Source organism: Streptomyces sp. NPDC050211 (genome assembly GCF_040656035.1).
Taxonomy (GTDB): domain Bacteria; phylum Actinomycetota; class Actinomycetes; order Streptomycetales; family Streptomycetaceae; genus Streptomyces.
The window spans coordinates 1-55208 of the sequence record NZ_JBFALC010000051.1 but is presented as its reverse complement, the minus strand read 5'-3'; the positions used below and the strand labels follow the sequence as shown (position 1 = coordinate 55208).

Sequence of the window (55208 nt, the reverse complement as noted above, 5' to 3'; positions counted from 1 at the left end):
CCGGTCATCTCCAAGAACACGTCCTCGAGCGTGTGCCGCTCCACCGATATCCGGTCCGGCATCACGCCGTGCTGGGCGCACCAGGACGTGACCGTCGCGAGCAGTTGGGGGTTCACCTTGCCGGCGACCCGGTAGGAGCCCGGGGTCAGCTCGGCGGCGGTGCAGTCGACGGGCAGGGCCTTGAGCAGGGAGCCCACGTCCAGACCGGGGCGGCCGGTGAACCGCAGGGTGTTCTCGGCGCCGCCGCGGCACAGCTCCTCGGGTGTGCCCTGGGCGATGACCCGGCCCGCGTCCAGGATCGCGACGTCGTCGGCGAGCTGCTCGGCCTCGTCCATGTAGTGAGTGGTGAGGATGACCGAGACCCCGTCCGTGCGCAGGTCGCGCACCAGGTCCCAGGTCGCGCGGCGGGCCTGCGGGTCGAGCCCCGCCGTCGGCTCGTCCAGGAACACCAGTTCAGGTCGCCCCACGACGGCCATCGCCAGTGCCAGGCGCTGCTGCTGGCCGCCGGACAGCCGGCGGTACGTCGTCCGTCCGCAGCTGCCCAGCCCGAGCCGCTCGATCAGCCCGTCCACGTCCAGGGGGTGCGCGTGCAGCTTCGCCACGTGCCGCAGCATCTCGTCGGCCCGCGCACCGGAGTAGACACCGCCGGACTGCAGCATCACGCCGACACGGGGGCGCAGCGCGGCCGACTGCCGCACCGGGTCGAGGCCCAGGACGCGCACCGTGCCGGAGTCCGGTTTCCGGTACCCCTCGCAGGTCTCGACGGTCGTCGTCTTGCCCGCGCCATTGGGTCCGAGCACTGCGGTCACACCCGCATTGGCCACCAGGTCGAGGCCGTCCACCGCGGTCTTCGTGCCGTACCGCTTCACCAGGGCCTGGACCTGGACCACGGGCTCACTTCGCATGGGTCCAGAGTCTAGGTACGCGCTCGCCGTCTCAGGCGGGCGGGTTCAGGATCCCCTCCTCACGGGGCCGGTGTATCGCCAGCCACCGCTCCGCGTAGGCCACGGCGTCCGCCACCGGGAACAGCCGTACGTCGGCGGCGCCCACCGTCCCGCGTACGACCGGACGGTCCCGCTCGAAGTCGTGCCCCAGCTCGTCGAAGCGCTCCGAGCTGATCGACACCTCGGTCACCACCTCCCATCCGGCCGGTCCGGGGCGGCCCACCTGCACCAGCGGTGCGGGTATGCGGTACTCGGCGAGATGGAAGCTCGTGCACGCGTCGTAGCCGGCGCCGAGCAGCAGCACGCGCGCGTGGAGTGCCTCCAGCCTCGCCAGCGGGCTGCGCTCACCGAGCCGGCAGTCGGTGGCGTGCCCGCCGACCACCTCACCCGCGCGCGGGCCGACCGCGGCGAACGACGTCTGCGGATGGGCGCTGCGCCGGGCGCCGGGCTGTTTCGCCCCCGCCGCCCCTACCCGTCCCATCCCGGGGCGCTGCCCCGGCCCCCGCTGGGGGCTGCGCCCCAGCCCCCCATTCGGCCCTGAACGGGCCTTGTCCTCAGACGCCGGACGGGCTGAAAGGGCAGTGCGGCGCCGAGCAGCGCAGCCCTCGTAGGTGGGTGGGGGTAGCCGCGTACGTGCCGCATCGTATGCGCCCCCCACCGGTCAACCGCCGGAGGCCCGGGCGTGACAAGTGGGCCGGTCGGAGGGGGTGTGGGCATGGTTGGGGAGTGTGCTGGAAGGGCCGCGGATGCGCCACCGAATTGATCGATCAAAGATCGTTCCCGCAGGTCAGATTAGGTATGCCTAAGTGACGCAGGGCACCGTCCACGGAGCAGGACGCCGCTTGCCCGGTCCTGAGGAATTACGCAACAATGGCGTTGTGAAAAACGTCGGCGAGGCTCGGGAGACCCCCACGGGTACCCCCCAGGAGGAGCTCGCGACCGGGGAGCGGTCCACCCGCAACCGGGTCGCGCGGTCCATCCTGGACCACGGGCCCTCGACCGTCACCGAGCTGGCCGGCCGGCTGGGCCTCACCCCGGCCGCCGTACGACGGCACTTGGACGCGCTGGTCGCGGACGACGTCGTGGAGGCACGCGAGCAGCGGGTGTACGGCGCGCGGACGCGAGGTCGGCCCGCCAAGGTGTTCGCCCTGACGGACTGCGGACGCGACGCCTTCGACCAGTCGTACGACAAGCTCGCCGCGGACGCCCTGCGCTACATCCAGGAGCGCTTCGGCGGCGACGAGGCGGTCGTGGCCTTCGCCCGCGCCAGGATCGCCGAGCAGGCCGCCGTGTACCGCAAGGCGATCGAGGCCGCGGCCCCCGAGGACCGGACCGAAGCCCTGGCCAAGGCCCTGAGCGCGGACGGGTACGCTGCTACGGCGCGCAGCGCACCGGTCGGCGAGCAGCTCTGCCAGCACCACTGCCCGGTGGTCCATGTCGCGGAGAAGTTCCCGCAGCTGTGCGAGGTCGAGACGGAGATCTTCTCGCAGCTCCTCGGGACGCATGTCCAGCGGCTCGCAACCATCGCCCACGGTGACGGCGTCTGTACGACATTCATCCCAAAGATTTCCAAGAACACCCATAACGCATCTGCAAGCACGGCCGGGAGGAACCCCGCATGACTCTGCCCACGGAGACTGCTCACCCCGAGCTCGAGGGCCTGGGCAAGTACGAATACGGCTGGGCCGACTCCGACACGGCCGGCGCCTCTGCCAAGCGCGGCATCAACGAGGACGTCGTCCGCGACATCTCGGCGAAGAAGAGCGAGCCGGAGTGGATGACCAAGCTCCGCCTCAAGGGTCTGCGCCTGTTCGACAAGAAGCCCATGCCGAACTGGGGCTCCGACCTCTCGGGCATCGACTTCGACAACATCAAGTACTTCGTGCGCTCCACGGAGAAGCAGGCGGAGTCCTGGGAGGACCTGCCCGAGGACATCAAGAACACGTACGACAAGCTCGGCATCCCGGAGGCGGAGAAGCAGCGCCTCGTGGCCGGTGTCGCGGCCCAGTACGAGTCCGAGGTCGTCTACCACCAGATCCGCGAGGACCTGGAGGAGCAGGGCGTCATCTTCCTGGACACCGACACCGCGCTGAAGGAGCACCCGGAGCTCTTCAAGGAGTACTTCGGCACCGTCATCCCGGTCGGTGACAACAAGTTCGCGTCGCTGAACACCGCCGTGTGGTCGGGCGGCTCCTTCATCTACGTGCCGAAGGGCGTGCACGTGGAGATCCCGCTCCAGGCCTACTTCCGCATCAACACGGAGAACATGGGCCAGTTCGAGCGGACCCTGATCATCGTCGACGAGGGTGCCTATGTGCACTACGTCGAGGGCTGCACGGCGCCGATCTACAAGTCGGACTCGCTGCACTCCGCGGTCGTCGAGATCATCGTCAAGAAGAACGCCCGCTGCCGCTACACGACCATCCAGAACTGGTCGAACAACGTCTACAACCTGGTCACCAAGCGCGCCGTCGCCTACGAGGGCGCGACCATGGAGTGGATCGACGGCAACATCGGCTCCAAGGTGACGATGAAGTACCCGGCCGTCTACCTGATGGGCGAGCACGCCAAGGGCGAGACCCTGTCCATCGCCTTCGCGGGCGAGGGCCAGCACCAGGACGCCGGCTCGAAGATGGTCCACATGGCGCCGAACACGTCGTCCAACATCGTGTCGAAGTCCGTGGCCCGCGGTGGCGGCCGTACCTCCTACCGTGGTCTGGTGGAGATCGGCGAGGGCGCCCATGGCTCGAAGTCGAACGTGCTGTGCGACGCGCTGCTCGTGGACACCATCTCCCGCTCCGACACGTACCCGTACGTCGACGTCCGTGAGGACGACGTCTCCATGGGCCACGAGGCGACCGTCTCCAAGGTCTCCGAGGACCAGCTCTTCTACCTGATGAGCCGCGGTCTGAGCGAGTTCGAGGCGATGGCGATGATCGTGCGCGGCTTCGTCGAGCCGATCGCGAAGGAGCTCCCCATGGAGTACGCCCTCGAGCTCAACCGGCTGATCGAGCTGCAGATGGAAGGCGCGGTCGGCTGACCGGCCGCCTGTTCCAGTAGCCGGCGGCCCGCCCTCCCGGCGGGCCGAGGATCACAACACGTAGGAAGAGAGCAGACCGACAGCCATGGCTGAGGCTCAGAACATCCCGGTGGGGTCCACCACCGCCGGCCAGATCGCGGTGGCCGCCGAGTCGACCGTCGCCACGCGCATGAGCGCCCCGCCCTCCTTCGACGTGGCGGACTTCCCGGTCCCGCACGGCCGCGAGGAGGAATGGCGGTTCACCCCGCTGGAGCGCCTGCGCGGGCTGCACGACGGCACCGCGGTCGCCACCGGTGACGGCGTGAAGGTCGACATCGACGCCCCCGAGGGCGTCATCGTCGAGACCGTCGGCCGTGACGACGCCCGGATCGGCAAGGCCGGCACCCCGGTGGACCGCGTCGCCGCCCAGGCGTACTCGGCGTTCGAGAAGGCCGGCGTGGTCACCGTCCCCAAGGAGACGGTGCTCACCGAGCCCATCCGGATCGCCGTGCACGGCGAGGGCGGGATCGCCTATGGCCACCAGGTCATCGAGCTGGGTGCCTTCGCCGAGGCTGTCGTCGTCATCGACCACACCGGTGACGCCGTGCTCGCCGCCAACGTCGACTACGTCCTGGGCGACGGCGCCAAGCTGACCGTCGTCTCGGTCCAGGACTGGGACGACAAGGCCGTCCACGTCGGCCAGCACAACGCGCTGATCGGCCGCGACGCCACCTTCAAGTCGTTCGTGGTCACCTTCGGCGGCGATCTCGTACGGCTGCACCCGCGCGTCGCCTACGCCGGCACCGGCGGTGAGGCCGAGCTCTTCGGCCTGTACTTCACCGACGCCGGCCAGCACCAGGAGCACCGTCTCCTGGTCGACCACAACACCCCGCACTGCAAGTCCAACGTCGCCTACAAGGGCGCGCTCCAGGGCGACGACGCGCACGCGGTGTGGATCGGTGACGTGCTCATCGAGGCCAAGGCCGAGGGCACGGACACGTACGAGATGAACCGCAACCTCGTCCTGACGGACGGCGCCCGGGTCGACTCCGTGCCGAACCTGGAGATCGAGACCGGCGAGATCGTCGGCGCGGGTCACGCCTCGGCGACCGGCCGCTTCGACGACGAGCAGCTCTTCTACCTGATGGCCCGCGGCATCCCGGCCGACGAGGCCCGCCGCCTGGTGGTCCGCGGCTTCTTCGCCGAGCTGGTCCAGCAGATCGGCGTCGACGACATCGAAGAGCGCCTTCTCGTGAAGATCGACGAGGAGCTGGAGGCGACCGTCTGATGACGTTCGTACGCGCCTGTGGGCTGAGCGAGCTGGAGGAGGACACCCCGAAGCGGGTGGAACTCGACGGCACGCCGGTCTCGGTCGTGCAGACCGAGGGTGAGGTGTTCGCGATTTACGACATCTGCTCCCACGCGAACGTCTCCCTCTCCGAGGGCGAGGTGGAGGACTGCCAGATCGAGTGCTGGCTGCACGGCTCCAGCTTCGACCTCCGCACCGGCAAGCCGTCCGGCCTCCCCGCGACGCGCCCCGTCCCCGTATACCCCGTAAAGATCGAAGGGGACGACGTACTCGTCTCCCTCACCCAGGAGTCCTGAGGCACCCATGGCAACGCTTGAAATCCGAGACCTGCACGTCACCGTCGAGGCCGACAACGCCACGAAGGAGATCCTCAAGGGCGTCGACCTCACCGTGAAGCAGGGCGAGACGCACGCCATCATGGGCCCCAACGGCTCCGGCAAGTCGACGCTCGCCTACTCGCTCGCGGGTCACCCGAAGTACACGATCACCGGCGGCACCGTCACCCTCGACGGCGAGGACGTCCTGGAGATGTCCGTCGACGAGCGCGCCCGCGCGGGCCTGTTCCTGGCGATGCAGTACCCGGTCGAGGTCCCCGGCGTCTCGGTCTCCAACTTCCTGCGCACCTCCGCCACCGCCATCCGCGGCGAGGCCCCCAAGCTGCGTACCTGGGTGAAGGAGGTCAAGGAGGCCATGGAGCGCCTCAACATGGACCCCGCCTTCGCCGAGCGCAACGTGAACGAGGGCTTCTCCGGCGGTGAGAAGAAGCGCCACGAGATCCTTCAGCTGGAGCTGCTCAGGCCGAAGGTCGCGATCCTCGACGAGACCGACTCCGGCCTGGACGTCGACGCCCTGCGCGTCGTCTCCGAGGGCGTCAACCGCGTCCGCGAGACCGGCGAGGTCGGCACCCTGCTGATCACGCACTACACGCGCATCCTGCGCTACATCAAGCCCGACTACGTCCACGTCTTCTCGGCCGGCCGCATCGTCGAGTCCGGCGGCGCCGAACTCGCCGACAAGCTGGAGAACGAGGGCTACGAGGCTTACGCGAAGGGTGGCGCATCCGAGTGACACAGCTGCCGGGCCTCCTCGACACCGAGGCGCTCCGCAAGGACTTCCCCATCCTGGACCGCACGGTCCACGACGGTCAGAAGCTCGTGTACCTGGACAACGCGGCGACCTCGCAGAAGCCGCGCCAGGTGCTGGACGCCCTCAGTGAGTACTACGAGCGCTACAACGCCAACGTCCACCGCGGTGTGCATGTGCTCGCCGAGGAGGCCACGGCGCTGTACGAGGGCGCGCGCGACAAGGTCGCGGAGTTCATCAACGCGCCCAGCCGCGACGAGGTGATCTTCACCAAGAACGCCTCCGAGTCGCTCAACCTCGTGGCCAACATGCTCGGCTGGGCCGACGACCCCTACCGGGTGGACCACGAGACCGAGATCGTCATCACGGAGATGGAGCACCACTCCAACATCGTCCCGTGGCAGCTGCTCTCGCAGCGCACGGGCGCGAAGCTGAAGTGGTTCGGCCTGACCGACGACGGCCGCCTCGACCTCTCCAACATCGACGAGATCATCACGGAGAAGACGAAGATCGTCTCCTTCGTGCTGGTGTCGAACATCCTCGGGACGGTCAACCCGGTCGAGACGATCATCCGCCGCGCACAGGAGGTCGGTGCCCTCGTCTGCATCGACGCCTCCCAGGCGGCGCCGCACATGCCGCTGGACGTACAGGCCCTCCAGGCCGACTTCGTCGCCTTCACCGGCCACAAGATGTGCGGCCCGACCGGCATAGGCGTGCTGTGGGGCCGCCAGGAGCTGCTCGAGGATCTCCCCCCGTTCCTCGGCGGCGGCGAGATGATCGAGACGGTGTCGATGCACTCGTCGACCTACGCTCCCGCCCCGCACAAGTTCGAGGCGGGCACGCCTCCGATCGCGCAGGCGGTCGGCCTGGGCGCGGCGATCGACTACCTGTCCGCGATCGGCATGGACAAGATCCTCGCCCATGAGCACGCGCTCACCGAGTACGCGGTCAAGCGCCTTGCGGAGGTCCCTGACCTGCGCATCATCGGCCCGACCACGGCCGAGGACCGGGGCGCCGCGATCTCCTTCACGCTCGGCGACATCCACCCGCACGACGTGGGCCAGGTCCTCGACGAGCAGGGCATCGCGGTCCGGGTCGGCCACCACTGCGCACGGCCGGTCTGCCTCCGGTACGGAATTCCTGCGACCACGCGAGCGTCGTTCTATCTGTACTCCACGCCGGCCGAGATCGACGCTCTGGTGGACGGCCTGGAGCACGTACGGAACTTCTTCGGCTGAGGGGCGTGCTGAGACGGTGAAACTGGATTCCATGTACCAGGAAGTCATCCTGGACCACTACAAGAACCCGCACGGGCGTGGTCTGAGGGATGGCGACGCCGAGGTGCACCATGTGAACCCGACGTGCGGCGACGAGATCACCCTGCGCGTGAAGTACGACGGCACGAAGATCGAGGACGTCTCGTACGAGGGCCAGGGCTGTTCCATCAGCCAGGCTTCGGCGTCCGTGCTGAACGAACTGCTGGTCGGCAAGGACCTCTCCGACGCGCAGAAGATCCAGGAGACCTTCCTGGAGCTGATGCAGTCCAAGGGGAAGATCGAGCCCGACGACGCCATGGAGGAGGTGCTGGAGGACGCGGTCGCGTTCGCCGGTGTCTCCAAGTACCCGGCCCGGGTGAAGTGCGCGCTGCTGAGCTGGATGGCGTGGAAGGACGCGACGGCCCAGGCGCTGGGCTCCGACGCCGCTGAAAGGAAGACGGCATGAGCGACACGGTTGAGATGAAGCCGGCCTCGGAGGAAGAAGTCCGCGAGGCGCTGTACGACGTCGTCGACCCCGAGTTGGGCATCGACGTCGTCAACCTCGGCCTGATCTACGGCATTCACATCGACGACGCGAACATCGCGACGATCGACATGACCCTGACCTCCGCGGCCTGCCCGTTGACGGACGTCATCGAGGACCAGGCCAAGTCCGCCACGGACGGCCTCGTCAACGAACTCCGCATCAACTGGGTCTGGATGCCGCCGTGGGGCCCGGACAAGATCACGGACGACGGACGCGAGCAGCTGCGGGCGTTGGGATTCAACGTCTGAGCAGCCGACCCTTTCGTCTTGAGGCCCCTGGAGCGAATCCGGGGGCCTCAGTCATTCGGCGTCCCTCTTTGACCCTCAGTCCTTGAGCCCCGCCACCACCTGGAACGCCGAGTCCCGGCGGTACAGGTCGCTGTGGTCGTACGACTCCAGGCGGACGACGAAGTTCCGGTGGCGGAGGAAACGGCCGGGGTAGTTCACGGACTCCAGCATGACCGCGCCGGAGAAGGACGCGGGGCGGGCGCAGAAGGTGGCGTCCTGCTCGAAGAGGGAGGAGCCGTCGTCGCGTTCGGAGCGCAGGACGAAGTTGCGGTGACGCAGGTAGCCGCCGTCGGCGGTGGCGAAGGAGTAACAGGACGACTTCGCAAGGCCGTTGACCACCTTGAAGGTGGCGTCCTCGGCGGCCGACGCGGAGGTGATCCGGTCGACGGTCACGTAGTCGTCGGAGGCGTGCCAGTAGCGGTCGGGGTAGTTGACCGCGCGGACCGACTTCCAGCGGGAGACGGGGGCCGGTGAACTCTCCTCCGGTGCCGTCGGCTTGGACGGCTTGGCGGAGGGCGTGGGTGTGGGGCTGTGCCGGGGCGGCGCCTTCGTCGTGGGATCAGGGGAGGACAGGCCGCCCTTGCCCTTGGGAGGAGCCGTCGTACTCGGTGAGGGCGAGCCGAAGGAGATCAGGCCGGGAAAGGTCGCGTTGACGGGGGTCTCCGGAGAGCCTGACGCCTCGTCAACTCCCCTGTCCGTCATGACGATCGCCGTGACACACGCGGCGACGGTGGCCACCGCGAGGGTGCCGGCCAGCCAGAGCCGTCGCGTTCCCGGTATCCGGGAGGTGTCAGGGGACCAGCCTTTCTCCCAGGGTTGATTCCGCGGCGGGCGGGGCGTGGTGTCTGGCATGCACTGTCCTTCAGCGGCGCCCCTGAATGACAGGGCGGGCCGCGGCTGCGAAGACCCGGTATGTGAACGGTGAAACAGTAGTGGACCAGTGGGGCCGGGAGCAGCCCTTTTGGAGAGAGCGGTTTCCGCATTCGCGGTCAGCGCCGCCCCGCCGGTTGTGTACGCTCGTACACATGGGATATCTGACCCTCGTCGGCGCCATAGCGGCCGAGGTGGCGGCGACGACCGCCATGAAGTACAGCGACGGCTTCAGCAAGCTCTGGCCGTCCCTTCTGACGTTCCTCGGCTATGTCGTCTCCTTCACCCTGCTCGCCCAGACCCTGAAGACCGTCGGCATCGGCACGGCCTACGCGATCTGGGCCGGAGTGGGCACCGCGACGATCGCCGTCCTCGGGCTCTGGCTCTTCGACGAGGCGCTGACCTTCACGAAGGTCGCCGGCATCCTGCTCATCGTGGGCGGCGTGGTGGTGCTGAACCTCGGGGGAGCGCACTGATGGCCAGGCGCTACGACCCCGAACGCCGCCAGCGGATCATCGACGCAGCCATCCGAGTCGTAGGACGCAGTGGTCTCGCCGGACTGACCCACCGCACGGTCGCGGCGGAGGCCGACGTACCGCTGGGGTCCACCACGTACCACTTCAAGAGCCTGGACGACCTGATGGTCGCGGCCCTTCGCCAGGCCAACGAGGGCTTCGCCAAGGTGATCGCCTCGCGCGGCACCCTGGAGAACCCGGACACCGACCTGGCCTCCGAACTCGCCGCCGGGATAGGCGAATGGCTCGCGGGCGACCGCACCGGCGTGGAGCTGGAGTGCGAGCTCTACCTCGCCGCCCTGCGCCGCCCCGCCCTCCGCCCCGTCGCCGCCGAATGGGCCCAGGACCTGGCCGACCGCCTCACCCCGCGCACGGACCCGGTGACCGCACGTGCCCTGGTCGCGCTGCTGGACGGCATCTGCCTCCAGGTCCTCCTCACCGATGAGACGTACGATGAGGAGTACGCCCGCGAGGCATTGGCGCGGATCATTCCCTCTGGCCCGCGCCAAGCCCCCTGACGACGGCCAGCGCCGCCGCCACGCTCCCCACCACATCCGTGACCGGGTACTGCACGTCCCGTACGACCCGCTCCCGGTCGACGACCAGTGTGAGCCGCTTCAGCCGGTCCGCCCCCGCCGCCCGGAACGTCGGCAGCCGCAACCCCGCGACCAGGGCCAGTCCGGAGTCCGACAGCAACGGAAACCCCAGCCGCTCCTTCTCCGCGAACGCGCGCTGCTCGTCCGGACGTTGAGTGGACACCCCGTGTACACTCGCCCCCGCCGCACGGAACTCACCGAGCCGGTCCCGGTACGCACAGGACTCCAGAGTGCAGCCCGGCGCACCGGGAATCTCCGACCACCCGGGCGGATAGGAGTCGGCGCGCGCATAGGCCCCCGGGAAGCAGTACAGAACGGTGAACGGACTCTCCGCCGCAACGGGATCGAGCAACTCCCCGCCGTCATCGACGAGGCGCAGTTCGGGAACCCGCGTGCCCGTCAACTCGTGCACCCGCCGCGCCTCGACGGACGCCTCCGCCGCGGTGGCCGTCGTGCTCCCGTCCCCCAGAACCCAGGCATCCCCCCAGTCCTGAAGGGCGACGAGCACGGGCAACAGGGCAAGACCTCGCGGGGTGAGCCGGTACTCGTACCGCACAGGGCGCTCCTGATAGGGCACCCGAACCAGCACATCGGCCTCCACCAGAAGCCGCAACCGCTCGGTCAACACCTTTCTGGACAGCCCGAGTTCACGCTGCAGTTCGTCGAACCGGTGCACTCCGCGCGCGGTGTCCCGCACGATCAGCAGGGTCCACCAGTCGCCGACGACGTCCAGGGCCTGTGCGATGGCGCAGGTGGAGTCCTCCAGCCGAGTCCTGCGCGCCATGGCCGTCCGTCCCTTCCGCCACCGGTCGTCGTCGGTCGTCGTTGACCCGAGGCTGTCATGCTGACACAGTGAGTTCCCAAAAGAAACTTACTGGGGGGATGCGTGCTCAAGGACATACCGAGAACTGTCTGGCTACTGGCCTGCGGCACCTTCGCCAACATGGCCGTGAGCGTGAGCTTCGCCTACCTCTTCCTCTACCTCACCGGCCCCCGGGGCCTCGACACGGCAGAGGCCGGCCTGCTCAGCGGGATCGGGGGCATCGGGCTGCTCGCGGGCAACTTCACCGGCGGCTGGCACGGCGACCGCTTCGGCCACCGCCGCGTACTGCTGACCGGAGCCGTCACATCCGGCCTGCTCCTGGCCGCCGTCCCCCTCCTCCCGACACCGGCCCTGTACGCCGCACTGCCCCTGTGCCAATACGCCGCCGGTGTCCAGCGGGCGGCCAACTCGGCGCTCGTGGCCGTCATCGTGCCGGAGGGGTCCCGTCGCCAGGCCTTCGCAGTCGTACGGGCGGCGGCGAACGGCGGCTTCACCGTCGGCCCCCTGCTCGGCGCGGTGGTCGCGACCAGGTTCTCGTACGACTGGCTCTATGTGGCCGAAGGCCTGGGAAGCCTGACGCTGGCCTGCTGGACGGCTCGAGTGGTCCCAGCGCGAGGCGCCGCACGGACCCGCGGTGGTACCGGCCGGGTCTGGCCGGAACTGCGGGCGCGCCCGGCCGTACTGATCCTCCTCGCGGCGATCCTGGTCACCGACGTGGTCTACCGGCAGCAGTACTCCACCTACCCGCTCTTCCTCGCCGACCACGGCATGGACACGCGCACCTACGGGGCGCTGCTCGCGATCAACGGCGGCGTGCTGCTGTGCCTGGAGCTGCCCGCGGCGCTGGCGCTGCGGCGACGGTCGCCGCTGCGGATCGTCGGCACCGGCCTGTTGCTCGTGGCCGCGGGATACGGCGTGCTGCTGCTGGGCGCGGGCCTGGTGACGGCGGTGACGATGATGACCCTCCTGACCCTCGGCGAACTGCTCTACAAGACAACGGCGACGGCCTATGTGGCCGACCAGGCTCCCGAGCACGTCCAGGGCCGCTTCCAGTCCCTCTACGCCGGAGTGTCCATGAGCGGCACGGTCCTGGCGGCACCCCTGGGCGGAGCGCTGTACGAGAGGGCACCCGGGATGCTGTGGCCGGTGTGCGCGGGACTCGGCGCGGTGGCCGGCATGGCCGTACTGGTGGCAGCCACAGGCCGCCGGGCACCCACGGCCACCCCGAGCGGCCCGCCACCTGAGACGCCGCCCCCACCGGTTGGCCCACCCCGCCCCTCGCCGGTTAGGTTGCCCTCATGACCGACACGACTGCACCCAGCACCACCACCGGCGGAGCCGTTGCCGCCGGCCTCGCCACGATCGCCGCCGACGGCACCGTCCTCGACACCTGGTTCCCCGCGCCGGAGCTCTCGGCCGAGCCCGGCCCGTCCGGCACCGAGCGGCTGTCCACCGAGCGGGCCGTGGAACTGCTCGGCGAAGGCGCCGCGAAGGCGATCGGCCCGGACGCCCGCCGTGGCGTAGAGGTGGTAGCAGTCCGTACGGTCATCGCCTCGCTCGGCGAGAAGCCGACCGACGCGCACGACGTCTACCTCCGCCTGCACCTCCTCTCCCACCGCCTGGTCAAGCCGCACGGCCAGAGCCTGGACGGCATGTTCGGCTTCCTCGCCAACGTCGCCTGGACCTCGCTCGGCCCGGTCGCCGTCGACGACATCGAGAAGGTGCGGCTGAACGCCCGCGCCGAGGGCCTCCACCTGGCCGTGACGTCGGTCGACAAGTTCCCGCGCATGACGGACTACGTGGCGCCCAAGGGCGTCCGCATCGCCGACGCCGACCGCGTCCGCCTGGGCGCGCACCTCGCCGAGGGCACGACGGTCATGCACGAGGGCTTCGTCAACTTCAACGCGGGCACGCTCGGCACGTCGATGGTCGAGGGCCGTATCTCCGCCGGCGTCGTCGTCGGCGACGGCTCGGACATCGGCGGCGGCGCGTCCACGATGGGCACCCTGTCCGGCGGCGGCAACGTGATCATCTCCATCGGCGAGCGCTGCCTCATCGGCGCCGAGGCGGGCGTCGGCATCCCGCTCGGCGACGAGTGCGTGGTCGAGGCAGGCCTCTACGTCACCGCCGGCACCCGCGTCACCATGCCCGACGGCCAGATCATCAAGGCCCGCGAACTCTCCGGCGCCTCCAACATCCTCTTCCGCCGCAACTCGGTCACCGGCACGGTGGAGGCCCGCCCGAACAACGCGGTCTGGGGCGGCTTGAACGAGATCCTGCACAGCCACAACTGATGCTGGGCGGCCGTGACTTGCGGCCGCCCTTATCGATCAGCGCCCTGACCTGCCGCTGAGCTGTCGGCAGTTATTGGCGCTGGTCATCGTTGAGCGCCCTTCCACGGCCCGAGGACGGCCTGGGAGGGCGCTCTTGCGTGAACACTCATCAGGGGTTCGACCTCACCCGGCATGGTTGCAGCTGGCCGCGCGCACGAGTGCTGTAAGTGTCTGCCGGTTGTCGCCCCTGTTCGTGTTCGTTGATGTCAGCGTTGGATGTCAGCGGAATAGTTCTGGCACAGGGCAGATCTCCAAGGGCTCGTCCGATCGATCCGCCCATCTCCACCAGACATGTCGACCGGCACACCTCCACAGCAATCGGCAGGCACGCCAGCCGTCGTCCTCGCGCTTGGAGAGCACGAGTCCACCAGACCTCATCGGCTGGCTGCACTCAGGACAGGCCTGGACATCGTTGATCACCTGGCGCACCCTAAGAGCTCGTAACGCGATCTTGCTGAGGTGTGCTGGTCAAGCGTGACCGGTAGGACGATTCCGCCGTTCCTGAGGTGTGGGGAATCGGCCGTGGATCGTGGATGACCGGTTGTGTCTGCAGGGCATCTTGTACGTGCTCTACAACGACGTGAGCTGGCAACTGCTGCCGCTGGAGCTGGGGTTCGGCTCGGGGCAGACCTGCTGGCGCCGACTCGGGCGGTGGCATGAGGCCGGCGTCTTCGACAAGCTGCACCGCATACTGCTCGCCGAGCTGCACGCGGCCGACGAACTGGACTGGACCCGGGCCTGCGCGGATGCCTCCCACATCCGCGCGAAAAAGGGGGCGAGGCCACCGGCCCGTCGCCGGTCGACCGCGGGAAGACGGTCAGTAAGCACCATCTGATCTGCGACGGCAGAGGCACCCCGTTCAAGGTCATCACCGCGGCCAACGTCAACGACGTCACGCAGACCCTGGCCCTGGTCGACGGCGTGCCGCCCGTGGCCGGCAAACCCGGCCGACCGCGCAGGCGTCCGGACGCCCTCCTCGGTGACAAGGGCCACGACGGCAACCCCAACCGGCGTGAGCTGCACAGGCGCCGGATCCTGCCGGTGATCTCCCGCAAGGGCGCCCCGAACATCAAGGGCCTGGGCAAGCTCCGCTACGTCGTCGAGCAGACCTTCTCGCTCCTGCACCACTTCAAACGACTAGCGGCCCGCTGGGAAAGACGCCTCGACCTGCACGACGCACTCGTCTCCCTGGCCTGTGGCCTCATCTGCTGAAGACGCCTCAAGAAGACACGCGCCTGCGTCACGATGAGCACATAGCGGACCGCAAGCAGGCTGTGGTCAGCGCGGCGCGCCACCGAACCCGATCTCGTTCCCGTCGGGATCACGGTACGTGGCCTTGCGCACGCCGTTCTCGTAGGTCTCCCGCTTCGCGGGCTCAAGTCCCCGACCGGAGATCTGACTGATGAGGGTGTCGAAGTCGTCGACGAAGATGGTGTGCATCGCATGACCCGCGTGCTCGGGTAGGTGCTCGATCGCCACCGACCGGTGTTCTGCCAGTTCCCACACGGCCTCGGTGTCGCTCGCAACGAACGTAGGTGGAGAGCCGAAGAGTCGTTCGTACCAGTCCAGCGCCGATGCGTAGTCGTTGACCGGGATGCCTGCGAATAGGTCGATGGACATGCCGCCATGGTAGGTCCGCTGACTCCATCAAGTCTCGACGCCGATCACCCCCACCTACAGCGAGCCACAAGATCGTGTTACGAGTTCTAACGGAACGCGACTGTTGATCTGCGCCGAATTGCAGCCCGACCTCTTCGTCCCGAAGCAACTTGGAAGTCGTCTCAGTTGGTCATCCGTCGGTGGAAGATGAGTAGAGAACCTGCCCCGCCGTCGACCCAGGGATCGCGATGGCTGCCCCGCTGAACTGGCCGGTCTCGGTCAAGGCCGTGACCCTGGACGCCCGTCGGCGCGTGCTGCTGCTGCAGAACGAGCGCGAGGAATGGGAGCTGCCCGGCGGTCGGCTGGAGCCGTCCGATGCAACGCCAGAAGCCGCCCTGGAACGCGAGTTGGAGGAAGAGACCGGCTGGACGGTCAAGGCCGGGCCGCTGCTGGATGTGTGGATCTACCAGCCGTTGCCGCAGGCGCTTCCTGAGCGCCGGGTGGTCATCGTCACCTATGGCTGCGACGTGCTTACCCCCGCGGTGGCACCCGTCGTCAGTCACGAGCACAAGCAGATCGGCCTCTTCGCGGCTGAGGAGGTGGCTGGCCTGCGCATGCCAGACGGCTACAAGCGTTCGATCGCCGACTGGTACGCCCGCACCCAGCTCGCCAGCAGAGCCGGGCTGGAGGTCGTCACACCATGGTGCAGCGAAAGCAGCTGAGGGTGCCGGCGATGCCGACGAAGGCGAGGAAGTGCTCCGCCTTACGCTCGTATCGGCGGTGCAGGCGTCGACATCCGTTGAGCCAGGACATGGTGCGCTCGATCACCCAACGGCGCCGCCCCAGGCGGCCGGCGGTCTCCTTCTGATTGTGTCGGTGGGAAGCAGCAACGTCTGACGGTGAGTTCTGGGAACGCTTGAGCGTGCTTGGCGGCAGAAATGTCGGCGAGTTCCAGCAACACCTTGGATCCGGCGGGGGCTGCGCGGGGCCGGATGTCAGACCCGCCGCATACCATGCCCGGTTATGGCCGATGACGCGCTCGACTACTCCCAGCCCGGACCCTTCACGAGCCTGGACGCGACGCAGCTCCAGCTCATCGAGAGCCTGCCGGACGACCCTGTCGGTATTTGCGCCGCCGCGCAGGGCCTGGTCATTCAGCCCGCGGACGCCGCCGCGTTAGGGATCGGTGAGGCGCGGCTCGCGGAGAAGAACATCCGGCCGGTCAGCGAGCTGATCGCCGCCCTGATCGCCCTCGATCCGTCCCCGCTGCAGGAGGCTCGCGCCCCTGAGACACGGGTGATCGGAACCTGCCGGCACTTCGCCACGATCGCCTGTGCATTCCTGCGAGCGAGGGGCATACCGTCGCGGGCCCGGTGCGGCTTCGGGACCTACTTCCTGGAGGGCTGCGGCGTCGACCACTGGATCACCGAGTACTGGGACGCCGACCAGCGGCGCTGGGTGCGCGTCGACACTGAACACCTTGACAAGACGTATGTCGAGCGTCCCGAGGATCTCGCTGTGGGCGAGTTCCTGACCGGCGGCGAGGCATGGATTCAGTATCGCCAAGGGGTGGTCGACGGCCAGAAGTTCGGGGTGGCCGGGGTCGATTTCGCCTGGGGACCGGCCGAGATCAGCGGCAACGCTGTCCGCGACCTCGCGGCACTCTGCAAGCAGGAAATGCTGAACTGGGATGAATGGGGCCGCATGACCGATGCCTATCAGGGTAAGACGGGGCCCGACTATGACCGGCTCATCGACGAGGTCGCCGATGCCTGCTCCAAAGACGATCCGCTGGCCCTGACCAGCTTGTTCGCCCGGGAAGACCTGGTCGTTCCCCACGACATGCTCGGATGACCAGATCGGGGACTGGCAGCGGGGGCGCCGGCCACCGCGCCAGTCCCCACCTGCTCAGGTCGTGGCGGCCTCTGCCTTGGCCCTGGTCTGGGCGAGGCGGTAGGAGTCGGTGCAGGTCTCGATGATCGTGCCGTTGAAGGTGAGCCGGTCGACGATGGCGGTGTGGTCCAGCACCAGCCGTTCCCCGCCTTTGGCGATCAGCCGTTCGTGCCGGGCGATCTTCGTGCTTCCATCGTAGACGACCAGATCGTTGGCGTGCAGCACGCACGGCCCGCACTCGGCGGCCGATGAAGCGCACTGGCACCGAGTAGCTGTTGGTGCGCACCGAGATCCGGCTGTGCCTGTCCACCCGCAGCGCGAAGGTGCGGCTGGTGTCGAACGGTTCCTGCGGTAACGGCTTCAACAGGGGCTGTTCGACGGCGAAGTACTCGCCGACGGTGCGCGGCCGCATCCGGATGCGGCGGTCGTCGTCCTCCTCGTCCCACTGGTCGACCAGCACGTTCAGCTCGGCCAGAGAGTTCACCTCGGGCACGGGGACAGACGGTTGCGGCGGAAGTAGCCCACATCACCTTCCACCCCGCCCTTCTCATGGGCGCCGGCAATCCCGGGGCGGCAGTAGAAGCTCTCAACACCGAAGTGCTCGCGGAAGAGGATCCACCGTTCGTTCTCCCGCCTTTCCCGGGCGAACCCAATCACTTTGGCGACCGCGGCCTTCAGGTTGTCGTAGCGGACCCTGCCGGTCGGCACGCCTCTAATATGCGGGTCTTGATGTCAAGCCACCGACCACGCTGAGGATGAGGCCCATCAGAACAAATGTGTCGAGGAGTCCGGCTGGGCCGATCTAGGGTCGGCGCCATGGTCTTCATGAAGCTCTTCGACTCCGAGCGCCGCGTCATCGAGGCTGCGGAACGGCTCGCTACTGCCCTTGGGAGCGATCCGAACCACACTGTGGCCGCAGCGGCGATGGACACGGCCGGCAGGATCCATGAGGCGGTCAACGTCTACCACTTCACCGGCGGACCGTGCGCCGAGCTCGTCGTACTCGGTGCCGCCGCAGCAGCGGGAGCCGGCCCGCTCGTCACTATCGCCGCTGCGGGAGATCAAGGTCGCGGTCTCATCCCGCCGTGCGGCCGTTGCCGCCAAGCGCTTCTCGACCTCCATCCCGACGTCTTTGTCGCCGTACCGACCGACGACGGGCCGACACTGCGCCCGATTCGAAAGCTTCTGCCGGACACCTACTTCTTCCCCGATGCGGATGCGCATCGAATTGTTCGGTTCAACAAGCGCTACTACGACGACATCGCCGCCGCGCGGAAGACCTCTACCGTCCGCTATGACGATCCGATCGCATTGGGTCCCGCGATCTTTCTCTTCGAGGACGACGAAGTCCACCGCACGTTGAAGGGCACCGTCACTGGCGTCGAACGCCACCGGCTCGATCGCCTCACCGCCGAACAAGCTCGGCTCGATGGATTCACGAGCATCGACGAGCTCAAGAAGGGCCTCCAGGGCCACTATCCCGGATTGCCCTCCGATGCCGAAGTCGAATTTGTGACGTTTACCGTCGAAGCGTCTGACGCCGTGCAGTGAGGCGGTCTTGTCGGCTGGGCTACTCAACGGGCTCGGGCTCGGCCGGAGTCCCCATGGCCTCGGCGATGCGCTCGGCCGCGTCCGCGCGGATCATGCCCAGGTGTACGTATGGCTTGCCGCTGTGGGTCACCATCGGCCGCACACTGCCCCACACGCTTTCGGGGAGGCCGAGACCGACCAGGGCTGCCCTGATCGCCTCCGCTGCGTCTGTGGCCTGCTTGCGGCGATTTCGATACGTCTGCATGTCCATCATCGGTGAACCCCGGAACTGTGGTCCCTGATCTCTGTGGCGTGCCTCGCGGCCCTTGTGATGTTCCCGTTGTCTTTGGCGGCGTTGAGCTGTTTCCAGTTGGCGGCGCAGACTTCGCAGCCCGGCGCGGGTGCACAGTCCAGCAGCCAGGCGTTGAAGCCGGTCGGCAGCTCTACGGGGCACGGGTCGGGGTACGTCTGTCGCCTCATAAGTCCCAGGCTGGGCGCGGCAGTGACCTTGGGTCCATGAACTTGTACGGACTTGCGGGGCGATCAACCAAAGGCGTCGATCGCGGTGGTGATGAGTGAACGGGCCTGGGTTCCGTACACGGCGATGGCGGACAGTTCGGCAAACGCCTTCGCGTACTCCGCGATCTCGCCGGGCTGCGTGACGGTCAGGTGTGCGGAGACGAGATCCACGTTGACCTGTGAGTCGTCGTACATGGTGAACGACTCGACAGGCCATCCGGCGCCACGCGGCGTGCCGAGGGGATGATGCCCACGCTCACCGAGGGCAGCGAGGCGACAGAGATGAGGTGGTCCAGCGCCCCGGCCATGGTGTTGTCGCCGATGACCGTGCGCAGCACCCGCTCCTCGACGAGCATCGCGAATCGATGGTCGCCGGAGTGGAGGATGCGCTGCCGGTCCATCCGCACGGCGACGGCGTCGTCGATGTCGTCCGGCACGTCTCGGAGGTGGGCCACGGTGCTCAGCACGGCACGCGTGTAGGCGGCCGACTGAAGCAGGCCGGGGATCACCCAGGACTGGTAGGCACGGAAGCGGCGCGTGCGCTCGAACAGCGGCGCCACAGACTGCTGGACGCGCGTCAGGCCCGCCCGCTCCATTCGGCGCCTCTGGACGTGTACTCGTCGCGCATTTCCAGATGGACGGCGGAACGGGTGCAGTGGCGCAGCCGGTCCTCAAGAGTCGGCACCGCCACCGCCGTTCACCTCCGGGAAGAACTGCACCATGCGCTTCGGGATCTCGATCACGTCCTCGTGGCCGGGCAGGTCCAGCTGCCTGCGCCGGGCTTCGTCGACCACCTTCCAGCCCTGTACGAGATAGGTGCCCTTCTCGTCGTCCAGGTAGACGGTGGGCGACTTGCCGTCGGGGCTCTCCGGGTCCTGGCCGAGCCTGATCAGAGCCATCGCTGTCTTCTCGCGTCGTCGGAGCATCCGTGCCCGATCTTGCGCCCAATGCCACGCGGAGGCCAGGAACTTGCAGGAACTTGCGCAAGGAGAGAGATCCACGACGGCATCGTCTGGCTGCGCTCCTGATCGGTCACTTGTCGGACCAGGCACGCCGACGGGCCAGCAACTCGGGGAAGGGCTGCCGTGGTGTGCAGCCGCCTACTCGATCAAGGTTCTGACGTGCTGAGCCGTCGGCAGTTGTCGGCGTCAGCAGTTCGACCGGGTGATCGTTCCGACCATGGTCAGCTCTGTCGGCGGGGCTCTTCCAGGGGGTCTTCGGAGGGATCTTTCAGGAAGTCTGGGGTGAACCAGTCGCGGGACGACCGAGGTACTGAGAGCAAAAGGATCATCGTGATCCCGCCGTAGACCACGAATCCCTGCATGATTGCCACGACCCTGGCTCCACGGTTGCCTTGCCACAGGCCTAGGGCTGTCATGCCAGGTAGGAACCCCAGAAGGACGAACAAGAGTATGGCTGGGTCGCCCTTGGTCAGGGCTCCGACCACACTCATGAGGAGAAGGAAGACGGCCGGCAGGGCCCAGAGCACAACCGCTGCGATGACCGGTGCGGGTGGTCTCTTTCTCTCATCTACGGACACCCGACGGAAGGTATCGGCACAGGCGCGGGACCGGTCCCGTATCGCAGCCGTCCTCAACCCCAACTGAACCCACCCGTACGGGTGCACACCCCGCCCTCGCAGCGCACGATCGGGTTACTCCGCGTGACCTGATCAAGGTTTAGGCAGATGAACGGGTGGACGCAGCGTCCGATCAACTGCCGAACCGTGTAACAAGGGACTGAGCGATGACGAACGAGCGGGCGAGGACCGTGGCACGGCTGCTGACCGGGGCGGTCACCGCGGTGATGGTGTGCTGGCTCCCGGCGGGTGCCGCGCACGCCGACGAGACCAATACGGCCTCGCACAACGGCCCCCGGGTCGGCCTGATCAACGTCGGCCAGGTGGACGACCCGATGGAGGACGTACTGGAGCACTTCCTGTTGTTCGGCGACGGCTACCGCTGGGGCTGACTCCGGTAGTACCAACCCGTAGCCGGTCCGTGCCCGTGCCGGTACAAGGCCCGGGGGCCGTACCGCAGCCATGCGGCACGGCCCCCGGGCCTTTCCGCTTCAGCCGGCAGCCACCAACTCCTCGTACGCCGCCAGCAGTCCGTCGACCGCCTCCCGGCCGGCGGGTCGCAGCGGGGCGCGGACCGGGCCCGCGGGCAGGCCCAGTTCGGTGAGCAGGGCCTTCGTCGTGACCGTGCCGGGTAGGCCGGCCGACATCATCAACTCGATGAGCGGAGTTGCCCGTTGCTGGCGGCGGGCCGCCTCCGTCGTGTCTCCGGTGTCGAACGCGTCGAGGACGGAGCGGAGTTGGCGGGGGACCGCGTTCGCGACCGTGCTGATGTAGCCCGTCGCGCCCACCGCGTACAGGGCGAGGTTGTGCTCGTCGCAGCCCGCGTAGTACGCCAAGTCCGTGCGGGAGAGGACCTTTTGGGTGCCGAGGAAGTCGTACGAGCAGTCCTTCACTGCCACGACTCGGGGGTGCTCGGCCAGCCGGATCACGGTGTCCGGCTCGATGCGGGTGCCGGTGCGGCCGGGGATGTCGTACAGCACGACCGGCAGTCCGGCGGCGTCCGCGATCTCGCGGAAGTGGGCTTCGACGGCGTCCTGCGGGGGCTTGCTGTAGTAGGGGGCGACAACCAACAGGCCGTCCGCGCCCGCCTTTTCGGCCTCCAGCGCGAGTTCGACCGTGTGCCGGGTGTCGAAAGTGCCGACGCCCGCCACGATCGACGCCCGAGTGCCCACCGCCTCCCGGACCGCCGCGATGAGTGCCGACTTCTCGGCGTCCGTGGTGGTCGGGGACTCGCCCGTCGTACCGGAGAGCACCAGTCCGTCGCAGCCCTCCGAGACCAGCCGCTCAGCGAGCCGCTGCGCGCCGTCGAGGTCTAGCGCGCCCTCCTCGGTGAAGGGCGTGATCATGGCGCAGAGGGCACGGCCGAAGGGGGAGCCGGAAGTCGTCATGGCAGTAGTCTCGGCAGGGGGATCGCGTAGCTCCACTTAATTCTGCTACGAGGTATGGGTAAGGGGTGCTTCGGTATTCGCCGGACGGCCGGCGCACGATCGTCCCAAGGCCCTATGTCCAAGCCCGCCCCTCATGGGTCACCATGGCCCAGACGGTCAACCGACGGCAGGTCATGGGAGGCGTCATGAAGCTCGGCAAGGCACTCGCCACCGGAGTCGCGGAAGAGCGGCCGCTCCACCACGAGGAAGAACTCGAACTCCCCGAAGAGATCACGGAAGTCGAGGCGTCCGCGCCCGAAGAGGTGCCGGCCGCCCGATGAGGCTGCGGCTTCCGGAGGAACGCCCGACGGAGCCGCCGACCGGATACAAGATCGCCCACCCGATGCTGTCCCAGGACGGCACGCGAGCCGGGTTCACCGGTGTGTCGCTGGGCGGCGCGCTGCCGTACGGGGTCCTCGACGAGGCCCGGTGCGTCTACGGACTGCGGCACCGCGCGCCGCACCGCCGTTGCGACTGTGGTTTCCACTGCGTGCATGACCGTACGGCGGCCGAGGCGCTCCTCACCACCGCCGAGCACCGCGCGGCCGTGCTGCTCGAAGTCTCCGTCCTGGGCGCCTACATCCGGTTCGAGCGCGGCTTCCGGTACGCCCGGCAGCGGGTGCGCACCGCGACCGTCGGACCCTGCGCCTGCGGCGCCGTCGCGGCGGCCCTCGCCGACGCCGGCTGGGGCAGGCCCGGCTGGTACGCGCTGGCCCCCTCCTGCGCGGGCTGCGTGCGCGGTCGTACGTCCGTGTCGCTCGCCGGGTTCGCACGGCTGGCCGGGGAGAGGCTGCGGGTGATCGCGGGGAGCGGCGGTACGGGGATCTCGGCGGTCGGCCTCGATGTGCCCGAACTCGTCGCGGAGGCGGCCCTGTTGCAGGCCCGCCTCGACTGGTTCCAGACCCAGCTGGCCAGGCTCGGCGAGCGCGGGACGGGCGGTGGCGGGAAGGGGTAGCGGGGGCAGGTGCGGGTACCCGGGTGTTCCGAAGAGGCAGGGCACCACCCGGGAAAGGCACCACGATGACGGACAGGACAGCACCGGAGGTCACGGGCGGCGGGGCCAAGGGGCCCGAGGAACTGCGGCAGCAGTTCGAACACGCCAGGGGCCGACTCGGCCGTACCGTCGAGGAGTTGGCCGACAAGGCCCACCTGAAGACCCGCGCCGCCGACCTCAAGGACAAGGCCGGCGCGATGACCGTGCAGTTGCGCAGCAGCGCCACCAAGGCCGGCCACACCGTGGAGCACAACGTCCCGCGCCCCGTCGCGAACGTCGTCCAGGCCGGCTTGCGGCACCCCCGGCCGGTCGTCGTCGCCGGGGCCGCCGCGGGCGCGGTGGTCGCGGCGGGCCTGCTGCGGCGTCGCCACAACGGCCACCACTGACTCGCGTCGCGTCAGCTAGCTCCGGTCGTTCCGCCGCGGGGTATCCCACTCCGCCGAGGACGGTGAGATCCGCGCGCTGCGGTGGCGACGACAGCAGCGCGAGGACGTCCTCGGGTGCCGGAGCACCGGCGGTCGGCGGCGCGGCCGGCGCCTGTCCGGCGGATCAGGCTGGCTGCAAGGAATGGTGCCTCATCAGTGCAGGTGAGCGGGGGTGATGGGGGAGCGTGCAGTCGCACGGCAGAGGAGGGAGTCGGCGGCTGACGATAACGCGGCAGGTGCGCCTGCCAGACCCCGCGACGCCGACATGACCCACCGGACAGGCCCTGGTGCCGCCTGCGCGTTTGGGGGAGACGGTAGTGCGCGGGCGGAATCGGCTTGACCTGAAGCTTGGTTGAGGTCGGAGGGTGGTCGGTACAGGCATCGCCCAGCGATCAGGAGACCGACATGACCCGCCGTATCGACGCCCACCCCGACCTCACCCGCCCGGAGGTCGGCGCGCCCTTCTTCAGCACGTGGCGGGTGGGGACGCCCGAGCGGCAGCGGAAGGCCGTCGAGGCGATCGCGGCCACATGGGAACGCCGTCCGTGGCCTGCCCCTGACCTGCTCGGGTACCACGTCTACACGGGCCACGACGGCACCACCCTGATGCACTACTCACAGTGGGCGAGCGAGCAGGCCTACGAGGCTTTCCGGAAGACCCATCGGCAGGAGCGCAACGACGAGATCGACACCGCGGTGCCGGGCATCGAGCGGCTGCACCTCGGCCGGTACCGGCGCTACCGCAGCGGCGTCCGCGACGGCGACGCGCGTATCCCCGGGTGCATTGTGATCGTCGACGTCGAATTCGGGGGACCCGACCCTGACCGGCAGCGCGCCTGGGTGGACGCGGTATTCGACGCGCTGGAGGGCGACGCCCACCCGAACCCCGGCGGGATGTCCGCCCACTTCCACCTGAGCACCGATGGCACCAGGGTCCTCAACTACGCCGAGTGGGAGAGCGCCCAGGCGCATATCGACGCGCTCGCCGCGCCGGGCGACGGGGTCGGCTCGGCCACGGCCCAGTGGCAGCGCGTACAGAGTTGGCCTGGGATGAAGGGCAGCACGGTCAGCCGCTACGACCACGCCCTCGGCCTCATCCCCGACTGACTCGACTGGCTCGACTGGCTCGACTGGCTCCACCGAACACTTCACCCTCCTGGACAAAAAAAGTGTTCGGTGAGACCGTGGACTCATGCTGGACGTGACCGTGATCGAGGACCCCGAGGCCGCAGCCGTATCCCTGGACCCCATCAGGGCCCGGCTGCTCGCCGAGCTGGCGGCCGGACCCGCGTCGGCCGCCATGCTGGCCGGCAAGGTGGGGCTGCCCCGGCAGAAGGTGAACTACCACCTCAAGACGCTGGAGCGGCACGGCCTGGTCGAGCTGGCCGGAGAGCGCCGCAAGGGCAATGTCACCGAGCGGCTGATGCAGGCGACCGCGGCGTCGTACGTCATCTCGCCGCTCGCGCTCGCCTCCGTGCAGCCCGACCCGGACCGCTTCCGGGACCAGCTGTCCGCGCGCTGGCTGCTGGCGCTCGGCGCCCGGCTCGTCCGGGACGTCGGTTCGCTGATCACCGGCGCGGCGAAGGCACGTAAGCGCCTCGCCACGTTCGCGCTGGACGGTGAGGTGCGGTTCGCCTCGGCCGCCGACCGGGCTGCCTTCATCGAGGAGCTCACGGCCGGCGTGAGCGGACTGATCCGCAAGTACGACGCCCCGGACGCCGAGGGCGGCCGCGACCACCGGATCGTCGTGGCCTTCCACCCCACGGTCAAGCCCGAGACCACCCACGAGAGTCAGTGACCAGGAGCGCACCATGTCCAAGGAATTCGAGATCGCCCGCGAATTTGAGGTCGACGCCACGCCCGAGGAGGTGTGGGAGGCCGTCACCGCCGGAACGGGGGGCTGGCTGTGGCCGATGGAGGCGCCCGAGCCGCGTGAGGGCGGCAAGGGCCCCTTCGGCTCCACGATCACCGCCTGGGACCCGCCGCACCGCTACACCAACCGCGTCGAGGACGTCGACGGGATCTCCGAGCAGACCGCCAACCAGCTCGACTACACCATCGAGCCGCGCGACGAGGGCCGTCGCGCCTGGGTGCGGTATGTGCACAGCGGCATCTTCGTCGACGACTGGGACAACCAGTACGACGGCGCCAACCGGCACACCGACTTCTACATGCACACCCTGCGCGAGTACCTCACCCGCTTCCGGGGCCGCCCGCTCACCGCGTTCGCCACCTTCGACGGACCTGAGGCCTCCAAGACCTCCGACGCGCTCGTCACCGTGTGCCGCGCGCTCGGGCTCGCCGACGACACGGCGGAGGGTGAGCGCGTGCGGGTGCGGGGTCCCGAGGGCCAAGTCATCGATGCCGTCGTCGACTTCCGCAACCCGTACTTCCTCGGTCTGCGTACGGACGACGCGCTGATCCGCTTCTTCGGCCGCAACCACTGGGGCTACATGGTCGGCATGTCCGTGCACGACTTCGCCCCGGACGCCGACGCCAAGACGGACGAGGACATGTGGAAGGGCTGGCTGAACGGGGTGTTCAGCCAGCCCTGAGCACACGGTGTTACGGGCGGAACCGCAGGACCTGCGGGTCGTGGTCGCTGATCTGGTCGTTGAACTCCGCGTTGATGTGCACGCTGTCGTACGCGAAGTCGCAGCTGTAGCGGATCGACGGGGAGATCAGGATCTGGTCCAGGACCTGGCTGTTGCCCTGGTAGTCGTAGGTGTAACGCTCGCTCTTCGGCAGCGACTTGATCGCCGACCACAGGGCGCCGTCGGACTCGAGGATCTTCGTGGTGCCGGAGAACTCGAAGTCGTTGATGTCGCCGAGCGTGATCACATCCGCGTTCCGCTGCTTGGTCAGGATGTCCTTGACGAAGGCGTTCACCGCCGTCGCCTGGGCGTGCCGCTGGGTCTCCGAGCTGCGGACCGGCGGCTGGTACTGCGCGGTCAGACCCTGGTCGCCACCCTTGGAGTTGAAGTGGTTGGCGATCAGGAAGACCGACTTCCCACGGAACGTGAACTCGCCCACCAGCGGCTTACGGCTGTTCGCCCAGGCGGTGTTGGAGGGGTCGATACGGCCGGGGGAGGCCGTCAGCTGCGCCCTGCCGTGCACCTTCGTGACGCCGACGGCGGTCGTCGCGTCGCCGCCCGCGCGGTCGGTGAAGGAGACCCGCTCCGGGTTGAACAGGAACACCTGGCGGATGTTGCCGCCGGGCTCGCCGCCGTCCGTGTTGTCGGCCGGGTCGATGGAGCGCCAGTCGTACGTCGGCCCGCCCGCGGCGGCGATCGCGTCGATCAGCTTCCGCATCGTCTGATCGGCGGCCACCGTACCGTCGTTGGTCGCGCCGTTGTTGTCCTGGATCTCCTCCAGGGACAGGATGTCGGGCGACTGGAGGTTGTTCACGATCGCAGCCGCGTGCTCCTCGAAGGAGGAGTCGGACGGGTCGAGGTTCTCGACGTTGTACGTCGCCACCGCCAGCTCGCTCCGGGACTGCTTGCGGGTCGTCTCCCGCTCCAGACCGCCGCTCTTCAGCGTGCCGATCTCATTGGCGACCAGTGTGTAGCCGCCGAACTGGTTGTAGTCCAGCGGGCCGGAGGTGGCACCGGTGAGGGTGTCACCCACATTCGCGGCCGGGAAGTCGGCGACCTTGCCGAGCGACTGGATCTGCAGCCGGCCGGTGTTCTGCGAGGTGTACGAGCCGTAGACCGTGCCGCCGCGGTGGTTGCGGTTCTCCCACGGCTTCACCGTCACCCACAGCTGGGTGAACCGGTCGCTTGCGCCGACCACGCGGGTGTCGGAGACCTGGACGTTCATGCCCTCCAGGGACTCGTAGCGGTCCAGGGCGTACGCCGACGGCTGGAGCGGCAGGCTGTTGACCGAACCGTTCGCGGCGGTGTCGCCGGCCGGGGCGTAGGCAGCGGGCACCGACTTCGCGTCGATCTTCGTCGCGGCCGGGAGCGCGTTGCCGCTGGAGACGACGGTGATCGTCGGGCGGGTGATCTCGGTCAGCGACTGGTTGCCGGACGACGTGCCACCCGGGACGTACTCGGCGATGGTGCCCGAGACCGTGACCGAGTCGCCGACGGCGACCTTCGGGGCGGAGCTGGTGAAGACGAAGACGCCCTCACTCGTGGCCGGGTTGTCGTCCGCGCTCTGATCCTGGATCCAGAAGCCTTTGGACGAGCCGTAGGTGCGTACGCCGGTGACGATTCCGGCCACGTCCGTGACCGTCTTTCCGGCGTACGGGGATATTCGGGTGCTGCCCTGAATGTCATGAATGCGCACGGTGTCCGCGTGCGCGGGAGTGGTCAGGGCGATGGTGGACGCCGCGGAACAGACGGCGGCGACGGTGAGCGCGGCGAGGCGCGTGGAACTCCTGCTCGGCAAGGGATCCCTCCGGGGACGTACGTGGGCGCCGGGACGAGAGTGGTGCGAGGTGGCGCGAGGTAGTGCGAGGTGGAGCCATGTGGTGCGGGAGTGGCGCATGAGGCGCGTATGACGCGCGTAGAAAAGAGTGAACAACCCAGGAAAGAGTGAACAGTTGTCCCCCCGCTTTCTACGCGCGTCAATCTCCTGCCTGATCACGCCAGTTGTCAAGGTTTCAGCCATGTACAGGGCTTGACCGGGAGATGAACCGGGCGGCATGGGTGTAAATCCGTCTACGCTGAGCCTCTAAGTGGTAGAACGCGCCCGAGGAGAACCAGTTCATGTCAGACAGCTCCCCCCTGCCGCCGGTGCGGCTGCACCCCGAAGCGGAGCTGGCGCGGGACGCGCTGTCCACGCCGTTGCTGTCCAGGGCGGCACGGCTCGCCCGCTGGGCCGGACCCGAGACCCGCGTCGACGCCGGCGGCGGGCTCGTCGAGGAGCAGTTGCCCGCAGCCGCCGAGACCCTCGGGCTGACCGGCGACGACGCCGCCGCCTGCGCCAGCGAGGCCTGGCGGGTCGCCGTCGACACCGGGCTCGTCGAGATCGTCGACGAGGAGGAGGGCACGGTCGTGACGGGCGACGACCTCGCACTGCTCACCGGCGGCTCGCCCCACGACGTGCTCGCGGTGTGGCTCGGAGCGCTGGAGACGGTGCTCGCCGACGCCAGCGTCCCGGACCTCGACGACCTGGTCGAGGCGGTCGACGAGGGCGGCATCGACTTCTCCTCCCTCGACTGGGACCCCGAAGCGGAGGCGCAGTTCCTCGACGGAGTGCTGGCCAACCTGTATCTGCTGACGGTCAGCGAGGACGGTCCGGGCGGCGGGCCGGTGCCGCTGCCCGCGCTCGCCGCGTCCATGATCGTGCCCAGCGACATGGGGGAGCCCACCAACGACGTCCTGGAGCAGGTCTCCGACGCGATGATGCGCCTCGACGACCAGTTCCGGATGCTGGCGCCGGTCGGTCTCGTCGAGTTCCAGCCGGTCGACGAGGCACTGATGGCCGACGCCGACGAGGAGCCCGCGGCACCGGTCGACGACACGGACGTCTCCCGCTACGGCATGGTCAGGCTGACGCCGCTCGGGCTCTACGGGCTGCGGGCGCGGCTGCTGGAGGCCGGCGTCGAGGCGCCGGCCGTCGGTGACCTCGCGGACAAGGGCGCCGACGCGCTGCTCGACGGAACCTCCGTCTTCCCGCCGACCGCCGCGCAGGCCGAGACCGAGCAGTGGCTGGCCCGCCGCGAACCCCTCGCCGCGGCGCGGGAGTTGCTGGCCGCGGCGCGCGGGTCCGACGAGGGTGCCCCGCTGCGGAGGCTGCGCTGCCAGCAGGCCCTGTCGCTCGTCGGCGCGGAGGCCGAGCCGGCGCTGCGGGAGGTGCTCGACGACGCGGAGCTGGGCGGGCTGGCGCGGGTCTGGCTCACCGAGCACGGGGCGCCGGATGTGCCCGCGCCGTCCGAGGCGATGGTGTTCTGGCTGACCATCGACACGGTTGCCGCGCAGCTCGCGGCCGAGGGCAACTCCGATGAGCTGAGGGGGCTGGTGGAGGGGCTCGCTCAGCAGCACGGTGGGTTCTTCGCGGCGGCTTGGCGGGTGGAGCATCCGGCGACGGCGGATGTGCTGGAGGCGATGGGGCGGTTGCATCCGGACAAGCGGGTTGCGAAGGAGGCGCGGAAGGCGGCGTTCAAGGCGCGGTCGCAACAGGGGGGTTGAGCTTGTCGGGTGGGTGCGGGTACGTCGTGGCTGGTCGCGCAGTTCCCCGCGCCCCTGTCGGCGTTCGTGGAAGCGTGTGTTCTGACGACTCCCGGAATTCAACTGCCGTTCAGGCGTGAGCGGGAGCGTGGCGCCGCATACCGAGGTCCGCCACCCTCCACGGCATACCCACCGTTACAGGAGTAAGCATGTCGCTCACCCGCAGGGACTTCGCCAGAAACTCCGCGATCACCGGCGCCGGTGTCGCGCTCGCGGGCAGTGTCGGCGCCCTCGCCACCGCACCGAACGCACTCGCCTCCACCGACGTCGAGGGCGAGGCCGAGGGAACGGACGCCGCGTACGGCCGGGTCGGGTACGGGCCGCTGATCCCCGACCCCGACGGCATCCTCGCGCTGCCCGCCGGCTTCAAGTACCGCGTCATCACGCACAGCGGCAAGACCAAGCTGGAGTCGGGCGAGACCACCCCGTCCAACCACGACGGCACCGCCGCCTTCGACGGCCCGCGCGGTACCACGCTGCTGGTCAACAACCACGAGATCGGCGGCCCGTACGCCGACGCGGACGCCCCGGTCCCGCTCGCCGAGGGCCTCGTCTACGACCCGGCCGCGGCCGGCGGCTGCACGGTCGTCGAGGTGCGCCCGGGCGGCGAGGTCGCCGAGTGGGTCGGCATCGCCGGCACCTCCACCAACTGCGCCGGCGGCAGCACCCCTTGGAACACCTGGCTCACCTGCGAGGAGACCGAGGACAAGGCCGGCTCCAAGGGCATGACCAAGGACCACGGCTACGTCTTCGAGGTCGACCCCTGCGACCGCCGCGCCAACAAGAACCCCAAGCCCATCAAGGCGCTGGGCCGGTACGCCCACGAGGCCGTCGTCATCGACCCCAAGCGCGGCCACGCCTACCTGACCGAGGACGCGTCCAACCCCAACGGCCTGCTGTACCGCTGGACCCCGCCCGAGGGCTTCCGCCACGGCCGTGGCAAGCTGCGCACCCTCGCCGACGACGCGGGCACGTTCGAGGCGTTCAAGTGCTTCGACTCCGGCGGCAAGTTCGTCGACGACCTCTCCCGCGCCACGAAGATCGGCACGGTGTACGGCGTCGACTGGATCGACGTCCCCGACCGCGATGCCAGGACGACCTCCGTGCGCAAGCAGTTCACCACCGGCCAGGTCACCCGCTGCCGCAAGCTGGAGGGCATGTGGTGGGGTGACGGCGGCGCGTACATCGTCTCCTCCTACGCCCGCGCGGAGAGCCCCGGGCAGCCGCACGACGGCCAGGTCTGGTTCTACGACCCCAAGCGCCGCACCCTCACCCTGAAGGTCCTGCTCGGCGTGAACGCCGATCCGTCCAAGGACGGCGCCTTCGACGGCCCCGACAACATCACCGTCTCCCCGTACGGCGGCCTGATCCTCGCCGAGGACGGCGAGGGCGTCTCGCACCTCTTCGGCGCGACGGACAGCGGTCGGACGTACCCCATCGCCCGCAACGACCTGAACGTCGGCACCGAAGAGGAGCCGGAGTACAGCGAGTTCGCCGGCGTCACCTTCTCGCCCTGCGGCCGCACCCTGTACGCGAACATCCAGGACCCGGGCATCATGGTCGCGATTACCGGCCCCTGGAAGCGCCAGAAGCGCGGCTGATTAATTCAATGGCCCGGCCCGCGGTACGCCTCCTACAGTGATGCATGTCCAGGTGCGAAGGCAGGACCTACTTCCACTGATAATGGGGCGGCCGCGGGTTCGAGTCCCGCCACCGGTACAACGCGCCGGTGTAGCTCAGGGGTTAGAGCACCTACGTCGGTTCCGCCGGCCTTGAACTCTGGACACCACAATTTCATGCATGTCACGCACCTCCCGGTGCGCAGGCTGCGGCTACTTCTCTCTCAAAGAATCCACGCCGCCGCCGACTTGATCTCGGGAGGCGCAGCAGATGGTGTGTGCCCGGTGCGCAGGCAGCGGATACTTCGGGACCTGGTGGGCAACCGTGCGGGTTCGAATCCCGTCATCGACTTCGGGTCGATGTGGCGGAACTGGCAGACGCGCCTGGTGATAAGCGCCGCCGCCGAACTCGACCTCGGGCACGCTCCATTTGCTGCGCCTCCCTCCGAAACACGAATGAACACTTATGAATTCGGGGGAATTCACCATGGCGCGTTTCAACACCAAGACTGCCAAGGCGCAGCCCACTTCCCGCGTGACGTCGACCGGCCGCGTTCTGCGTACCCACCAGGGCGGCCGGGGCCAGGAGCGTGATGCACGCTCCGAGCTCTTTCTCCTCTCGATCGCCAACTTCGTTGCGCAGCAGACCTTTTACGAGTCCGGCGAGGCCCGAGACGACCGGTTCGCCGAGCTCGTACGCCGGCTCGCCGTCGAGGACCCGGAGTGGACCGCGGGCCTGCTCGGCTGGCTGCGCGGCGAGGGCAACCTCCGTACGGCCGCCATCGTGGGCGCCGCGGAGTACGTGAAGGCGCGCCTCGACGCGGGTGCGACGGACGGTCCGTCCAACCGGCAGGTCATCGACTCCGTGCTGCGCCGCCCCGACGAGCCCGGCGAGCTGCTCGCGTACTGGACTTCGCGGTACGGCCGTGCCATCCCGAAGCCCGTGAAGCGTGGCGTCGCCGATGCCGTACGCCGCCTCTACAGCGCCAAGTCGCTCCTGAAGTACGACACGGCGTCCAAGGGCTACCGCTTCGGCGACATCCTGAACCTGGTGCACGCCGCGCCGGACCCGCAGAAGCCGTGGCAGGGCGACCTGTTCCAGTACGCGCTCGACCGCCGGCACCACCCGGACACGGCAGTGGTGCCGAAGTCGCTGCCCGTACTGGCGGCCCACCGTGACCTGATGGTCCTGCGGCCCGCCAAGCGGCGCAGGGTCGTGACCGGTGCGGGTGGCGCGCAGCGTCTCGCGGACGCGGGCATCACGTGGGAGGCGCTGGCGGGCTGGCTGCAGGGGCCGATGGACAAGGCGGCCTGGGAGGCCGTGATCCCGTCCATGGGGGCGATGGCGCTGGTCCGGAACCTGCGGAACTTCGACGAGGCGGGGGTCTCGGACGAGGTGGCGGCTCAGGTCGCCGCCAAGATCAGCGACCCGGCGGAGGTGGCGCGCTCGCGGCAGTTCCCGTTCCGGTACCTCGCCGCGTACCAGCACGCGCCGTCGCTGCGCTGGTCGTACCCGCTGGAGCAGGCGCTCGGCCACTCGCTGGCCAATGTGCCCGCGCTGCCGGGCCGCACGCTGGTGCTCGTCGACCGCTCGGGCTCGATGTTCTACTCGCGCCTTTCCGACCGCTCGGAGTTGAACCGGGCGGACGCCGCGGCGATCTTCGGTACGGCGCTCGCGCTGCGGGCGGCGGACGCGGATCTGGTGGAGTTCGGTACGAGCAGCAATCGGGTCCGGTTCCGCAGGGGCGAGTCCGTGCTGAAGGTGCTCGACCGCTTCGGTGACCTCGGCGGCACCGACACCACCGAGGCGGTGCGCAAGCACTACAAGAAGCACGACCGCGTACTGATCGTCACGGACGAGCAGGCCACGTACAGCCACTACGGCGACCCGACCGAGCAGGTACCGGCGAACGTGCCGGTGTACACCTGGAACCTCGCCGGATACCAGGCGGGCCACGGCCCGTCCGGGCAGGGGAACCGTCACGTGTTCGGCGGGCTCTCGGACGCGGCGTTCCGGATGGTGCCGCTTCTTGAGTCGGCGCGGGATGCCGACTGGCCTTGGGTGTCCTGAGGGACGGCAGGGAAGGGAGTGGCCCGCACTTCGGTGCGGGCCACAGCCTTGTGCGCGGCGGAGATTGACATCTAACATTTCAGTTGTGGACGCCATAGGGCCCGTACCCCGCACCCTGCTCAGGGATCGGGCGTACGAAGCGATCAGGGACGCCATCGTGGCCGGAGACATCGAACCGGGCGCAGCGGTGCGCGACGCCGATCTCGCCGAGCGGCTCGGGCTGTCACGGGCGCCCGTGCGTGAGGCCTTCTCGCGGCTCGTCGACGAGGGGTTGCTGGAGAGCAAGCCGCAGAGCTACACGCGGGTGACCCCGGTCGTGGCCTCCGATGTACGGGACGCGGCGGCTGTCGTCGGGGCCATGCACGAGCTGGCCGCGCGGGTCGCCGTGCCGCGGCTGTTCGCCGCGGACGTCGAGATGATGCGCTCGGCCAACGAGCGGTTCGCGGCCGCTGTTCACGCGGGCGACGTGGACACCGCCCTGCGCGCCGACGACGAACTGCACGACGTGCTCGTACGCGTCAGTGGCAACCGCGCGGCCGCCGCCACCATCGCCCGCTACACCCCGCTCATCCGCCGGCTGGAGCGACGGCGCTTCGGTGAGGGCGGCAACTGCCGTTCGGCCGGGCTGCACGAGCAGCTCATCGAGGCCTGCGCGGCCGGTGACGTGGACGAGGCGGTCCGTGTCACCGCGGAGATCTGGCGGGGGCTCGAAGGCCTCGCCGACGGCGACTGATCCTGGGAGGATCCATGTCCCTTTCCTCGTACGACCGTTACCCCCTCCTCTTCGGGCCCTCGCCCGTGCACCCGCTGGAGCGGCTGACCAAGCACCTCGGCGGTGCCTCGCTCTGGGCCAAGCGCGAGGACTGCAACTCCGGTATCGCGTACGGGGGCAACAAGACGCGCAAGCTGGAGTACCTCGTCGCGGACGCGCTCGCTCAGGGGTGCGACACGCTGGTCTCCATCGGCGGCGTGCAGTCCAACCACACCCGGCAGGTCGCGGCCGTCGCCGCCCGCGCCGGGCTCAAGTGCGTGCTCGTGCAGGAGAGTTGGGTGGAGTGGCCCGACGCCGTGTACGACAAGGTCGGCAACATCCTGATCAGCCGGCTCGCGGGCGCGGATGTGCGGCTGGTGCGGGCCGGGTTCGGGATCGGGTTCAAGGAGAGCTGGGAGCAGGCGCTCAGGGAGGTCGAGGAGAGGGGCGGGAAGCCGTACGCCATTCCCGCCGGCGCCTCCGACCATCCGCTCGGCGGTCTCGGGTTTGCCGGCTGGGCGTATGAAGTCGCCGAGCAAGAGCGGGAGTTGGGCGTCTTCTTCGACACCGTGATCGTGTGCTCCGTGACCGGCTCCACACAGGCGGGCATGGTCGCCGGGTTCGCGGCCCTGGAGGAGGCGGGCGGGCGGCCCCGGCGCGTCATCGGTATCGACGCGTCGGCCGCGCCCTCCCGCACCCGTGAGCAGATCGCGCGGATCGCTCACGGCACCGGTCAACTCATCGGTGTGAAGAGGGAGTTGGACGAGTCGGACGTCGAGCTGGACGAGCGCTACCACGCGGGCACGTACGGCATCGCCGACGAGGCCACACTGGAGGCTATGCGGCTCGCCGCGCGGACCGAGGGGATGGTGACGGATCCGGTGTACGAGGGGAAGTCGATGGCCGGGCTCGTCGATCTCGTGTCGCGGGGAGAGATCGGGCGGGAGTCCACGGTGCTGTACGCGCACCTCGGCGGACAGCCCGCGCTGAACGCGTACAGCGCGCTGTTCTAGAGCTGTGATCGAGTTGGTTCGGCAGCGCCGGCCCGGACGATTCGGTCTACCCGGGCTCCATTAAGGTCTCTTCTGGATAATCCGTCTCGGATCGAATTGTTCTACGCTGGCAGGCATGACTGCCATGACGCCCGCGCGCACCGAACCGGACCTGTCGTTCCTCCTCGACCACACCAGTCACGTCCTGCGGAGCAAGATGTCCGCCGCCCTCGCCGAGATCGGCCTGACCGCTCGGATGCACTGCGTGCTCGTCCACGCCCTGGAGGAGGAGCGCACTCAGATCCAGCTCGCCGAGATCGGTGACATGGACAAGACCACGATGGTGGTGACGGTGGACGCCCTGGAGGAGGCGGGTCTGGCCGAGCGCCGCCCTTCCAGTACGGACCGGCGGGCCCGGATCATCGCCGTCACCGACGAGGGCGCCCGCGTCGCCGGGCAGAGTCAGAAGATCGTCGACCGCGTGCATCGCGACGCCCTGGCCGCGCTTCCCGACGGGGACAGGGAGATCCTCCTGCGAGCCTTGAATCGCCTGGTCGACGACGGTCTGGCGACCCCTGTCGAGGCCCCGCGCGCCGCCCGCCGGGCGCGCCAGTCCAGGTAGGTGGGGAAGCGGAGTCAAAGGTAAGTCTGAAAAAAATAGTCTGCAACGAAACCATCTGTTACGGTCTTTCCTGTCGCCCGACTGACAGGAGAGACCGCATGTTTGCCGCATCCGACTCCGCGCCGTCACCCGCTTCTCCCGCCGCTTTGCGCTCACGCCGGCTCGCCCTCGGAGTCATCGCCACCGGGATGCTGATGATCATCCTCGACGGCTCCATCGTCACCGTGGCGATGCCGGCCATCCAGAACGACTTGGGGTTCACCTCCGCCGGCCTCAGCTGGGTCGTCAACGCCTACCTCATCGCATTCGGCAGCCTGCTCCTGCTGGCCGGCCGGCTCGGCGACCTGATCGGCCGCAGGCGCATGTTCCTGGCCGGCACCGCCGTCTTCACCGCCGCCTCGCTGCTGGCCGGCGTGGCCACCTCGCCCGCCGTACTGATCGCCGCCCGCTTCCTCCAGGGCATCGGCAGCGCGATGGCCTCCGCCGTCAGCCTGGGCATCCTCGTGACGCTGTTCACCGAGCCCAAGGAGCGCGCCAGGGCCATCGCCGTCTTCAGCTTCACCGGTGCGGCGGGCGCGTCCATCGGCCAGGTCCTCGGCGGCGTACTCACCGATGCGCTCAACTGGCACTGGATCTTCTTCATCAACCTGCCGATCGGCATCGCCGTCCTCGCGATCGCCGTACACGTCCTGCCCGGTGACGTCGGTTTGGGCCTCAAAGCGGGCGCGGACGTATTCGGCGCGGTTCTGGTCACCGCCGGTCTGATGCTCGGCATCTACACCGTCGTCAAGGTCGAGGAGTACGGCTGGACCTCGGGACGCACCCTCGGCTTCGGCACCCTCGCCGCCGTACTGCTCGCCGCGTTCCTCGCCCGTCAGGCCACCGCGAAGAACCCTCTGATGCCGCTGCGGATCTTCCGCTCCCGCAGCGTCTCCGCCGCCAACCTGGTCCAGATCCTCATGGTCGCCGCGCTCTTCTCCTTCCAGATCCTCGTCGCCCTGTACCTCCAGAAGGTGCTCGGATACGGCGCCGCCGAGACCGGTCTCGCGATGCTCCCGGCAGCCGCCGTCATCGGTGCCGTCTCCCTGGGAGTCTCCGCCCGTCTCAACGCCCGCTTCGGTGAGCGCACCATCCTGCTGGCGGGCATCGCGCTCCTCATCGGCGTCCTCGCCCTCCTCACCCGCCTCCCGGTGCAGGCGAGTTACGCCGTCGACCTCCTCCCGGTCATGCTGCTCGCCGCAGGCTTCGGCCTCGCGCTGCCGGCGCTGACCACACTCGGTATGTCCGGCGCGAACGAGGAGAACGCCGGTCTCGCGTCCGGCCTGTTCAACACCACCCAGCAGATCGGCATGGCCTTGGGCGTCGCGGTTCTGTCCACCCTGGCCGCCTCCCGCACCGAGAGCCTCGCGGCGGGCGGCCGGACGACGGCCGAGGCGCTGACCGGCGGCTACCGGCTCGCCTTCGCGGCGGGCGCGGGGCTCCTCGTCATCGCTTTCGCCGTCGCCTTCACGATGCTGCGCCGTCCCGAGCGCCAGACCGCCGAGGAGCCGGCCGCCGACACGCAGGATCCCGCCCACGCCGCAGCCGTCTGACCCGCCTTCTCACCCCGCCATCACCTCCACCCCGGCCACTGAAGGGCTGATCCCCATGAGCGAGAACACCACCACCGAAACCACCACCGGCACCACCGAGAACGACGGCCCGGCCCCCCGGGCGCTCACCGACCAGGAACTCTCCCAGCTGCTGCGGCAGCAGCAGTTCGGCGTACTCGCGAGCGTCAGGAGCAGCGGCCACCCGCACCTGTCGACCGTCCTCTACGACTGGAACGCCGAGGAGCGCGTCCTGCGCGTCTCCTCCACCGCCGACCGCCTCAAGGTCCGCCAACTGCGCCGCGACCCGCACACCTCACTGCATGTGAGCGGCCCGGACGTCTGGTCGTTCGCCGTGGCGGAGGGCGAGGCGGAGATAGAGGACCCGGTCGACGGGGCGGCCCCCGGCGTGCAGCCGCTGCCCGACCGGCGCGTGGTGATCCGGATCCGGGTGTCCCGCCTGTACGGGACCGCCCTGGACATCCCCTCCCAGGACTGAGAACACCTTCAAACCGGCCCGTTCCAGGGCGGCCTGTGTGGGCGACAGCCCCGGTGCACGATCTGCTGCAGCCGCTGCCCCTCATGGTCGGTCAGTCTGCGCACCCGGACAGGCTCGGCCACCGCACCTCGCAATGCGGTCACAGCACTGGTGGGGCCGGGCAGCTGCTGACGTACGACGGGGCGCCCCCTCGGAAGAGGGCGCCCCGGAACGCGTACGAACGCGAACGCTTACAGCGACTGGGCCGCCGGCTTCACCATGCCCCGCACCGTCCGCGACTTGACGAAGTCGCCCATCGCCGTCATCTCCCACTCGCCGGAGAACTGGCGGATCAGCTTGGCCATGATCACGCCTGTCTGCGGTTCGGCGCTGGTGAGGTCGAAGCGGACCAGTTCCTCGCCGGTCGAGGCGTCCAGGAGGCGGCAGTAGGCCTTGGCGACCTCGGTGAACTTCTGGCCGGTGAAGGAGTTGACGGTGAAGACCAGGCCGGTGACGTCCTGCGGGAGACGGCCGAGGTCTACGGTGATCACCTCGTCGTCGCCGCCGCCCTCGCCGGTGAGGTTGTCGCCGGAGTGGCGGATCGCGCCGTTCACGATCTGGAGCTTGCCGAAGTAGCAGCTGTCGATGTGGTTGCGCTGCGGGCCGTACGCGATGACCGAGGCGTCCAGGTCGATGTCCTTGCCGCGGTACGCCGGCTCCCAGCCGAGGCCCATCTGGACCTGGGAGAGCAGGGGGCGGCCGCCCTTCATCAGGGACACGGTCTGGTTCTTCTGGAGGCTGACCCGGCCCTTGTCGAGGTTGATCTTTCCGGCGCCGGGGGCGGGGGCGGCCGGGGGCGGGGACATGGCAGGGGCCGGCGGGGTGACCGGGGGCTGCATCGTGGGCGTGGGCGTGGGTGCCGGCGGGGTGACCGGCTGGGGCGGTGCCACGGGAGCCGGGGTGGGTGCCGGTTCCTCCACGCTGACGCCGAAGTCGGTGGCGATGCCGGCCAGGCCGTTGGCGTATCCCTGGCCCACCGCGCGGGCCTTCCAGACGCCGTTGCGCAGATAGATCTCCACGACCACCAGGGCCGTCTCGGCGCCGAGCTGCGGGGGTGTGAAGGTGGCCAGGGCGCTGTTGTCGTCCGCGTTGCGGATCGTGGCGGTGGGTTCGATGCCCTGGAAGGTCTGGCCGGGGGCGTCCGGGCTGGCGGTGACGACGATCTTCTCGATGCCGGGGGGTACGGCCGCGGTGTCGACCGTGATCGCGTCGGGGGCGGTGCCGCCGCCCGAGCGGTAGGTCACGCCGGGGCCGCTGGGCTGGTTATAGAAGATGAAGTCGTCGTCCGAGCGCACCTTGCCGTCGGCGGTGAGCAGCAGGCCCGATACGTCGAGCCGCACCGGGGCGGCGACGTCCACCGTCACGCGCGCGGTGGGGAGAGGGATGTTCGAGCCGGGGGTCATAGCTGTCATGCCCGGTGAACGAGCGAGGGTGTTTTGCCGTTCCCTTACCTGGGGGCCAATCGGCTGAGTGGGTTTTAGCGGCGGTTCAGTGGCGGTTGCGGGGGTGGTTGCGTGCCGTGCGTTCGTTGCCGCGTTTGTAGTTTCCCGTCCAGCGGGCCATGACGAGTTGTGGGTCGGCCGTGGTGACCTCGTGGCGGAACTGGTCCGCTCGGGGGCCGCGCAGGATGGTGGCCTGGCGGCCGGCGTGCGTGATCAGGACGGTGCCGTCTGGTCGGTCCTCGTACTGGAAGCATTGAGGTTTCGGCATGGTCGCGATGGTACGGGCGCGGGGTGGTGCGGCCCATCGATTTTCGCCCCCGCCGCCCCTACCCGTCCCATCCCTGGGGGGGGGGGGGCCGGGCCCCCCCCCCGCGGGCGCCCCCCGGCCCCTTGTGTGCTCCCGTTTTGTGCTCCTGCGTCGCCGCGTTCACGTCAATCCCGGATGTTGCCTCTCGGGGTCGTCTCGTTCACGTCCGTGTGCGCAGAAGTCCACCGGGCCTCAGGAGCGTCGGCACATGTGACGACGCGAATGTATGAGCGACCTGTGGCTCCGGCGGACGACCCTCCCAGACGCCTGCACGCCGACACGGGCGTGCCCGACCGCGTTTTCCGAGGCGTCCTGCGTGGGGGCGGCGCCCTCGTGCTGGCCATCATGCTGCTCGTCGGCGGTTTTCTGACGTACCGGGCCTGGCAGGCGCTGTCCATCGCGAAGTGGGGTTTCATCACCACCGAGTCCTGGGAGCCCGACGGGGGCAGCTTCGGTATCGCGGCCGTCCTCGTCGGCACGATCCTCATCGCGCTCGTCGCCATCGTCTTCGCGGTTCCGCTGGCACTGGGCACCGCGCTCTACATCTCCGAGTACGCGCCGCCGCGGATCAAGCAGACCCTCATCAGCATCGTGGACCTGATGGCCGCCGTACCGTCGGTGGTCTACGGCCTGTGGGGCCTGTTCTTCTTCCAGGGCCACGTGGTCACCCTGTCGCGCTGGATCTCCACGTACTTCGGCTGGATACCGCTCTTCAAGGTCGACGGCGCCGATCCGGGGGACCCGCTCGCCACCGCCACCGTCTACACCTCCGGCTCCTTCATCGCCGGCATGGTCGTGTCGCTGATGGTCGCGCCGATCATCTGCTCGGTGATGCGGGAGGTGTTCTCGCAGGCTCCGGTCGGCGAGCGGGAAGGGGCGTACGCGCTCGGCGCGAACCGCTGGGGCATGATCCGCAGCGTCGTCCTGCCGTTCGGCAAGGGCGGCATGATCGGCGGCACCATGCTGGGCCTGGGCCGGGCGCTCGGCGAGACCATCGCCGTGTACCTGATCATCTCGCCGGTCTTCGTGATCCAGCCGCACATCCTGCAGAACGGCACCAGCTCGGTCAGCTCGCTGATCGCCCTGCGCTACGGCGAGGCGAGCAAAATCGGCATGTCGGCGCTGATGGCCGCAGGCCTCGCGCTCTTCCTGATGACCCTCGTCGTCAACTTCGTCGCGTCGTCGATCGTCGCCCGCAGCCGTTCCGGCGCGGCGAGCGACTCCTAGGAGACCGAGCCCGATGACCGTCACCACCGCACAGAGCCCGCCCGGCGACCACGGACCGCAGACGAGCCTCGCGAAACCGCCGGCGCCCGGCACCACCCTGCCCGCACGCCGCAAGACGCGCACCGAGTCGCGCCGCAACCTGGCCACGCTGCGTGCCACCGACGTGTACGCCCTGCTCGGCGCCGGCGCCGCTTCCCTCTGCATCACCTGGCTGATGTTCGACCGGATGCTGCCCTTCAACGGCGCACTGGGCTTCGTCGTCATCGCCTACGTGCTCTTCCTCGGCCTGTACGCGCTGCTCGTCTCCTTCGACGAGGACGGCCCCGCGGTGCGCGACCGAGTGGCCGCCGCCATCGTCCAGAGCCTCGGCATCGTGATGCTGGCCGTGCTGGCGTTCGTGGTCGTCTACACCCTGTGGGAGGGCCGCGAGGCGCTGCCACACCTGAACTTCTATACGGAGTCGATGGCCGACGCGGGTCCGGTCGAGCCGCTCAGCGTCGGCGGCATCCTGCACGCGATCGTCGGCACGCTGTGGCAGATCTCCATCGCCCTGCTGATCTGCATCCCGGCCGGGCTGGTGTGCGCGGTCTTCCTCAACGAAGTGCCGGGCCCCTTCAGCCGGTTCGTCCGCACCATGGTCGAGGCGATGACGGCGTTGCCGTCCATCGTCGCCGGCCTGTTCATCTACGCGACCTTCATCCTGGCGCTGGGCTTCGACCGCTCCGGCCTCGCCGCCGCGCTGGCGATCTGCGTGATGATGCTGCCGATCATCATCCGTGCGGCGGACGTGGTGATCCGGCTGGTGCCCGGAACGCTGCGCGAGGCGTCGTACGCACTCGGCACCTCGCGCTGGCGCACGGTCTGGCACGTCGTGCTGCCCACCTCCCGTTCCGGCCTCACCACGGCGATCATCCTGGGCACGGCCCGCGGTGTCGGCGAGACCTCGCCGGTGCTGCTGACCGCCGGCTACACGGCGGAGCTCAACGCCAATCCGCTCCACGACCCGATGGTGTCGCTGCCGCTGGCGGCCTTCGAACTCGTCAAGTCCCCCGAGCCCACCTACATCGCCCGCGGTTTCGGCACCGCGGCGGTGCTTCTGGTGCTGGTGCTCGTCCTGTTCGTCATCGCCCGTGTCCTCGGCGGCCGTGGACCGGGCCAGCTCACCCGCCGTCAGGAACACCGCCGCGTCAAGGCATCCCGCCGGGACGCGAAGCGCTTCGCGGCGAAATCCCCCGCAGACCGGCCGTCAGACAGTCCCGCACCGACGAGGAGCACTTCGTGAAACCCGCACCTGTCCGTCGTTCGCGCGCTACGCGCGTGTACCAGGCGCTGGCGCTGTTCGTCGCCGCGGTCTGCGCGCTGCTGGCCATCCACCCACCGAATGCCTCCGCTGCCACCTACACCAAGATCAGCGGCTCCGGCTCGACCTGGAGCGCCAACGCGATCGAGCAGTGGCGCCGCAACGTCCGCCAGCAGGGTATGACCGTGAACTACTCGGCGGTCGGCTCGTCGGTCGGCCGTCAGCAGTTCAAGAACGGCACCTCCGACTTCGGTGTGTCCGAGATCCCTTACGGCCTCAACGACCTCGGCCAGTCGGACCCGCCGCCCACCCGCAAGTACGCCTACATGCCGATCGTGGCCGGCGGTACGTCGTTCATGTACAACCTGAAGATCGGCGGCAGGCAGGTCACCAACCTGCGGCTGTCCGGTGACGTCCTCACCAAGATCTTCACCGGCAAGCTCACTCAGTGGAACGCTCCGGAGATCAAGGCGGACAACCCCAAGCTGGCCCTGCCGGCCCGTCGTATCGTCCCGGTCGTCCGCTCCGACGGTTCGGGTACGACCGCGCAGTTCACCCTGTGGATGTCCAAGCAGTACGGCTCGATGTGGAACGACTACTGCCGCCGCGCGGGCAAGCAGACCCCCTGCGGCCTGACGTCGTACTTCCCGGTGATCCCCGGCTCCGGCTTCGTCGCCCAGTCCAGTTCACTCGGTGTCGCGGGCTACACGAAGCAGTCCCAGGCCGAGGGCGCCATCACCTACGTCGAGTACTCGTACGCCAGGAACGCGGGCTTCCCGGTGGCCAAGATCCTCAACAAGTCCGGCTACTACGTCGAGCCGACCGCCTCCAGCGTGGCGGTCGCCCTCACCAAGGCCACGATCAACAACGACCCGCGCTCGGCGAATTACCTGACGCAGAAGCTGGACAACGTCTACACGTTCGGGGACCGGCGCACCTACCCGCTCTCCAGCTACAGCTACATGATCGTCCCGACCAAGGAGGAGAGCGGCTTCACCAAGGCCAAGGGGAAGACGCTCAGCGCGTTCAACAACTACTTCCTCTGCGACGGCCAGCAGCAGGCCGACCGGCTCGGCTACTCGCCGCTGCCGAAGAACCTGGTGGAAGCCGCGATGGCGCAGACGCGGAAGATCCCTGGTGCCGACGCGAGCAGGATCGACATCAGCAAGTGCAACAACCCGACGTTCTCCGGCGGGCGGAACACCCTGATCGAGAACGCTCCCTACCCGGCGGCGTGCGACAAGAAGGGCCCGGACCAGTGCGCGACGGGTACCGGCGGCAACAAGAACACGACGCCGGTCAACGGAGGCAGTTCGGGTGGGTCCGGCTCGGGCGGTTCGAGCTCGGGTGGCTCCGGCTCGACCGGCGGCTCCGGCTCGACGGGCGGAGCTGGCTCCACGGGTTCGGGAGGCGCGACGGGCGGCTCCGGCGGTGATACGGCAGGCAGCACCGGCGGCGCGGGCGCAGCGACCGGCGGAACGGTCGTCGACCCCGACACCGGCGAGATCCTCGGCGGCGACCAGGGCACGGGCGACACCAACGTCGCGGCCAGCCCGGTCTCCCTGGGCGCCGACGACGCCCTCGGTCTGCGTACGGCGCTGATGGCGCTGTCGGCCGCGCTGCTGGTCGGCGTGGTCGTCGGGCCGCCTGTCGTCGGGCGTCTGATGGCCAACCGGACGCGTCGTAAGGGGGGTGTGGCATGACGCAGGTGCTGACGCGTCCCCGGCCGCGCATTCTCATCGCCGTGGGCTGTCTGCTGGCCGCGCTCGTGGTGGCGTTGTTGCCGGTGCCGCCGGGGACGACGCCGGCGGTGGCGGCGACCGGTCAGGACTCCGCGGTGACGAAGTCGGGGAAGAAGGGGAAGTACGACGACTTCTCGGATCTGAAGGTGACCGTTCACCAGACGAAGAGTCTGCGCTCTCAGGGGGTGCGGGTCAGCTGGGAGGGCGCGGCGCCGACGCTGCCGAGCAACACGTTCAGCGTCAACTACCTGCAGATCATGCAGTGCTGGGGGGACGATCCCGCTGGTCCCGACCGCGAGCAGTGCGCTTACGGCGCGGGTGCGGCGATCGGGGGAAACGGCCGGGTCGCGTCACCGTGCAGCGGAGAATGTGATCTGCCCACCGAGGACCCGGAGGAACGGAAGTACACCGGCGCGAATGCCTTCGTCCCGTTCAGCCCCGCCAACGGAGAGCCGCCCACCAAGTCCTCTCACGACTACACCTACTTCGGGCAGTTGGACACGAATGAACAGTCGGGTGTCCGAACCTTCGACAACGGTACGGGCGAAACCGAATTCGAACTTCAAGACGCGATCCAGTCGGACCATCTTGGCTGCGGTGTGAACACGGCGCCCGCCGGCAGCACACCAGAACCGCGTCATTGCTGGCTGGTCGTCGTGCCGCGCGGTACTCACGAAGTGAACGGCACAGAAATCACCAACCCGAACGTCAGTGACCAGCTTCGGAGTTCGCCGCTGTCCGCGACGAACTGGTCTCAGCGGATCGTCTTCCGCCTGGACTTCCTGCCGGTCGACCAATTCTGCCCGGAGGGCCAGCCCGAGCGGGCCATACCCGGCTCCGAGCTCGCGGACGATGCCGTCTCGTCGTGGGGGCCGAAGCTGTGCACGTCCACGGGGAACACCTTCACCTTCAACCGAGGACCCGAGGAAGCTGCCAGGGGCGAGGTGCTGGGCACGACGAAGGAGACGCCCGCGATGGGCGTGACCGTCGATCCGGTGGCTCAGGGGGGAGACGGGCCACGCGTCGTGCACGCGCCGGTGGCGGTGGCCGGGCTCGCGATCGGCTTCTTCATCGAAGGCACGGACGGCGTGATACAGGAAATGAAACTGACGCCGAGGCTCGTCGCCAAGTTGCTCACCCACTCATACGTGCATGATGTGCCGTGGACAAATGTTTGCAACCCGCCCGCCTGCGACTCGCCCGAAGCGGAACACCTCAAGGGAAATCCGCTGTATTTCACCAAGGACAAGGAGTTCTTGGACCTCAATCCGGAATTCGCCAAGCTGGATCCCCAGGTCGAGCCCATGAGCCTCATGGTTCCGCAAGGAAATTCTGACACCACGCGGGTGATCTGGAACTGGCTTCAATCGGACAAGGCGGCCAGGGACTTCCTCTCCGGGAAGCCGGATTCCCATGGGATGCGGGTCAATCCGTACTTTCAAGAGATGAACCTGGCGGAGAACACGGATCTGACCGACTTCCCCAAGTCGGATCCGACGGTAAAGCCTGCCATCAACGATCAGCCCCTGACGGGGACGGCCACCTACACGATATTGGACCTGGACCCGTACACGATCGACCTGCACGACGGAGCCGTGAAAACCCGACGAGGCAACAACGGCCGCACCACCGAGTATCAGGTACCCAACCCGCCCATGCCCGCCAAAGTGGCCAACCTCGCTCCCTGGCCGGGCCGTCGCGTCGTGATGGCGATCGTCGACGCCGCATCGGCCGCGCGCTACGGTCTCCAGACGGCGGCTCTGCGCAACGCCGACGGAAAATTCGTGAAGCCTTCCGTCGTGACACTGCAGGCGGGCGTCAACGCCATGCGGCCGTGGCCCGACAACTCTGCGGTGCTCAAGCCCGACCCGGCACGGGCCAAGGGTCAGGCATACCCGATGACGGTGGTGACCTACGCCGCAGCCTCGATGAACCAGGACGCGAAGGACCGCAAAGCGTACGCGGACTTCATCAGGTTCGGTGCTGGACCGGGCCAGACGCAGGGGCTGGGGGCAGGCGAACTTCCCCCCGGCTACGCACCGTTGCCTGCGAAACTGCGCAAGCAGGCCAAGGCTGCCGCCGACGACCTGCAGCGCGGCGACCCCGGGAGCGATCCGTCGAGCGACGATCCGAACGCCAACGGCTCAGGGGGACTGACAGCCGGAGCCGACACCGGAGGAGGGACTTCCTCCGGTGCGGACAGCGGAGGAACGTCCGCAGGTGGGCCGGGTGGCGGCGCCGACCCCGGCTCGTCGGCGCCGGAGGCCTCCGCCCCGAATGGCTCCGCGCCTCCTGGATCAGGGCCGCAGCAGAATATCGCGCAAGCCAAGCAAGGACTCACGCCCGGTGAAATTCTCGGCATTATTCGCTGGGTCCTTCTTGCCATCCTGTTTGTGGGCGGAGCGGCAGGACTGGCAGGTCCCATAATGCTTCGCTACGCGCAACGGCGAACTCCCTAGGAGACACCTAGGAAGCCTCCCCGTAACCTTTCCCTCGTTGGGAATTTGTTGGCCGACGTGCCAAATTCTGGAAATGTATCCGGTGGCCGACCGACGGGTCGGCAGCACGAAAATCCGGATTCAGCTTGAACGTCCAGTCTTCGAAAATCCAGAAACCAAGGGGTTCAGAAGTGAACGTCAAGTCTTACGCCAAGGTCGGTGCTGCTTTCGGTGCCGCGGCTCTCGGTCTCGGCATCCTGGCCGCTCCGGCCTCTGCGGACCCGTCCACGTCGACCGACTACCGCACCCTGGCCGTCGTCGGCTCGGACACCACGCAGTTCGTCATGAACGGCCTGGCCAACGGCACCGGTGTCGTGGACGCCAGCGGCAACAAGATCATCGCGTCGTGGAACGCCACCGGCACCCCCGACCCGTACAACACCAAGGCCACGGGCTGCTCGTACACCCGTGCCCAGACCAACGGCTCCAGCAACGGCATCACCCGGTTGTCCGAGGACATCGCCAACGGCGGCACCACCTGCATCGACATGGCCCGCTCCTCGCGTGGCCCGAAGGCCTCCGCGCCCGGCACCGACCTCACTTACGTCCCGTTCGCCCGTGACGCGGTCACCTATGCCACGGACCTAGGTAGCACCGTGCCGACGAACCTGACGAGGGACCAGCTGAAGAGCATCTACACGAACTGCACCTACACCAACGCCTCCGGCACCACGGTCACCGTGGCGCCGCTGCTGCCGCAGGCCGGCTCCGGCACCCGGCAGTACTGGCTGGACTCCATCGGTGTCACCACGCCGGGAACGTGCGTCAACCAGAACGTCCAGGAGCACGACGGTACGGCGATCACGGCTGCCAACCAGCTCATGCCGTACTCGGTCGCTCAGTGGATCGCCCAGGGCAAGGGCCTGGCGGACGTCCCGAACCGTCGTGGTGAGTCGCGTCTGCGCAACATCGAGGGCCAGTCCCCCACCACCGGCTCGGGCACCGCGCTCGCGCTCAACCCGAGCTTCGTCTTCTCCCGTGACGTCTACAACGTCGTCCAGACGACCCGGCTGAGCGATCCCGCGATCTCCGAGGCGCTCTCGGACATCTGCGCGGCCTCCAGCACCATCACGACCTACGGCTTCGGCGCCATCTCCAACTGCAACGCGCGCAACGTCACGGGCGGCCTGAACTCGTGATTGTCGTCTGATCCTCGCGTGACGGCCGGGCATCCCCAGGGTGCCCGGCCCCACGTGCTGTCCCGGTATTCATCAACCGACCGTCCCCCGGGGGGCCATCGCAATGACAGTGCTTCACCCGTTTCGAAGAGCGGCCGCCATCGCGGCAGCCTGCGCCGTGCTCGCCCTGGGCGTTGTGGCCCTGGTGGCGTCCCAGTCCCAGCCGGCCAGGGCGGCGTCCATCGGGGAATTCACTATGGCGCAAAGTGGCAAGTTGAGCGATGCGGAGCCGTTCGGCGCCACTATCTCCATACCTGCCAAGTGCCCTGACTATGACATCAAGGATGAAAGCGGCGACGTCCTCGAAAGTATCCCCATCAATTACGGCCTCCAGCTCCGCGTGGCCAAGCCCGACGGCACTGTGCCAATCGCGATCGAAGGCATCACGAACGGGTCGCCGTTCGACGCGCCGAAATCGGTTTCGTTGGCCAAGGCGGACAACGCCGATCTAGCGCTCAAGGATCTGTCGCAGATCTTCGCATCTGACGGCACGTACGAACTTCGTTTGGCGTGCTACGACGACTTTGGCGGTTTCCATCCGGATGATCCGTACTGGACTCAGAAGATCACCGTCACCGGCGACAACTGGGCGGTCGGGGAAGGGGCGAAGGCAACCAGTGTTCAGCTGGCCCCCTCCAAGTCCGTCCTTGAGCCGGGCGAGGAAGTAACGCTCACTGCGACGATCACGCCGACGGATGCAGCTGGCACAGTGAAGTTCACGGTGGGTGAGACGGCGCTCGGCGAGGCCACCGTCGCCGGCGGGAAGGCCGAGTTCAAGACGAAGACGCTGTCCGAGGGCGATCACGACATCGTCGCCCGGTTCACCCCGACGGATGCCACCAAATTCGGGCCTTCGGAATCCGAGCCCGCTCGCGTGAACGTGCAGCTTCCGCGGTACGAGATGCTCGACGAATCGGGCGAGCGGCTGGCCGACAACCCTGAGCTGCAGCGCGGCCAGACGGTGAAGGTCATCGTGCGCGGTTGCGAGGCCGGCGCCAAGTACGCGATGGCGATGGAGCGGAACGACGCGGAGTTCCCCGACGCCACGGCCGACGCGAACGGCGTGGTGACGTGGCAGTCGCTCAAGGTTCCCGAGGACGCCGTCGAGGGCCAGACCGCCTGGGACCTCAGCCCCAACTGCACCGACGTCACCGCGGTGGCCTTCAAGGTTCCCGCTCCGTCCTCCGAGTCCCCGAGCGGCGACCCCTCGGACGATCCCTCCGACGACCCGTCGGACGACCCCTCCGGTGAGCCGAGCGACGACCCTTCGGGTGACACGTCCGGCACCACCTCGGGCACGACGTCCGGCACGACCGACGGAGGAAGCACCACCGGCGGCGACTCCACCACCGGCGGCACCTCGCCGCAGGGCGGCCTCGCCTCCACCGGTAGCCAGATCGCCCTCTTCTCCGGCATCGGCGCCATCGTCCTCACCGCGGCCGGCATCGCCTTCGTGCGGTACGGCCGCCGCAACGGGCTGCTGAACTTCGGCGACCCGAGCGCGTAACACGCGCGCGGAGCACGGGCGGCGGGCCCCCACCCCGCCGCCCGCGCCACCGTTCCCCACTCCACCTTCTCCACAGGAGCGCACCCCGTGACCGTGCTGTCCCCGCCCCCGCCGGCCGTGGCGCCGCCGGCGCCGGAGCCTTCCCCCGAGCCCGAGCGCAGCTCCGGGGCGCCGCGGGCCGAACGCGCAGGGTTCGCGTTCGCCGGGGCCGCACTGTGCGTGCTCGCCGCCCTGCTGCTCGGCTTCGCCGCCAACCTCACGATCGTGGGCCATCTCCAGCACTCCCGCGACCAGCAGACCGCGTACGACGAGTACCGCCGTCAACTCGCCCTCGGTATCGCACCGGTGGGCCAGCAGACGTACGACGGCAAGCTGCTCGATCCGGGCGCGCCCGTAGCGCTGCTGCGCATCCCGGCGCTGGGCTTCAAGGAAGTCGTGGCGGAGGGCACGACCTCCGGGGTACTGATGTCGGGCCCAGGCCACCGCCGGGACACCCCGCTGCCGGGACAGGCCGGCACCAGCGTGATCATGGGCCGCCAGTGGGGATACGGCAGCCCGTTCAACAGCCTGCACGAGCTGCCCGTAGGCACCGAGATCAGGGTGACGACCGGTCAGGGCACGGCCACCTACGAGGTCACGGCCATCCGCCGCGAGGGCGACCCGTTGCCGCCCACGCTCAAGCAGGACGAGGGCAGGCTTACGCTCATCACCGCCGAGGGCAGGCCGTACACACCCTCCGGCACGATCCGCGTAGACGCGACGCTCACGAGCGACGTACAGCCCGCCCCACCCCGCCCGCTCGCCCCCGGCTGGATCGACGACTCCGAGCAGTCCCTGGGCGGTGAGGACGGCGCCTGGCTCCCGGTCTTCCTCTGGTCGCAGGGGCTGCTCCTGGCCGCCCTGCTCACGATGGCCGCGTATCGCGCGTGGGGCCGCTGGCAGACGTGGATCGTCGGCGTACCCGTACTGGCCGCCTTCGGCCTCGCCGTCTCCAGCGCCGCCACCCGCCTGCTGCCCAACCTGCTTTGACCGACGAGGAGTTCAGCATCATGTCCGACACCACCGACACGACCAACACCCTCGTCGACGAGATCCTCGACCCGACGCGGAAGATGACGGCAGTCAGGCCGCCCAAGCTCGGCGCGGCCACCGCGGACAGCAACCCGGCCACCCTGGAGGCCGACGCCATTTCGGCCTGGTTCGGCAACCACAAGGTCCTCGAACAGGTCTCGCTGACCATGCCGGCCCGCAAGGTCACCGCGCTCATCGGCCCGTCCGGCTGCGGCAAGTCCACGTTCCTGCGGATCCTCAACCGCATGCACGAGCTGGTCGGTTCCGCCTCCCTCGCGGGCCGGGTGCTCCTCGACGGCGACGACATCTACGACCGCGGCCGCCGCATCACCCACGCCCGCCGCCAGATCGGCATGGTCTTCCAGAAGCCCAACCCCTTCCCCGCGATGTCGATCTACGACAACGTCACCGCCGGCCTGAAGCTCGCCGGCATCAAGGCGGACCGCGAGGACAAGGACTGGCTGGTCGAGGAGTGCCTCACGAAGGCGGGCCTGTGGAAGGAAGTCCGCGACCGCCTCCGCCAGCCCGGCGGCGCACTCTCCGGCGGCCAGCAGCAACGCCTGTGCATCGCGCGCTCGCTGGCGGTGCGTCCCCGAGTCCTCCTCATGGACGAGCCGTGCTCCGCCCTGGACCCGACCTCGACCCGACGCATCGAGGAGACGATCCACGAGCTGTCCGGCGAGGTCACCATCGTGATCGTCACCCACAACATGCAGCAGGCGGCCCGCGTCTCCCAGCAGTGCGCCTTCTTCCTCGCCGAACAGGGCACCCCCGGCGTCATCGTCGAACACGGCACCACGGACGCGATGTTCAACAGCCCCCAGGACCAGCGCACCACGGACTACGTGAACGGCCGCTTCGGCTGAGGGAGAGGTTCTGAGCGTGACGACCACGGGACGATCCGGCCGTACGGTGGCCCGTACCACCGCCCTCGTGACCGTGACGGTGGCCGTGGTCGCGTCCGCCGCCCTGGCGGGATGTGCCGCGCCCGGTGCCGACGACACGTCGCTCGCGGGTCCGCCCGCGAGCGCCCCGGCCACCACCGCCCCGTCTCTCGATCAGGTGCCTACAGCGCCCACCGAGCCGGCCCGCCACGGAACACCGACCCGAACCGTCACGCCCGAACCCGCTCCCACGGCATCTACTCCCCATCCCTCCCCGTCCCCCGGCAACCCCACAGCCTCCCCGAAGGCGAAGCTCCCGGACCTGTCCGCCACGGCGCCCCCGTCAGCCCCCTCGCGCCCCCGCAGCACGCCCGCGAAGCCCTCGCCGAAGCCGTCCGCCGTGCCCCGCGCGGAGGCGTTCGGCGGGCGCAGCGAGGACGGCTCGACCACGCTGCGGGTGGGCTCCTGGTCCACCGAGGTCGTCCGCGGTGGGCAGGACGCGGTGGACGCCTGCGACAACGCCGTGCAGTGGACCGGACCCGACCTCGGGACGGAGGACGGCCACGCGCTGCGCACCGCCGTCATCGTCGGCCACGACTACTGCGGCTTCGCCCAGTTCGCCAAGCTGCCGGTGGGCACGACGGTCACCGCCACGACACCGCGCGGCACCTTCACGTACCGCGTCTACGCCACCTACGTATCGCCCGGCCGCGGTACCCCCTCCCACGGCCTCTACTGGGGCGACCTGACGCTCCAGTCCTGCGTCGGCCCGAACACGGGCTTCAGCTATCTCACGCGCGTGGAGACGTGACCGTCCGTACCTCATGCATGCGACGCCCCCGTCACATACGCAAGTTGTTCATCGAACACGCGACCGTCAGGAGTGACTTCATGTCCCGTCCGTTCACCAGACCCCGGCGTGGCCTACGCGGTACGGCCGTCGCCACGTTCGCCACCGTCGCCGCGGCTCTGCTCACCGCGGGGTCACAGGCGCCGGGGCCCGTAGGGGCGACTCGGGCGGCGGCGGAGGACGAGGGGATGAGTGTGCCCGGTGGATTCGTGGCGCCGGACGTCCCGCTGCCGGAGGTTCCCTCGCAGGGCGACGACTCGTACCACGTCGAACTCCCGCCGCTGAACGGCGTGTCGGGAGCCGAGAAGCTGTGGGGCGAGAAGGCCGTGAAGGCGTCGGAGGTGCGGGCCGCGGCGGAGGCCGGGCTGCCGGTGAGCGTGCTCGGCGCCTATCGGAAGGCCGCGCGGTCGGTCGGCCGTACGGACCCCGGCTGCGGTCTGCGCTGGGAACTGCTCGCCGCGATCGGCAAGGTCGAGTCGGGGCACGCGGGCGGCGGCGCCGTCGCGGCGAACGGCGACACCCTCACCCGGATCACCGGACCCGCCCTCGACGGCAACGGCTTCGCGCTGATCCTCGACAGCGAGGGTGGGGCATGGGACGGGGACGCCGTCTACGACCGTGCTGTGGGGCCGATGCAGTTCCTGCCCACCACCTGGAAGACCTGGGGCGCCGACGGCAACGGCGACGGCACCTCGAACCCCAACAACATCCACGACGCCGCCCTGGCCGCCGGTCACTACCTGTGCGCGGGCGAGCGGGACTTGGGTACCGCGGCGGGGCTCGAGCGGGCGATCCTCAGCTACAACTACTCGCGCGACTACCTCAACCTCGTCCTCGGCTGGATGGAGTTCTACCTCCGGGGCGTGCACACCGTGCCCGACGGCGAGGGTGTCGTCCCCCAGAGCCCCGGAGCGGGCGGCACCACGCCGCCCAGGAGGCCCGTACGCGAAGGCGATGTGGGAGGCGGGGACACCTCCGAGACCCCGGACACCACCGCGCCCGGCGACAGCGCCACGCCGTCCCCCTCGCCCGTCACACCCACCCGGCCGGCGTCCCCCAAACCGTCCCTGCCCACCCCGCCGTCGCCGAGCGCGAGCCCCACGCCGACCCCCACTCCGAGCCCGACGGCCGAGCCCACGCCCAGCGAGACCCCGAGCGAGACCCCCGCAGAGTCGCCCACAGCCTCCGAGCCCGTACCCACGGAGACCGCCACCCCGGAGCCCGAGCCGTCCACCGAAGCCCCGGCATCCCCCACGCTCACACCCACACCCACCGAGACGACCCCCGAGCCCACACACGAGGGACCCGGCACGGAGTTCAGCTGACTCATGGGTCTGAACCCCGTACCGGGCCCTATACGCGGTATGTCGGAGTCCCGCCTGTGTGTTGGGGGCGGCGGGACACCTGGGGGCGGATGCCTCCAAGGGGGGTAGGAGTGCATCCATACCGCGGTTACAGCCTGCGGCGACCGCCGCCTCAGCGGGCGTCCGAGGAGCAAGCGACAGCCCAACTCCCGGTGAACCAGGGGTGTCTACGGCTCAGATGCCGGCCGCCGCGGAAAGGTCCCGCTTGATGGCGTCCAGCAGCTCGGCGGCCGTCGCGCGTGCCGCGGGCAGCCCGTCGTGAGCGGCGACCGGCACGACGACCTCCAGGTAGCACTTCAGCTTCGGCTCCGTGCCGCTGGGGCGTACGACGACCCGGGCACCGTCGAGCGTGTAGCGCAGGCCGTCCGTGGGCGGCAGCCTGTCCGTGCCCCGCGTCAGGTCCTCCGCCTTGGTGATGGCCAGTCCCGCCAGCTCGGTCGGCGGCTGCTCGCGCAGGCGGCGCATGGCGTCCGCGATGACCGACAGGTCCTCGACGCGGACCGAGAGCTGGTCGGTGGCGTGCAGGCCGTGCTCCACGGCGAGGTCGTCGAGCAGGTCCAGGAGCGTGCGGCCCTGCTCCTTCAGCTCGGACGCCAGCTCGGTGATCAGGAGGGCCGCGGTGATGCCGTCCTTGTCGCGTACGCCGTCGGGGTCGACGCAGTAGCCGAGGGCCTCTTCGTAGCCGTAGCGCAGACCGTCCACGCGGGCGATCCACTTGAAGCCGGTGAGGGTCTCCTCGTACGGCAGTCCCGCCTTCTCGGCGATCCGGCCGAGCAGGGACGACGACACGATCGACTCGGCGAACGTGCCGTGTGCGCCGCGCCGGACGAGGTGGGCGGCGAGGAGGGAGCCGACCTCGTCGCCGCGGAGCATGCGCCAGTCGGCGCCGTCCTTGACGGCGACCGCGCACCGGTCGGCGTCGGGGTCGTTGGCGATGATCAGGTCCGGCTCGGTCTCGCGGGCCTTGGCGAAGGCCAGGTCCATCGCGCCGGGCTCTTCCGGGTTGGGGAAGGCGACGGTCGGGAAGTCCGGGTCGGGCTCGGCCTGCTCGGCGACGAGCTCCGGCCGGGGGAAGCCGGCGCGGGCGAACGCGGCCAGCAGGACGTCCTTGCCGACGCCGTGCATCGCCGTGTAGACGGTGCGGGCGGTGCGCGGGGACCTGGCCGTCAGGACGGCGTCCGTGCGGGCGAGATAGGCGTCGAGGACGGCGTCGTCGAGCGTCTCCCAGCCGGAGTCGGGGCGGGGGACGTCGGCGAGGGCGGCGATCGCGTCGATCTCGGCCGCGATCTCCGCGTCCGCCGGCGGGACGATCTGCGAGCCGTCGCCGAGGTACACCTTGTAGCCGTTGTCGCGGGGCGGGTTGTGGCTGGCGGTGACCTCCACACCGGCGACCGCGCCGAGGTGCCGTATGGCGTAGGCGAGGACGGGGGTGGGGAGGGGGCGGGGCAGGACGGCCGCGCGCAGGCCCGCGCCCGTCATCACGGCGGCGGTGTCGCGGGCGAAGTCGGCGGACTTGTGGCGCGCGTCGTAGCCGACGACGACGAGGCCGCCGGCCTGACCGTTCTTCTTCAGGTACGCGGCGAGGCCCGCCGCCGCGCGGATGACGACCGAGCGGTTCATGCGCATCGGGCCCGCGCCCAGCTCACCGCGCAGACCGGCCGTACCGAACTGGAGGGCCCCCGCGAAACGCTCAGCCAGCTCCGTGACGTCCCCGGCCTCGATGAGCTTGGCGAGCTCGTCGCGGGTCTCCACGTCGGGGTCCTCGGCGAGCCACGCCTGGGCCCGGGCGATGAGATCGTCGTGCACGTCGGGTACCTCTCGTTGTGTCCGTACGGTGTCGGTGCGGGCTCGATTTTTCTCGCCCCCGCCGCCCCTACCCGTCCCATCCCTGGGGGCTGCCGCCCCCAGACCCCCGCTTCGGCCTGAACGGCC

The 55208-nt window shown here is 69.1% G+C and carries 57 protein-coding genes and 3 pseudogenes (1 of these 60 running past the window's edge); 42 read left to right on the top strand and 18 right to left on the bottom strand.

From position 1 onward, the window contains the following. Together AB0I98_RS36355 and AB0I98_RS36350 are read right to left on the bottom strand one after the other, a co-directional pair. A protein-coding gene (locus tag AB0I98_RS36355) for an ABC transporter ATP-binding protein (protein WP_362949353.1) crosses the window boundary here: on the bottom strand, positions 1–905 show its 5' portion. 19 nt of this gene lie to the left of the window's left edge; the window shows 905 of its 924 coding nt (coding positions 1–905); its start codon is at positions 903–905; its stop codon lies off the left edge, out of view. A 31-nt stretch (positions 906–936) separates the two neighbouring features. Continuing rightward, positions 937–1392, bottom strand: a pseudogene (locus AB0I98_RS36350) (AAC(3) family N-acetyltransferase); the annotation flags it as partial. Positions 1393–1822: 430 nt separating this feature from the next. Between AB0I98_RS36350 and AB0I98_RS36345 the strand changes: the two are divergent. The 8 genes from AB0I98_RS36345 (at position 1823) to AB0I98_RS36310 (ending at position 8406) form a co-directional block, all read left to right on the top strand. Further along, the gene (locus tag AB0I98_RS36345) at positions 1823–2566 is read left to right on the top strand and encodes a metalloregulator ArsR/SmtB family transcription factor (RefSeq protein ID WP_362949352.1); all 744 of its coding nucleotides are present in this window, start codon (positions 1823–1825) and stop codon (positions 2564–2566) included. After that, on the top strand, positions 2563–3984 hold the full coding sequence (gene sufB, locus AB0I98_RS36340; RefSeq protein WP_031057584.1) for a Fe-S cluster assembly protein SufB: 1422 nt from the start codon (positions 2563–2565) through the stop codon (positions 3982–3984). Before AB0I98_RS36345 ends, sufB begins: the two co-directional genes overlap by 4 nt. Positions 3985–4069: 85 nt before the next feature. After that, positions 4070–5251: a Fe-S cluster assembly protein SufD gene (gene sufD, locus AB0I98_RS36335; RefSeq protein WP_362949350.1), complete on the top strand. Its 1182-nt coding sequence runs from the start codon at positions 4070–4072 to the stop codon at positions 5249–5251. Beyond that, positions 5251–5568 (top strand): non-heme iron oxygenase ferredoxin subunit, encoded by a 318-nt coding sequence (locus AB0I98_RS36330; protein ID WP_362949349.1) that lies wholly within the window; start codon positions 5251–5253, stop codon positions 5566–5568. The genes sufD and AB0I98_RS36330 overlap by 1 nt, the downstream gene beginning before the upstream one ends. 7 nt (positions 5569–5575) lie before the next feature. Then, a complete protein-coding gene (gene sufC, locus AB0I98_RS36325; RefSeq protein WP_362949348.1) occupies positions 5576–6340 on the top strand; it encodes a Fe-S cluster assembly ATPase SufC in 765 nt (254 codons plus the stop codon). Beyond that, positions 6337–7593 carry a cysteine desulfurase gene (locus tag AB0I98_RS36320; protein ID WP_210575743.1) on the top strand — a complete coding sequence of 419 codons (1257 nt, stop codon included), beginning with the start codon at positions 6337–6339 and terminating at the stop codon, positions 7591–7593. The genes sufC and AB0I98_RS36320 overlap by 4 nt, the downstream gene beginning before the upstream one ends. Positions 7594–7609: 16 nt before the next feature. After that, complete coding sequence (gene sufU, locus AB0I98_RS36315; RefSeq protein ID WP_362949347.1) at positions 7610–8077, top strand: Fe-S cluster assembly sulfur transfer protein SufU; 468 nt, start codon at positions 7610–7612, stop codon at positions 8075–8077. Beyond that, positions 8074–8406 (top strand): metal-sulfur cluster assembly factor, encoded by a 333-nt coding sequence (locus tag AB0I98_RS36310; protein WP_055636909.1) that lies wholly within the window; start codon positions 8074–8076, stop codon positions 8404–8406. Before sufU ends, AB0I98_RS36310 begins: the two co-directional genes overlap by 4 nt. A gap of 75 nt (positions 8407–8481) precedes the next feature. Here AB0I98_RS36310 and AB0I98_RS36305 read toward each other — a convergent pair whose 3' ends face one another. After that, positions 8482–9297, bottom strand: a complete 816-nt coding sequence (locus tag AB0I98_RS36305; protein ID WP_362949345.1) for an AbfB domain-containing protein — start codon at positions 9295–9297, stop codon at positions 8482–8484. 173 nt (positions 9298–9470) lie between these two features. On the opposite strand from AB0I98_RS36305, the gene AB0I98_RS36300 reads away from it, so the two are divergent. Both AB0I98_RS36300 and AB0I98_RS36295 read left to right on the top strand, forming a co-directional pair. After that, positions 9471–9791: a multidrug efflux SMR transporter gene (locus tag AB0I98_RS36300; protein ID WP_362949344.1), complete on the top strand. Its 321-nt coding sequence runs from the start codon at positions 9471–9473 to the stop codon at positions 9789–9791. Continuing rightward, positions 9791–10348, top strand: coding sequence for a TetR family transcriptional regulator (locus AB0I98_RS36295; protein WP_362949343.1), 558 nt, complete (start codon positions 9791–9793; stop codon positions 10346–10348). Before AB0I98_RS36300 ends, AB0I98_RS36295 begins: the two co-directional genes overlap by 1 nt. Here the strand turns inward: AB0I98_RS36295 and AB0I98_RS36290 are convergent. Continuing rightward, positions 10317–11210, bottom strand: a complete 894-nt coding sequence (locus tag AB0I98_RS36290) for a winged helix-turn-helix transcriptional regulator (protein WP_362949341.1) — start codon at positions 11208–11210, stop codon at positions 10317–10319. The genes AB0I98_RS36295 and AB0I98_RS36290 overlap by 32 nt on opposite strands. 90 nt (positions 11211–11300) lie before the next feature. Here AB0I98_RS36290 and AB0I98_RS36285 point away from each other — a divergent pair, with 90 nt between their 5' ends. From AB0I98_RS36285 to AB0I98_RS36270, 4 genes are all read left to right on the top strand, one after another. Next, entirely contained in the window at positions 11301–12551 is a 1251-nt protein-coding gene (locus AB0I98_RS36285) for an MFS transporter (protein ID WP_362949385.1), read from the top strand. Next, positions 12548–13543, top strand: coding sequence for a 2,3,4,5-tetrahydropyridine-2,6-dicarboxylate N-succinyltransferase (dapD, locus tag AB0I98_RS36280; protein WP_362949340.1), 996 nt, complete (start codon positions 12548–12550; stop codon positions 13541–13543). The genes AB0I98_RS36285 and dapD overlap by 4 nt, the downstream gene beginning before the upstream one ends. Positions 13544–14111: 568 nt before the next feature. Then, positions 14112–14417: a transposase gene (locus tag AB0I98_RS36275; protein WP_362949339.1), complete on the top strand. Its 306-nt coding sequence runs from the start codon at positions 14112–14114 to the stop codon at positions 14415–14417. After that, the gene (locus tag AB0I98_RS36270; RefSeq protein WP_362949383.1) at positions 14309–14794 is read left to right on the top strand and encodes a transposase; all 486 of its coding nucleotides are present in this window, start codon (positions 14309–14311) and stop codon (positions 14792–14794) included. The genes AB0I98_RS36275 and AB0I98_RS36270 overlap by 109 nt, the downstream gene beginning before the upstream one ends. Before the next feature lie 66 nt (positions 14795–14860). On the opposite strand, the gene AB0I98_RS36265 is transcribed toward AB0I98_RS36270, so the two are convergent. Continuing rightward, positions 14861–15202, bottom strand: coding sequence for a VOC family protein (locus AB0I98_RS36265; RefSeq protein ID WP_362949338.1), 342 nt, complete (start codon positions 15200–15202; stop codon positions 14861–14863). Between the two features lie 227 nt (positions 15203–15429). On the opposite strand from AB0I98_RS36265, the gene AB0I98_RS36260 reads away from it, so the two are divergent. Next, entirely contained in the window at positions 15430–15903 is a 474-nt protein-coding gene (locus AB0I98_RS36260) for an NUDIX domain-containing protein (RefSeq protein WP_362949337.1), read from the top strand. On the opposite strand, the pseudogene AB0I98_RS36255 reads toward AB0I98_RS36260, so the two are convergent. Next, a pseudogene (locus AB0I98_RS36255) lies at positions 15875–16063 on the bottom strand (transposase); the annotation flags it as partial. The gene AB0I98_RS36260 and the pseudogene AB0I98_RS36255 overlap by 29 nt on opposite strands. Before the next feature lie 141 nt (positions 16064–16204). Here AB0I98_RS36255 and AB0I98_RS36250 point away from each other — a divergent pair. Further along, entirely contained in the window at positions 16205–17035 is an 831-nt protein-coding gene (locus AB0I98_RS36250) for a transglutaminase-like domain-containing protein (RefSeq protein ID WP_362949335.1), read from the top strand. A gap of 54 nt (positions 17036–17089) precedes the next feature. On the opposite strand, the pseudogene AB0I98_RS36245 reads toward AB0I98_RS36250, so the two are convergent. Together AB0I98_RS36245 and AB0I98_RS36240 are read right to left on the bottom strand one after the other, a co-directional pair. Beyond that, positions 17090–17194, bottom strand: a pseudogene (locus tag AB0I98_RS36245) (AAA family ATPase); the annotation flags it as partial. A gap of 360 nt (positions 17195–17554) precedes the next feature. Then, positions 17555–17782, bottom strand: a complete 228-nt coding sequence (locus tag AB0I98_RS36240; protein ID WP_362949334.1) for a hypothetical protein — start codon at positions 17780–17782, stop codon at positions 17555–17557. Positions 17783–17890: 108 nt separating this feature from the next. Here AB0I98_RS36240 and AB0I98_RS36235 point away from each other — a divergent pair, with 108 nt between their 5' ends. Beyond that, positions 17891–18625, top strand: a complete 735-nt coding sequence (locus AB0I98_RS36235) for an ASCH domain-containing protein (RefSeq protein ID WP_362949332.1) — start codon at positions 17891–17893, stop codon at positions 18623–18625. A 19-nt stretch (positions 18626–18644) separates the two neighbouring features. Here the strand turns inward: AB0I98_RS36235 and AB0I98_RS36230 are convergent, their stop codons facing one another. The 5 genes from AB0I98_RS36230 to AB0I98_RS36210 form a co-directional block, all read right to left on the bottom strand. Beyond that, positions 18645–18869, bottom strand: coding sequence for a hypothetical protein (locus tag AB0I98_RS36230; RefSeq protein WP_362949330.1), 225 nt, complete (start codon positions 18867–18869; stop codon positions 18645–18647). A 278-nt stretch (positions 18870–19147) separates the two neighbouring features. Then, entirely contained in the window at positions 19148–19294 is a 147-nt protein-coding gene (locus tag AB0I98_RS36225; RefSeq protein ID WP_362949328.1) for a hypothetical protein, read from the bottom strand. Further along, entirely contained in the window at positions 19270–19719 is a 450-nt protein-coding gene (locus AB0I98_RS36220; RefSeq protein WP_362949326.1) for a Scr1 family TA system antitoxin-like transcriptional regulator, read from the bottom strand. Before AB0I98_RS36220 ends, AB0I98_RS36225 begins: the two co-directional genes overlap by 25 nt. A 75-nt stretch (positions 19720–19794) precedes the next feature. After that, positions 19795–20022 carry a hypothetical protein gene (locus AB0I98_RS36215; RefSeq protein WP_362949324.1) on the bottom strand — a complete coding sequence of 76 codons (228 nt, stop codon included), beginning with the start codon at positions 20020–20022 and terminating at the stop codon, positions 19795–19797. Positions 20023–20306: 284 nt separating this feature from the next. Beyond that, positions 20307–20663 carry a hypothetical protein gene (locus tag AB0I98_RS36210; protein WP_362949323.1) on the bottom strand — a complete coding sequence of 119 codons (357 nt, stop codon included), beginning with the start codon at positions 20661–20663 and terminating at the stop codon, positions 20307–20309. 206 nt (positions 20664–20869) lie between these two features. Between AB0I98_RS36210 and AB0I98_RS36205 the strand changes: the two genes are divergently transcribed. Then, a complete protein-coding gene (locus AB0I98_RS36205; protein ID WP_210575728.1) occupies positions 20870–21094 on the top strand; it encodes a hypothetical protein in 225 nt (74 codons plus the stop codon). Between the two features lie 99 nt (positions 21095–21193). Here the strand turns inward: AB0I98_RS36205 and dapA are convergent, their stop codons facing one another. Next, positions 21194–22090: a 4-hydroxy-tetrahydrodipicolinate synthase gene (gene dapA / locus AB0I98_RS36200; protein ID WP_362949321.1), complete on the bottom strand. Its 897-nt coding sequence runs from the start codon at positions 22088–22090 to the stop codon at positions 21194–21196. Positions 22091–22233: 143 nt separating this feature from the next. On the opposite strand from dapA, the gene AB0I98_RS36195 reads away from it, so the two are divergent. From AB0I98_RS36195 to AB0I98_RS36170, 6 genes are all read left to right on the top strand, one after another. After that, positions 22234–22410, top strand: a complete 177-nt coding sequence (locus tag AB0I98_RS36195) for a hypothetical protein (protein WP_362949388.1) — start codon at positions 22234–22236, stop codon at positions 22408–22410. After that, positions 22407–23084, top strand: coding sequence for a hypothetical protein (locus AB0I98_RS36190; protein ID WP_362949319.1), 678 nt, complete (start codon positions 22407–22409; stop codon positions 23082–23084). Before AB0I98_RS36195 ends, AB0I98_RS36190 begins: the two co-directional genes overlap by 4 nt. 65 nt (positions 23085–23149) lie before the next feature. Continuing rightward, positions 23150–23509: a DUF3618 domain-containing protein gene (locus AB0I98_RS36185; protein WP_362949317.1), complete on the top strand. Its 360-nt coding sequence runs from the start codon at positions 23150–23152 to the stop codon at positions 23507–23509. Positions 23510–23953: 444 nt separating this feature from the next. Beyond that, positions 23954–24655 (top strand): antibiotic biosynthesis monooxygenase, encoded by a 702-nt coding sequence (locus AB0I98_RS36180; RefSeq protein ID WP_362949315.1) that lies wholly within the window; start codon positions 23954–23956, stop codon positions 24653–24655. An 85-nt stretch (positions 24656–24740) separates the two neighbouring features. Then, positions 24741–25346, top strand: coding sequence for a helix-turn-helix domain-containing protein (locus tag AB0I98_RS36175; protein WP_362949313.1), 606 nt, complete (start codon positions 24741–24743; stop codon positions 25344–25346). 13 nt (positions 25347–25359) lie between these two features. After that, the gene (locus AB0I98_RS36170) at positions 25360–26103 is read left to right on the top strand and encodes an SRPBCC domain-containing protein (RefSeq protein WP_362949312.1); all 744 of its coding nucleotides are present in this window, start codon (positions 25360–25362) and stop codon (positions 26101–26103) included. 10 nt (positions 26104–26113) lie between these two features. Here AB0I98_RS36170 and AB0I98_RS36165 read toward each other — a convergent pair whose 3' ends face one another. After that, complete coding sequence (locus tag AB0I98_RS36165; protein ID WP_362949310.1) at positions 26114–27940, bottom strand: endonuclease/exonuclease/phosphatase family protein; 1827 nt, start codon at positions 27938–27940, stop codon at positions 26114–26116. 320 nt (positions 27941–28260) lie between these two features. Here AB0I98_RS36165 and AB0I98_RS36160 point away from each other — a divergent pair, with 320 nt between their 5' ends. From AB0I98_RS36160 to AB0I98_RS36125, 8 genes are all read left to right on the top strand, one after another. After that, positions 28261–29685 carry a hypothetical protein gene (locus tag AB0I98_RS36160; protein WP_362949308.1) on the top strand — a complete coding sequence of 475 codons (1425 nt, stop codon included), beginning with the start codon at positions 28261–28263 and terminating at the stop codon, positions 29683–29685. Positions 29686–29873: 188 nt separating this feature from the next. Next, complete coding sequence (locus AB0I98_RS36155) at positions 29874–31325, top strand: alkaline phosphatase PhoX (RefSeq protein WP_362949307.1); 1452 nt, start codon at positions 29874–29876, stop codon at positions 31323–31325. Between the two features lie 505 nt (positions 31326–31830). Further along, positions 31831–33414, top strand: a complete 1584-nt coding sequence (locus AB0I98_RS36150) for a TROVE domain-containing protein (RefSeq protein ID WP_362949305.1) — start codon at positions 31831–31833, stop codon at positions 33412–33414. A gap of 85 nt (positions 33415–33499) precedes the next feature. Next, the gene (locus tag AB0I98_RS36145) at positions 33500–34147 is read left to right on the top strand and encodes a GntR family transcriptional regulator (protein WP_033317869.1); all 648 of its coding nucleotides are present in this window, start codon (positions 33500–33502) and stop codon (positions 34145–34147) included. 14 nt (positions 34148–34161) lie between these two features. Further along, a complete protein-coding gene (locus AB0I98_RS36140; RefSeq protein WP_362949303.1) occupies positions 34162–35178 on the top strand; it encodes a 1-aminocyclopropane-1-carboxylate deaminase in 1017 nt (338 codons plus the stop codon). A gap of 115 nt (positions 35179–35293) precedes the next feature. Further along, positions 35294–35779 (top strand): MarR family winged helix-turn-helix transcriptional regulator, encoded by a 486-nt coding sequence (locus AB0I98_RS36135; protein WP_362949301.1) that lies wholly within the window; start codon positions 35294–35296, stop codon positions 35777–35779. 98 nt (positions 35780–35877) lie between these two features. Then, entirely contained in the window at positions 35878–37371 is a 1494-nt protein-coding gene (locus tag AB0I98_RS36130; RefSeq protein ID WP_362949299.1) for an MFS transporter, read from the top strand. Positions 37372–37426: 55 nt separating this feature from the next. Further along, positions 37427–37867: a pyridoxamine 5'-phosphate oxidase family protein gene (locus AB0I98_RS36125; RefSeq protein WP_362949297.1), complete on the top strand. Its 441-nt coding sequence runs from the start codon at positions 37427–37429 to the stop codon at positions 37865–37867. 230 nt (positions 37868–38097) lie between these two features. Here the strand turns inward: AB0I98_RS36125 and AB0I98_RS36120 are convergent, their stop codons facing one another. Both AB0I98_RS36120 and AB0I98_RS36115 read right to left on the bottom strand, forming a co-directional pair. Beyond that, entirely contained in the window at positions 38098–39309 is a 1212-nt protein-coding gene (locus AB0I98_RS36120) for a TerD family protein (protein ID WP_362949381.1), read from the bottom strand. Positions 39310–39394: 85 nt separating this feature from the next. Then, positions 39395–39616, bottom strand: a complete 222-nt coding sequence (locus tag AB0I98_RS36115) for a hypothetical protein (RefSeq protein ID WP_362949296.1) — start codon at positions 39614–39616, stop codon at positions 39395–39397. A gap of 324 nt (positions 39617–39940) precedes the next feature. On the opposite strand from AB0I98_RS36115, the gene pstC reads away from it, so the two are divergent. The 10 genes from pstC (at position 39941) to AB0I98_RS36065 (ending at position 53237) form a co-directional block, all read left to right on the top strand. Continuing rightward, positions 39941–40882: a phosphate ABC transporter permease subunit PstC gene (gene pstC / locus AB0I98_RS36110; RefSeq protein WP_362949295.1), complete on the top strand. Its 942-nt coding sequence runs from the start codon at positions 39941–39943 to the stop codon at positions 40880–40882. 13 nt (positions 40883–40895) lie between these two features. Further along, entirely contained in the window at positions 40896–42164 is a 1269-nt protein-coding gene (pstA, locus tag AB0I98_RS36105) for a phosphate ABC transporter permease PstA (RefSeq protein WP_362949293.1), read from the top strand. Next, positions 42161–43885, top strand: a complete 1725-nt coding sequence (gene pstS, locus AB0I98_RS36100; RefSeq protein ID WP_362949292.1) for a phosphate ABC transporter substrate-binding protein PstS — start codon at positions 42161–42163, stop codon at positions 43883–43885. The genes pstA and pstS overlap by 4 nt, the downstream gene beginning before the upstream one ends. Continuing rightward, positions 43882–46383, top strand: coding sequence for a hypothetical protein (locus AB0I98_RS36095; RefSeq protein WP_362949291.1), 2502 nt, complete (start codon positions 43882–43884; stop codon positions 46381–46383). The genes pstS and AB0I98_RS36095 overlap by 4 nt, the downstream gene beginning before the upstream one ends. Before the next feature lie 170 nt (positions 46384–46553). After that, positions 46554–47561 (top strand): substrate-binding domain-containing protein, encoded by a 1008-nt coding sequence (locus AB0I98_RS36090; protein WP_362949290.1) that lies wholly within the window; start codon positions 46554–46556, stop codon positions 47559–47561. A 103-nt stretch (positions 47562–47664) separates the two neighbouring features. Next, on the top strand, positions 47665–49107 hold the full coding sequence (locus AB0I98_RS36085) for an Ig-like domain-containing protein (RefSeq protein ID WP_362949289.1): 1443 nt from the start codon (positions 47665–47667) through the stop codon (positions 49105–49107). Between the two features lie 87 nt (positions 49108–49194). Further along, a complete protein-coding gene (locus AB0I98_RS36080; protein WP_362949288.1) occupies positions 49195–50136 on the top strand; it encodes a sortase in 942 nt (313 codons plus the stop codon). Positions 50137–50219: 83 nt separating this feature from the next. Then, positions 50220–51044 (top strand): phosphate ABC transporter ATP-binding protein PstB, encoded by an 825-nt coding sequence (pstB, locus tag AB0I98_RS36075; RefSeq protein WP_362949379.1) that lies wholly within the window; start codon positions 50220–50222, stop codon positions 51042–51044. A 16-nt stretch (positions 51045–51060) separates the two neighbouring features. Next, a complete protein-coding gene (locus AB0I98_RS36070) occupies positions 51061–51873 on the top strand; it encodes a hypothetical protein (RefSeq protein ID WP_362949286.1) in 813 nt (270 codons plus the stop codon). An 80-nt stretch (positions 51874–51953) separates the two neighbouring features. After that, complete coding sequence (locus AB0I98_RS36065) at positions 51954–53237, top strand: lytic murein transglycosylase (protein ID WP_362949285.1); 1284 nt, start codon at positions 51954–51956, stop codon at positions 53235–53237. Between the two features lie 213 nt (positions 53238–53450). Here the strand turns inward: AB0I98_RS36065 and AB0I98_RS36060 are convergent, their stop codons facing one another. Beyond that, positions 53451–55082 carry a phospho-sugar mutase gene (locus AB0I98_RS36060; RefSeq protein WP_362949284.1) on the bottom strand — a complete coding sequence of 544 codons (1632 nt, stop codon included), beginning with the start codon at positions 55080–55082 and terminating at the stop codon, positions 53451–53453. Positions 55083–55208: the final 126 nt, after the last annotated feature.

What these genes read in the sequence shown, in the direction of transcription:
- sufB (WP_031057584.1), top strand. Translation starts at nt 2,563, where the DNA reads ATGACTCTGCCCACGGAGACTGCTCACCCCGAGCTCGAGGGCCTGGGC.
- sufD (WP_362949350.1), top strand. Translation starts at nt 4,070, where the DNA reads ATGGCTGAGGCTCAGAACATCCCGGTGGGGTCCACCACCGCCGGCCAG.
- AB0I98_RS36330 (WP_362949349.1), top strand. Translation starts at nt 5,251, where the DNA reads ATGACGTTCGTACGCGCCTGTGGGCTGAGCGAGCTGGAGGAGGACACC.
- sufC (WP_362949348.1), top strand. Translation starts at nt 5,576, where the DNA reads ATGGCAACGCTTGAAATCCGAGACCTGCACGTCACCGTCGAGGCCGAC.
- AB0I98_RS36310 (WP_055636909.1), top strand. Translation starts at nt 8,074, where the DNA reads ATGAGCGACACGGTTGAGATGAAGCCGGCCTCGGAGGAAGAAGTCCGC.
- AB0I98_RS36305 (WP_362949345.1), bottom strand. Translation starts at nt 9,297, where the DNA reads ATGCCAGACACCACGCCCCGCCCGCCGCGGAATCAACCCTGGGAGAAA.
- AB0I98_RS36300 (WP_362949344.1), top strand. Translation starts at nt 9,471, where the DNA reads ATGGGATATCTGACCCTCGTCGGCGCCATAGCGGCCGAGGTGGCGGCG.
- AB0I98_RS36295 (WP_362949343.1), top strand. Translation starts at nt 9,791, where the DNA reads ATGGCCAGGCGCTACGACCCCGAACGCCGCCAGCGGATCATCGACGCA.
- AB0I98_RS36290 (WP_362949341.1), bottom strand. Translation starts at nt 11,210, where the DNA reads ATGGCGCGCAGGACTCGGCTGGAGGACTCCACCTGCGCCATCGCACAG.
- dapD (WP_362949340.1), top strand. Translation starts at nt 12,548, where the DNA reads ATGACCGACACGACTGCACCCAGCACCACCACCGGCGGAGCCGTTGCC.
- AB0I98_RS36265 (WP_362949338.1), bottom strand. Translation starts at nt 15,202, where the DNA reads ATGTCCATCGACCTATTCGCAGGCATCCCGGTCAACGACTACGCATCG.
- AB0I98_RS36260 (WP_362949337.1), top strand. Translation starts at nt 15,430, where the DNA reads ATGGCTGCCCCGCTGAACTGGCCGGTCTCGGTCAAGGCCGTGACCCTG.
- AB0I98_RS36250 (WP_362949335.1), top strand. Translation starts at nt 16,205, where the DNA reads ATGGCCGATGACGCGCTCGACTACTCCCAGCCCGGACCCTTCACGAGC.
- AB0I98_RS36235 (WP_362949332.1), top strand. Translation starts at nt 17,891, where the DNA reads ATGGTCTTCATGAAGCTCTTCGACTCCGAGCGCCGCGTCATCGAGGCT.
- AB0I98_RS36230 (WP_362949330.1), bottom strand. Translation starts at nt 18,869, where the DNA reads ATGCAGACGTATCGAAATCGCCGCAAGCAGGCCACAGACGCAGCGGAG.
- AB0I98_RS36220 (WP_362949326.1), bottom strand. Translation starts at nt 19,719, where the DNA reads ATGGAGCGGGCGGGCCTGACGCGCGTCCAGCAGTCTGTGGCGCCGCTG.
- AB0I98_RS36215 (WP_362949324.1), bottom strand. Translation starts at nt 20,022, where the DNA reads ATGGCTCTGATCAGGCTCGGCCAGGACCCGGAGAGCCCCGACGGCAAG.
- AB0I98_RS36205 (WP_210575728.1), top strand. Translation starts at nt 20,870, where the DNA reads ATGACGAACGAGCGGGCGAGGACCGTGGCACGGCTGCTGACCGGGGCG.
- dapA (WP_362949321.1), bottom strand. Translation starts at nt 22,090, where the DNA reads ATGACGACTTCCGGCTCCCCCTTCGGCCGTGCCCTCTGCGCCATGATC.
- AB0I98_RS36195 (WP_362949388.1), top strand. Translation starts at nt 22,234, where the DNA reads ATGGCCCAGACGGTCAACCGACGGCAGGTCATGGGAGGCGTCATGAAG.
- AB0I98_RS36190 (WP_362949319.1), top strand. Translation starts at nt 22,407, where the DNA reads ATGAGGCTGCGGCTTCCGGAGGAACGCCCGACGGAGCCGCCGACCGGA.
- AB0I98_RS36185 (WP_362949317.1), top strand. Translation starts at nt 23,150, where the DNA reads ATGACGGACAGGACAGCACCGGAGGTCACGGGCGGCGGGGCCAAGGGG.
- AB0I98_RS36180 (WP_362949315.1), top strand. Translation starts at nt 23,954, where the DNA reads ATGACCCGCCGTATCGACGCCCACCCCGACCTCACCCGCCCGGAGGTC.
- AB0I98_RS36175 (WP_362949313.1), top strand. Translation starts at nt 24,741, where the DNA reads ATGCTGGACGTGACCGTGATCGAGGACCCCGAGGCCGCAGCCGTATCC.
- AB0I98_RS36170 (WP_362949312.1), top strand. Translation starts at nt 25,360, where the DNA reads ATGTCCAAGGAATTCGAGATCGCCCGCGAATTTGAGGTCGACGCCACG.
- AB0I98_RS36160 (WP_362949308.1), top strand. Translation starts at nt 28,261, where the DNA reads ATGTCAGACAGCTCCCCCCTGCCGCCGGTGCGGCTGCACCCCGAAGCG.
- AB0I98_RS36155 (WP_362949307.1), top strand. Translation starts at nt 29,874, where the DNA reads ATGTCGCTCACCCGCAGGGACTTCGCCAGAAACTCCGCGATCACCGGC.
- AB0I98_RS36150 (WP_362949305.1), top strand. Translation starts at nt 31,831, where the DNA reads ATGGCGCGTTTCAACACCAAGACTGCCAAGGCGCAGCCCACTTCCCGC.
- AB0I98_RS36140 (WP_362949303.1), top strand. Translation starts at nt 34,162, where the DNA reads ATGTCCCTTTCCTCGTACGACCGTTACCCCCTCCTCTTCGGGCCCTCG.
- AB0I98_RS36135 (WP_362949301.1), top strand. Translation starts at nt 35,294, where the DNA reads ATGACTGCCATGACGCCCGCGCGCACCGAACCGGACCTGTCGTTCCTC.
- AB0I98_RS36130 (WP_362949299.1), top strand. Translation starts at nt 35,878, where the DNA reads ATGTTTGCCGCATCCGACTCCGCGCCGTCACCCGCTTCTCCCGCCGCT.
- AB0I98_RS36125 (WP_362949297.1), top strand. Translation starts at nt 37,427, where the DNA reads ATGAGCGAGAACACCACCACCGAAACCACCACCGGCACCACCGAGAAC.
- AB0I98_RS36120 (WP_362949381.1), bottom strand. Translation starts at nt 39,309, where the DNA reads ATGACCCCCGGCTCGAACATCCCTCTCCCCACCGCGCGCGTGACGGTG.
- AB0I98_RS36115 (WP_362949296.1), bottom strand. Translation starts at nt 39,616, where the DNA reads ATGCCGAAACCTCAATGCTTCCAGTACGAGGACCGACCAGACGGCACC.
- pstA (WP_362949293.1), top strand. Translation starts at nt 40,896, where the DNA reads ATGACCGTCACCACCGCACAGAGCCCGCCCGGCGACCACGGACCGCAG.
- AB0I98_RS36095 (WP_362949291.1), top strand. Translation starts at nt 43,882, where the DNA reads ATGACGCAGGTGCTGACGCGTCCCCGGCCGCGCATTCTCATCGCCGTG.
- AB0I98_RS36085 (WP_362949289.1), top strand. Translation starts at nt 47,665, where the DNA reads ATGACAGTGCTTCACCCGTTTCGAAGAGCGGCCGCCATCGCGGCAGCC.
- pstB (WP_362949379.1), top strand. Translation starts at nt 50,220, where the DNA reads ATGACGGCAGTCAGGCCGCCCAAGCTCGGCGCGGCCACCGCGGACAGC.
- AB0I98_RS36065 (WP_362949285.1), top strand. Translation starts at nt 51,954, where the DNA reads ATGTCCCGTCCGTTCACCAGACCCCGGCGTGGCCTACGCGGTACGGCC.